Origin of the sequence: Salimicrobium album (assembly GCF_900107115.1) — a bacterium.
Classification (GTDB): domain Bacteria; phylum Bacillota; class Bacilli; order Bacillales; family Halobacillaceae; genus Salimicrobium; species Salimicrobium album.
The window spans coordinates 1-57,671 of the sequence record NZ_FNOS01000004.1 but is presented as its reverse complement, the minus strand read 5'-3'; the positions used below and the strand labels follow the sequence as shown (position 1 = coordinate 57,671).

Genomic DNA, 57,671 nt, shown 5'->3' with positions numbered 1-57,671 from the left:
GATAGGCGAATTCTGTAACTTTATTTACCGTATCTTCCGAAATGACTCCGACTGTCTTCTCATCTTTTATTGATTCATAGACGTCCCTCGAACCTACTTCATTTTTAATCTTCTTATGCTCGGCAACCCCCATCCCTGTTTCCTGTACAGCCATCTGAGCCAGTCGTCCCGACTCTTCGAAGGCGGCATCAGCCACACTTTTTACAATGTGGTCGACCTCGGCCTGGCTGAAGGATTCGAACTCTTTCTGTGCTTTATTTGCCAGTTTGACTGCCGTTCTCATTTCCTGCACTGATTGCAGGTCTTTATCAAGTTCCACGGCTGTTTCACTCCTTTCCTGTCACTTACTTAATGGTGAGTCCGCAATACTCCGGACCGCATCCCTGAATGCATCTGCCGCAGCCTGACAGGCAGACTGCGAACCTGTCAGAAGCGCTCCTCCAAAATTCGTCTCTGTCGGCGGACCGTAATGAACGGCCATGCTGACTTCTGCGGCTTTTAGAGCTGCATCGACGCCATACATTGATTCCAGCGGCGGGGCTATCAGGTAGGCGATTGCTTCGCCTTCTTTCACTCCGGCTTCTTTCGAAAGAAAAGTACCACTCCTTGAGACGACGTGAGCGTAGAGAAGATGGGCTTCTGATTCGTCCAGCGCTTCAAAGTGCGCTCCGCTCTCCACCATCTGTTTTACAGCATCCATGCCGCTTCTTACTTCCTCGGGATCCGGGCCGGCAAGAACTCCGAGGAACTCCCCCGACAGCGGACCCGAAGGATAATCCGAACCCCCGTAAAAGGAAGCGGCATACACCCCGTCTACATCTGCACGTTTGGTAGCCTCATCCAGCGCGGTGATCCCCACATCATCCAGCGTGACGGTGAACATTCCGAGACTCCGGTGACTCGGCCCGAGCCCGAATTGCCGGGCCAGCTGCTTATCTACATTCGGAATAATGCGCGTCGCGAGCATCTCTGCATATACCGGTCGTATCATCTTTCACCCTTCCTTCTTCACGAGCTCGACACCGCTCGCTCCGTAGTCAAGAATCTTTTCGATTACGCTTCCGAGATACGCTCCTGCTTCGACAGGGGGTGTACCTCCGCGATGAATATTGGAGACCACCTGACGTTCGGATTCAATCGTCCCTATTCTTGGCCTGTAGCAAAGATAGGCACTCATCGATTCGGCACTTACAAGTCCGGGTCTTTCCCCGACAAGCAGGCAGACGACGTCAGGCTCAAGTATTTCTCCCACGTGATCCATGACGGCGACTCTTCCTTTATCGATGTAGAACGGGGTTCCGGTTTCAATGCCCAGTGCTTCAAGCGACTGATTCAGGGAAAGGTAGACGTCTTCGAGATTTTCGTCCACCGCTTTCGAACTCAGACCGTCCGACACAATAATCTGCACCGAGGGACGTTTCCGGCATGCGTCCCGAACCTTTTCCTCCCCCTCTTCCGATAAGCGCCGCCCATAGTCCGGTCGCCGTATATAGGTGTCCTGATCCGTCACTTTCGTACGGACCGTAAACAGATCCAGGGTTTCCAGCAGACTGCCGTCCACCTGTCCGAAAACAGCGTCGACAGCTGCAGCATGATCGTAACGGAACTTCAACCACGTCTTCGTTTTAGGTCTTACTCCTGCTCTGCCCACCCCTATGCGGGCAGATGTTTTCTTTATAAGCTCCTTAAGATCACCGGAGTCCTCCTCTGTCTCTTCCGTACGGGAAGAAGGAGACTTTTCTGTCTTTGGAAATGGAGAAAGTTTTGCTTTTCCACCGACTTCCTCTTCTTCTCTTTCCTGGCCTACCGCTTTATAAGAAGGGGCTTTGTCATTGTGAATCCATAACCTGGCCCGGGCTTCTGGCTTCTTCTCGCCCATCCGCTCCACGACCATCCGCGTCACTTCTTCCACCAGTTGTCTGTCCATCATACTCACCTCCTACTTCAGGAATATAGTCGGGTCTCCCGCCGCTGCTGTAAGCCTGCCATTTTCCATGATCCCCATCTTTTCAAGCCAGGTTTCATATTCCGGCGAAGGGCGGTGACCGAACGTTTCTCTCAGTGTAGCTATGTCGTGGAAACTCATCGACTGATAGTTAAGCATACAGTCATCCCCCATAGGGGTAGCAATGACGAAGTTCACGCCGGCCGTACTCAGAAGCACACCGAGGTCTTCCATATCGTTCTGATCGGCTTTCATGTGGTTCGTATAGCAGATATCCACTCCCATAGGGAGAAGATGCATTTTACCCATGAAATGATCTTCGAGACCTGCACGTATCACCTGTTTCGTATTGTACAAATATTCCGGGCCGATGAATCCGACCACTGTGTTAACGATGAATGGGTCATAGTGTCTTGCGAACCCGTAATTCCGGGACTCCAGAGTCAGCTGATCTATACCTTCATGTGCCTCGGCAGATAATTCCGACCCCTGACCGGTTTCGAAATAGAGTCTTTGCGGACCGGTTCCCGTCCCCATTGTTTTCGCCAGATTGTTCGCTTCGCGCAAAAGTTCCGCGTTAATACCGAAAGATTTATTGGCGCGTTCCGTGCCGGCGATACTCTGGAAAATCATATCTGCCGGCGCTCCCTGCTCCATAGCTTTCATCTGGGCATTGACGTGGGCGAGGACGCAATTTTGCGAAGGTATCTCCCACTCATTCATAAAATCCTTCGTTGCATGAAGCATCCTTTTCACACTCTCGACCGACTCCTCAACCGGATTGATTCCGATCACCGCATCTCCACTTCCGTAGGAGAGACCTTCCCTCAATGAAGCGAGCATCCCCTCGACACTGTCAGTCGGATGATTCGGCTGCAGTCGGGAAGCGAGGGTACCTTTCTGACCGATAGTGATATTACATTTCGTCAAAATCTCCAGTTTATTCGCTGCGTGTACAAGATCAAGGTTGGACATCAGCTTTGCGACAGCTGCGATCATTTCACTGTTAAGCCCGCGGGAGATTCTTTTAATATCCTCTCCGCTCGTATCGGTGGAAAGTATGTGTTCTCTCAGTTCCGCTACGCTCCACTGTTTAACAGCCTCATATACAGTTTCGTTCATCTCTCCTTCAATGACGCGGGATACTTCGTCTTCTTCCGGAGAAAGAAGCGGGTTTTCCCTTATATCCTGCAACAGAATATCGCTGAGCACCGTTTTGGCAGCAATTCTTTCCTGGACCGATTCAGCGGCTACCCCTGCCAGCCGGTCCCCGGATTTTTCTTCATTGGCTTTGGCAAACAGTTCTTTTAAAGAATCGAACTGATACGTTTCGTTCAAATGTGTCGTCTTCAGATTCAAAACCTATTCCTCCTCTCCTCCGTGAAACGTGAGTGTCTTTATGACCACCGGCACAACTTCGGAATTGAGCGGTGTGCTGACATCTATATAATCTCCGTTTTCCACCCTGATCTGATCGATACAAACGATTTCCATCTCTTTGTGCCTTATATGCAGGGATTGCCCCAGTGACTTGGCTAAATCCCTCTCCATCACGATAATGAGCGGCGTATTTATATGATATTTACTGTATAATTCCGCCAGCCGGTCTCCCAGCTCCTGGATCGTTTTGAATCCGAGGAGAGGGATATCGTCGAAATAGACGGCGAATGCATTCCCTTCTCTCTCCGGATCATATAAAGTCAGAGCCTGCTCCAGGAAATTATCCAGCCGATCCATGTCTTCCTTCCATTCTCCACTGAATCGGAATTCGGCTACCGGTATGTTTCTGAGCGGAAGCGTCCCCTCATCCACCTGGATTGTCGAACCGCTTATTTCCGTCGTCTGAGTGCCGGCCCCGAGGACCGTCGCCCGGACGGTCTCATCAGGGACCCGCCACTCGAAGCCACCAAGTTCAGAGCTGTTTCTCAGGACTTCGGCAAGCGTCGTGCCTATGTCGTCATACATACCTTTCTCTTTGCAGTTCTCCTCGTTATAAATACATTCCGCTACTCCTCCGGAGAACATGATGATATCGATATCTTCCTTCCATTCCGGGGGCTGACCTATCAGAAGCGGGCTCTCTTTCATTGTTCCTTTCAGCATTCCGGTTACGGCTTTTTCCATGCAACCGGCAAGTTCTTTCAATATTTCCCGGGAAATACTTTCTCCCTTTTCCAAGTTCCAGTTATGTTCTTCTGCCAGCTGGTCCACTGCAGGAGCCGTATAAGAAACGGTTCCATTCTCGAACTCCACCAGCTTCCCCCCGACGTGCAGAGTACAGGTACCGAGAAGATTGCCGTGTTTATATACGGCTGTATTTGCGGTACCTCCGCCGATATCAATATTAGCGACAGTTTTATTCGTTTTTCTCGATAAAGCGTAAGCCCCGGATCCTTTCGCGGCTATAATACCTTCAAGGTCCGGTCCGGCAGTCGCTACAAGAAATTCTCCGGCGTGCGCGGAAAGACGGTCTATCATTTCCCTCGCGTTGGACTTCGTCGCAGTCTCACCGGTTATTATGACGGCTCCTGTCTGAATGTCTCCCGGTTCCACACCGGCGTTTTTGTATTCACGGGAAATGAGGTCCTCCACCTGTGCCATATCTATGGAAGTATCCCCTTTAAGAGGAGTACGGAAGATCGGACTTTCGTAAATGACTTCTGTATCGGTTATTTCAATTCGGGGCATATGAGTCTGCCCCGCAGTGTTTCGGAGGGAAAGACGGCTGATCACTATCTTCGTCGTACTCGTGCCGATGTCGATCCCTGCGCTTAAAATCACCTCTGTACCGCCCAAACCCGCACCCCCTCTTTCCGGAAAGACAAAAAAAGACGCCTTACACACCTGCCGCACTTCCGACAGGTATATAAGGCGCCTTCGCCTCCGATAGATTCACTTATTAAGGTTATAATAATAGAAATCTGTTTATTTGTAAAGGCTTTCATGAAAAAGAACGTTCTTCTTTTCAGACTTTTCAGTGTACTCTCTCATCTCCTGGATAGTCGAACAGGAAACAAGTGCTTTAATCTCTTCCAGACCTTCTTTATTATAGGCAGAGGCCAGCACGACCGGGCCTTTCGGTATGACTTTCCGCAACAGTTTCACCGCTCTCTCCACATCGGCTTCTTCAGCGTCCGTTTTTGTAACTATCCCTATCGGCAGTTTCCCTGTTCCGGTACTGAATCCTGGTGGAAAAATCATTTTCCGATTCGTAGCATCCTGCACGTAGAGGACGTGCGTCACTTCCATGGCTGTCGCCATAATGCTCTTATAGTGCATCGGGTTCTCCGTATATTCTCCCGGTGTATCCACCAGCCAGTCCTCGTAAGTGAGGCTCTGTGTTTTCATAGCTTTCGCTTCGTAGCCAAGCAGGGCTTTCGAAAGCGTTGATTTTCCCGCTCCGATAGCTCCTACCAGCATCCCTCGGTTCCTCATTCATAAGCCTCCCGGGTTACGATTTCGTCAGCCTGGACGGAGTGTATCCAAGGTTCTCCTCCAGAAAACGATTCACTTCTTTCATCGATGTCTCCACTTCCGAAACACTTCCTGTCAAAACGAGACTGCCTGTGAAACGGTCGAGAAAACCTATACTTACGTGAGCCGCTTTTGTTGCGTAGTCTCCGGCAATAATCACTGTTTCACTTGGCGTAAGGGTAAGAATACCAAGCGCTCCCGACTCTTCGATACCAAGTTTTTCAAACATATCAACATCCGGATTTGCTATCAGGTGACTCAGTGTTACCTGCTTTCCGGGCACAAATTCCTGAATAAATCTCTTTTTTTCTTCATCCATTCCGTTCACCTCCCGCTTATTTAGCTTCCGTCTTTGGGTCCTCTCCGGAAGCTGCCACTTCCCCTTCTGCAGCTTCTTCTTTCAGGTATTCGTTTTTGCCTATAACCCCCGTCTCACGATCAAGCCGCTCCAGTTCCCGGGCTTTCGGTACGGATAAATAGTAAGCGACTCCGATTGCAAGGACACCTGCTGTGAATTTACCGACGATGACCGGAAAAATCATAGTCGGCTGGAAGTTGGCCGTAAATGATAAATGGTCCCCGAGAAGAAACGCAGCACAGACACCGAAAGCGATATTCAGCACTTTATCTTTTGGAGGCATCTCTTTCACCAGCTTGAACATCGCCAGTATATTGGCGATTGTAGCGATAATACCGGCACTTCCAATTTTACTGAGTCCGATACTCCGTCCCATTGCTTCGAGAGGACGGGAAGCATACTTTTGTAACAGATATACCATCGGAAAAGCACCGGCCAGCATGATTCCAATATATCCGGCTGTCTCAAGCGCCCGGAATTGATCTTCCGTATCAGCCATTATCGGATCGAATCCCCATCCACCGAGTACCGTCGAGAAAAAACCGGTGAAGATTTCCACGATGGAAAATACGAGTACCAGTTTAATACCGGCATCCATAATTCTTCCGAACCACATAAAGCCTACAATCATCCGGTCTGCGAAGAAATAAAGACCGGCGGCCAGTACGGCAACGAAAATCAAGAGCGGTGTCAGGTTAAGAAAAATCTTTCCGTAACTGAGAGCGAATTCATAAGCTGACTCGGTATTCGTCGAAAGCTCAGTCCGGATTTTAGTATTCGTCATAGTCATGATGACACTCGAAATAAAAACGCCTACCGGTATCGTAAGGAGCCCCGACATCACGCCGAGGGCCATGTATTTATGATCCCGCTTATCCAGCATCGCAAGACCCATAGGTATGGAGAAAACTATTGTCGCACCGGCAGTAAAACCTACCACAAGTGCCATGGCCCAAGCTTCGTATGATTCCTGCAGCGCTCCCGCTAGAGGATATCCTCCCATGTCGGACGCGATAATCGCCGTAGCGGCAATACCGGGATCCGCTCCTATCCTCTCAAATAAAGGGCCTACTACAGTATCGATAAACCAGGATAAATAGGGGATGGAGGCCATAATACCGGCGGCCGGAACGAATATGTGACCTATGGTATGCAACCCCTCCATGAACTGTCCTCCGACTCCTGTCTCACTGTTTTTAATAGCGGCCACGGCCCCTATGACTGCGCAAATCATAATAATGTAAATGACAATGTCCCCGACTAGAACCATCAAACCATCTCCCTCATTCTAATATTGGTGAGCCGCATCACGGAAAAACGGCTATAAAAAAAGGTGCTGAAAGAACAAGGTTCCCTACCCTGTTTTTTCAGCACCTTTGCTGTAAGCTATTCACTTTTATGGATTTCTCAGGCCGATACAGAATTCTTTTTGTACTTTTTAATCACTGTTCTCGCTACTTTTTCCATAGGTACCTGCTTGTTCATGCTGATCTCCTGCATTTTCCTGAATGACTTTTCTTCCGTGTAGTGCAGATGCTCCATTAGGAGTCCTTTGGCCTTTTCCACCAGTTTGCGTGTTTCCATCCGGTTCTCGACTTCCTCTATCTCCGCTTTGTACCTCTTCGATACTTCGCCCTGATGAAGAGCGATCTCCACCGCAGGAAGAAGCCTGTCCTCGGATATCGGTTTTACAAGATACCCTACAATGTTGGCTTCTTTCGCTCTTTGGATATATTCAGGCTGGCTGTATGCGGTAAGCAGGAGAATGGGAATGTTGAACTGTTTCGATATGATGGCACTGGCTTTCAAACCGTCCATCTTCGGCATTTTTATGTCCATTATTATCAGATCCGGCTGCTGTTCGTGGGCCAGTTCTACCGCTTTTTCCCCGTCACCGGCTTCTCCGACAATGTCGAAACCGGCATCCTGCAGTATGAACGAAATATCCATGCGCACAATCGATTCATCTTCCACCAGTAGTATTCTTTTGCTCATGTTTCTCCCCTCTCTCCGGGAAAAGAAAGCCTCGCTCGCGTGCCTTCCTGATCCCCTTTGATAGTGAACGAACCTGATAAGTCGTGTTCAGCCATACGTCTCACAATCTCAAGTCCAAGGGACGGTTTATCTGTCTCTTTATAACCGATCCCATTGTCCTGAACGACTACTTCTCTTTCATGCCCATTCTGCTCAAAAGAAATCGATATTTTTCCATGATTCCTCCCTTCGAAGGCGTAATTTAAACAGTTCTGGACCAGTTCATTTATAATCAGTGCCACAGACACGGCCTGCCCTGACTCTACAGTCATACTATCCCCTTCATAACTGATGTTCACTTTGTGACCGGATGTATATACAAGCATCTCCCCAATACGCTTACTTAAATCATAGATGTCCACTTCATCTATACTGCTATTTGAAAGTATTACTTCATAGACGGAGGCTATACTGAGAATCCGGTTGAGACTTTCCACGAAATGAACCTTACTCTCTTCGGGAATCCCCCGTCTCATCTGCAGTCTGAGGAGACTTGCGACTGTCTGCAAATTGTTTTTCACACGGTGATGGATCTCCTGGATTGCTACAGATTGTATGACCAGTTCTTTCTCCTTCTCCCGTAAATCAGTGAGGTCCCTCAAAATAAGAAACATACCGTTGTACTTCTGCTGATGAGGGAGTCGGATTTTCTTCGCTTTGAATATTTTCCCCTTCGTCTCCAGCTCCTTCACGAGCAGTTCTTCATCGGCATTCACGATGGACTCGATTTCCGGAAGATAACCGACCAACCTGGCCCCGTATTCGCAATGTTCCCCCGTCAGCTCGTGGACAAGATTTACAGCAGCGGGGTTCGAATACGTGATCTCCCCTTCCTTGCCGAGGAAAAACAAAGCTTCTTCCATGAGATCAGGAACGAGCGGGTAATTCTCTTCATCCCCAAGAAGCAGACCGCTCAATTTCTCGGTAGTCCTTGATAACGCTTCCAATTCCTGCTGCACGTTCTCCCGGTCACTGATGTCCTTTTCCATAATCAAAACCCCGATGACGGTTTCCTTCTCATTCCGGATAGGTACGACACTCTGCTCCACTTTCTTCTGTTCCTGCGTTATAGCCCGGTTGGAAGTCATAGTGTTCCCCGTCTTCAGACAGTAGATGACCGCCGGTTCGAAGGTCTGATAGGCCATATTACCGACAACTCGTTTTTCGTAAATGGAGGGGGCTGTACGCGGTGATGCTTCTGCTACTACTACAGCGTGGTTTTCTTTCGCATGAGCACAGTCTATAAATACGTTTGCTTTTGATAAGTCGGCATGAAGCTGCATCGTTCTGCTGACTTCTATAATTTTCTCTATATCCTGATCGGACAGCAGGGTATGTTCCCTGCACAACGTTTTGATTTCTTCATCTTCAATCATGACCAGTATGTCCCTCACCTCTGAAATTCTCCCCTCCGGGTGATGTAAATTATATAAATCAATTCAATATTTGTCAATATTCCGAAAATTTTATTTCAGCCGGGCAAATGCAACACCGCTTGCTTTATTTTCAAGCATCCGCTCTATGACATCGGCGAGGTAAGCCCCTGCTTCGACAGGCGGAACCCCACCTTCGTGGATGTTCGAAAATACGGTTCTATCCGCTTCCACGCTCTCTTCTCCCGGTTTGTAAATGATATAAGCACTGATGCTTTTGGAAGTAGCGAGACCTGGACGCTCCCCAATCAGGGAAATAACGAGTTCACAATCCGTCAGAGCCGCCACCTCGTCCTGTATCCAGACCCTGCTTTTTCTGATGAACACCGGCGTTCCGACAGTAATATTTTTTGATTCGAGCCCCTGGGTCAAAGAAAGATAAAGATCCGGCACCGTCTCTTCCACTCCGGTTGAACTAAGGCCGTCAGAAACAATGATCTGCACCTGTTTCCCTTTTTCTGCGTGATTTTTAAGCCAGTCTGCGGAAGCATCATCCAGTTTTCTGCCCGCGTCCAGGTTCATAAGATATTCCTGCATGGAAACGGCTCTGGATTTTAATAAGGATAGACCCATTTGTTCGATGACTTCATCTTCCACATCCTTGAAAACTGCGTCCTGGGCAGCAGCATGGTCCACCCGGAAATCAAGGTAGTTTTTCGTTCTCATACGGGTTCCGGCTCTTCCGATACCGATCCGCGCAGGTGTCAATCGCTGAACATACTCAATATTCTCTTTGCTTACGGGATCGGCTACCGTCACTTCTTTCTTCTGTTCATATTGAAGATGTTTTTCCTCCGCTTTTTCTGACCGTCCCATTTCGGAAAGCACTTCCTCAACGATTTGCTCAATATTCATTTTTCATCCTTCCTCCCCGTGTGCTCAGTCGAAAATAGATAAATCCCCGGCCCGGTTCGTCAGTCGACCTTTTTCCATAATACCCATTTTTTGTAACCATTTCTCGAATTCCTTCAACGGCCGGAGTCCAAGCATTTCACGTAAGCTTGCATCATCGTGATAACTCGTATCCTGATAACTGAGCATTACGTCATCCCCTCCCGGTACTCCCATATAGAAATTAGCCCCTCCGACTGCTGTCAGCATGCCCGCAATTTCCTGGTCATTCTGGTCGGCCTGCATGTGGTTCGTGTAGGTGGGAGCAATGCCCATCGGCAGGTTGTGAAGTTTCCCCATGAACAGGTCTTCAAGATCTGCACGGATCATCTGTTTCCCGTCGAAAAGAGTTTCGGGTCCTATAAATCCGGAGACGTTATTTACCATGAAAGGTTTCCAGCGCCTTGCATACCCGTACGTTCTCGCTTCCAGTGTCTGCATATCCACACCTTCGTGACCGTCGAGGGAAACCTCCGAGCCCTGCCCTGTTTCAAAATAGAAGAAGTTCGGCCCGGCGGATGTACCCTTTGATTTCATAAGTTCGTACCCTTCGTCAAGTATTCCGGCGTTCACCCCGAACTCGTCATTGGCAGCGTTCGTCCCTGCAAGGCTCTGAAACATCAGCGCCACCGGGGCCCCCTGTCTCAGTGCTTCCATCTGAGTAGTAATATGGGCGAGGACGCAGTTCTGGGTCGGAATCTTCCATTTCTGTATAAAATCATGACTCATATGCAGAATTTTCGCTACCGATTCCACTGCTTCATTATTAGGATTGATACCGATGACCGCATCTCCCGAACCGTAAGATAAACCTTCTTTTATAGAAGCGAGAATACCTTCCGGATTATCGACAGGGTGATTGGGCTGACAGCGGAAAGCAAGCCGTCCCGGTTCGCCGATTGTCGTATTACAGTGCGCTTCGTGACGCATTTTCTGCGCTCCGAGGACGAGATCGATACTCGACATGAGCTTAGCCACTCCTGAAATCATTTCGCTCGTCAGTCCGCGGCTTATTCTTTTCAAATCCTCCGCACCGGTATCGTGGCTCAATACATACTCACGCAGTTCTCCCACCGTCCAGCCGCTGATTTCTTCATAAATCGTCCGGCTCATATCTTCATAGATGATTCTCGTCACTTCATCTTCCGCAGAAATCACCGGATTTTCATAAATGTCTTTCAGCGTAAGTTCGCTGAGTGTATACTTGGCTGCCATCCTCTCGAGGGATGAACCGGCCCCGATGCCGGCCATTACATCCCCGGATTTCTCTTCCCCTGCTTTGGCCAGCACCTCTTTTACAGAATGAAACCGATAAACTTCTCCTCGTAATGTACAGGATAATTTCACTGTTTTTTTCCCCTCTCCATGTAAGAAAGACTGATCTGTCCAACGGAGTAAAAATAAAAAGGCCGCCACAGGTACAGAATTCTGCACCCGTCGCGGCCTCTTCACCGTTTTATAAACTTTTTACCATTGTACCAAACGAACGGGCTAAATGAAAAGGCTTTCACAAAATATATTTTAATTCCCCGTTCCTGTTTCTTTCAAACTCGAGAACTTTAACCGCTAGATCATAAAAAGACTGCCGGTTTGAGAAAACCGGCAGCCTTTCGTCTTTTGCCTTAAGGAAGATCATTCGGGCCCGGACCAGGTTCACCAGGGTCCTCAGGCTTCGAATCTTTTTCTACACTTACTTTTTCCATCTTGCGGTCAGCTTTCTCAAGGTACTCGGCCGCTTTGTCACGTCCGCCAAGTCCAAAGGCAAGACCGAACGCAAGGGCAAGTGCTCCAAGTATAAGCATGAACGCAGTGTTGATGATCGAATCAGCTACACCGAGCTGGTCGAGTGCCATGAACAATGCGAAAGCCAGAATAGCATACTTGGCAACAGAGGCAAGAATGTTGGATTCGCCTCCAGGAGTGCGGACGGCACTCTTCACGAAGCGGGAAGCCGCATCCGCAAGCCACATACCTATACCGAGAATGACGATTGCAGCGAATACAGATGGCAGATAGCTGACGACTCCTGTCGCAAGATCGACGAGGAACTCAAGCTGTATTACCTGAAGAGCTTCTACAGCAAACAGGAAAATAACGAAAATCTGTACAATGTATCCACCGATTTCAGACAGTTTAGGGATGCTTCTGTTCTCTTCTGCGCCCCCAAGTCCCATCTTGCTCATAAGGGAATTGAAACCTACGCGTTCAAGAAGGTTGGCTACAACGTCCTTCAGCCAGCCACCGATTACTACACCTACCATAATCAGCAGAGCGGCTACGATGATTTGCGGGATCATTTCCAGTACGGTGTTCAGCATAGCGATAGCCGGTGCCGAAATACCTTCAAGATCCAGTGTTTCCAGTGCGGAAATAACGACCGGAATCAGAATGAGTACGAATACTACCGTACCGATGATCTGGGAAAGACTGGTTCCTTTCATGGAAGAAGAAAGGTTCATCTTCTCGGAAACGCGGTCCGTTCCGATACTCTGAAGGAATTTCGTAACGATATCCCGTACGATTTTAGCTACAAACCAGCCGATCAGCAGCGTAATCGCAGCTGCTACCAGTTTAGGAATAAAGGTAAGGATGCTCTCTATCATAGAAGAGATGGATCCGCTCAGAGAGTCGATGTTCAGGGCTCCGAGCACAGCCGGAAGCGCCAGTAAAAGGATAAGATAGAATACGATCTGAGCAAGTGTATTCACACCTTTTTGAGCAGATTCTTCATCATCTGCTACCTTGGACTTCACCATCATTCCGGACATTTTTCCTCCAGCGCCTTCGATCAGCTTCTTAAGTACTGTCGCTATAACGTAGGCGACGAGCAGAATGATACCTGCTTTTACGATTGCAGGGATTGCTGAAGTGATGCTTGATAGCATATTGGACAGCGGCTCTGCCAGCATGTCGATATTCAGCATATTAAGGAACCATACAAAGGCTATAATGACGATCAGCCAGTAAATGATTTTCCCTACGACTCTTTCAACGCTGAACGACGGGGGCGTGTCCGAGTCTTTCCTTCCGAACAACCTCCTGCTTAATTCCATTTTTTCCAGAGCTTTTTTGACTCCTCTGGAAACGATCGCAGCTACTATAAACCCTATAATTAGTACGAGAAGCGCGAGAAGAAGCTGCGGTATTTGCGCTATAAAATCTTCGAATGTCTTCATGAGACCATCCACATGATCATCCTCCTTTACTATATTTAAAAAAATGAATCACTTCCTCCTTCATCGGAGCAAAGTTCCTTCCGGGAAACATTTCCCGGAGCATAACGGCCTCAGACAGAGACCATCATGCGCCGGAAAACGGCCGGAATGCTTATACGTCTGCGGTAATTCCCGTGACGATCCGTTTCCGGTATTCACTGGGAGAACAGGAATACTTCTCCTGAAAGATACGGATGAAGTGTCCGTTACTGATGCCGATTCTATCGGCAATGTCCCGTATGGGCAGGGTCATATCCTGAAGAAGAAGCACACTTTCCTCAAGCTTCTTTCTTTTTATATATTCATTGCAGGTGGTATCGAGATGAGTACGGACCAGCCGGGCCAGATGACCGGGCGACATTCCGAGCCCGTCTGCTATCAAAGTGACGGAAAGCTGATCATACAAATGTTCATCCACATATTGAATGAACTTCATCACTTGCGGGTGGGAAGGAGACTCCAGGAAATATGTATTGACTGTGTGCATAAATGTATCGGTCATGAAATACATTCCCTCCCGGAAATCTTCCTCCGTTTCCCATGATTCGACCAGTTTCATTAAAGAAACGGCTGTAGCCAAAAATTCCCACGCAAACACAAAACGCTTCGAAAAACGTTCCGCTGAAGCTCCGGCCAGATAAACGAAAAATCTCCGGTAATCCTTCACACGTTCCTGCGGGTCTTTCTCTCCTGCCAGAATATCAGCAATGTTTTCTATCCGTCTGTAAGCTTCGGACTGTTTGCTGTTACATACGGCTGCGAAATAATACTCTTCTTCCTTGATAATAGTGGCAAAAATCTTTTCTTCCGTGTTCTGCAGGTTGAAAAGTTCCTGATCATACAGCTGTTTGAACTTTTTCTCGTTTGTACTATTCACCCAGGATCACCTTCCTCCCGTCCTTTTACCTGATACTTACCGGCTGCTGTTACCGGCAGATTCTTCTACTCTGCAGTAGGGACACTGGAGGTGGATGATTTTTCTGTCTATAACTGTTTCCTCGAAATCAGTCTGGCATTGAATACACGTCATCGCTCGTACCTTGTAACTCAAAATGAACAATCCTCCTGAATTCGTAACAGGTATTACGCTGTTAATGTAACCATACCCTAAATAACAGATAATACATTCATAATTACGAACATTTATTATTAAAATTCAACATTGTAACAAATCATGACTTTAGACCTAATTCGTGCATATTAATTGAATTTTCTAATAACATCATAACATTAACTCTTACTCCCGAAAACCTTACCTCCTCTTCCGCCTTCACGGTTACACAAAACAAAAAAACACCTGTTCCTACAGGTGTTTCTTCCCGGTTATTTTTCTTCCTCTATAGGAAGAAATTCGAAAATCTCCCCGGATTCTATGGAATCTGCAAGACGTTCCAGCCACTTACAATACTTACGGTATTCTTCGAGCTGATTGTAGTCTTTGCGCGCCCTCTCCTTCAGTTCTTCTTCCGTACCTTCGTCATCGATGACTTCCTGAAGCTTCTCTTCTGCATATTCGATTGCGGATAAATTCAATTTCGCTTCCCTTTCCCACTTGTTGCCAAAAAAATGAGAAAAGTATTTAAAAAAGTTCTTCTCAGCCGTAAAAGCGTCCTTACGGGAGCCTTTCTGCCAGACTTTCTTTACGATGCTCACTTCCTGAAGATTACGGACGGCTATGCTCATACTCGGCTTACTCATTCCGAGATCATCCTTCATATCGTCCAAAGTCATAGGCTGATGTTTAAAATACATCCGTGCAAACAGCCGGCCCGTTGACGGGGTGATACCGTACAGGTCCATCGTTTCGGCAATGGAATCGACGACGGCCCCTTCCGCTTCCTCAATCAGTGCTTCCGAATCCTTTTCCACCGGGAACCACTCCTTTTATTTCATTTAAAGTATTTAATATTAACTAAAATATAACACAAATTAAAATCAGGGACCTGTAAAGTAGCCCCTGATTTTAGTAATTTCCTTATTTCTTTTCCGGTTAAACTTTAACTGTTCCTGCATCTGCCGGATGTACGCCGTGCTTATAATAGTCTACATACTCGGGCTCAAGCGGTTTTTTGCCGCGGATGATGTCTGCAGCCTTCTCGGCGAGCATCAGTACCGGAGCATGAATATTTCCATTCGTTACGTACGGCATAGCGGAAGCATCGACCACCCGGAGGTTGTCGAGTCCGTGAACCTTCATCGTTTCCGGATCGACGACGGCCATAGGGTCGGACTCCGGCCCCATTTTCGCTGTGCAGCTCGGATGCAGAGCCGTTTCTGCGTCTTCCGCCACCCAGTTCAGAATTTCTTCTTCCGTCTGCACCGACGGTCCCGGCGAAATCTCTCCGCTGTTGTAAGGTTTCATGGCAGGCTGGTTCATAATTTCACGCGTGACGCGCACTGCTTCCACCCATTCACGTCTGTCCTGTTCAGTGGAAAGGTAGTTATAAATCATGCTTGGATGCGCTTTTGGATCGTTGGACTGTATTTTCAGGGAACCGCGGGCATCCGAATACATCGGTCCGATGTGTACCTGAAAACCATGTTCCACCGGTGCTTTTTCACCGTCGTACCGGACGGCGACCGGAAGGAAGTGATACATAAGGTTCGGATACTCCACGTCTTCGTTCGACCGTACGAACCCTCCGCCTTCGAAATGGTTCGTCGCAGCAGGTCCTTGACGTTTCAGCAGCCACTGCAGACCGATCCACGGCATGTTTTTCAGTTTGAGACTCGGCTGCTCGGAAACCGGCAGCGGGCAGCCGTGCTGAATATAGACTTCCAGGTGATCCTGCAGGTTCTCACCCACTCCCGGAAGATTCACTTTCGGCTGAACGCCGACGGAACGGAGATGTTCAGGATCGCCGACTCCGGAAAGCTGAAGCAACTGAGGAGTGTTGATCGCCCCGCCTGAAAGTATGACTTCTCCAGCGGATACGTAGTGTTCTTTCCCGTTCCGCTTATAAGTAAGTCCCCGTGCTTTTCCATTTTCAATATCGATGTGCTGAACGAAAGAAAGGGTCCGGACCGTGAGATTCTTCCTGCGCATTGCAGGACGAAGGTAAGCGCGGGAGGTGGACATCCGCCGCCCGTTATAGACGTGCTTATCAAACGGACCGAAACCTTCCTGACGGAATCCGTTCACATCCGGAGTTCTCGCATGCCCCGCCTCTGAAGCAGCTTCGAAAAAAGCCTGGAATAACGGACTCGTCGCAGGTCCGCGTGTCAGTTTAACCGGGCCGTCATGACCACGGTATTCATCACTCTTATCGGAATCGATTGTATTCTCCAGCCGTTTGAAATAAGGGAGGCAATGGGCGAAGTCCCACGTATCCATCCCTTCGTCCGCTCCCCAGCGCTCATAGTCTTTAGGGTTACCGCGCTGGTAAATCATTCCGTTTATGGAACTGGAACCGCCTAACACTTTACCACGGGCATGCTTGATTCTGCGTCCATTCATGTATGGTTCCGGATCCGATTCATATTTCCAGTCATAGAGGGATTTCCCTGCCGGAAACGGTAAAGCCGCCGGCATCTGGATCAGCAGATCCCACGGATAGTCACTGCGCCCGGCTTCCAGTACAAGTACGCTTTTCGTTCCATCTTCACTCAGCCGGTTCCCAAGAATCGAACCGGCACTTCCTGCTCCGATTATTACAATATCGTATGCTTCACTCATTTTGATAACCTCCCTGTTATTTGAACCAGTGAATCGGTTCAGGTTTCAAGTTTCTGTATATATGTTTCGTTTCTGTATATTCTTCAAGTCCCGGTTTTCCGAGTTCACGGCCGATACCGGACTGTTTGTAGCCGCCCCATGGCGCCTGAGCAAAGTACGGATGGAAATCATTGATCCATACTGTTCCCATGCGCATTTTGGCAGCTGCACGTTCCGCCTTATCGATGTCTGTAGTGAAAACGGCTCCTGCCAGTCCGTAAATGGAGTCATTCGCAAGAGTCACCGCTTCTTCCTCAGAACGGAAACGCTCCACCGTAAGTACCGGTCCGAAGATTTCTTCCTGCACGATTCTCATATCAGATGTACATTCCGTAAAAATCGTCGGAAGATAGAAGAAGCCGTTCTGAAGCTCATCCTCTTCCGGCCGTGCTCCGCCGGTAACTATCTTCGCACCTTCCTGTTTACCGATTTCCACGTAGCTTTCCACTTTCCCGCGATGTTCTGCGGAAATAAGGGGTCCTGACTGTGTATCGTCTTCGAAACCGTCACCGAGCCTGATACGCCCTGCTCTGTCCGCCAGTTCCTTAACGAACTCATCATGGATCGAATCTTCCACAATAAGACGAGCTCCTGCTGAACAGACCTGACCGGCGTGGAAAAACGCGGCGTTCAGAGCCTGGTCGACAGCTGTCTCAAAATCAGCGTCGGCGAACACGACGTTCGGGTTTTTACCACCGAGTTCAAGAGCGATTTTCTTCATGTTACCGCTCGCCTTCTGCATCACTTTCTTCCCGGTTTCGATACCGCCGGTAAAGGAAATCAGATCGACACTATCGCTTTCTGCCAGCTCATTGCCGACCGTAGCCCCGTCGCCGAGCACCAGGTTGACGACACCAGCCGGGAACCCGGCTTCTTCCATCAGCTCCGTCACTTTGACAGTGGTGAGTGGCGTTATTTCACTTGGCTTGATTACGATTGTGTTTCCGGCTGCAAGAGCGGGAGCGATTTTCCACGAAGCCTGAAGGAGCGGATAGTTCCACGGGGTAATCTGCCCGCACACTCCGACCGGTTCCCGGACGATTCTGCTCTGACTGTCCGGAATCGGGGACTCGATCATCTCTCCGCCGTCCTTGTCGGCGAGACCGGCGAAATACCTGAAGACTCCGGCTATATCGTCCATGTCCTCCCGGCTTTCTTCTGCTGTCTTGCCGGTATCAAGAGTTTCCATCCTGGCAAGTTCTTCTCTGTCCCGTTCAATCAGTTCCGCTATCCGCAGCACTTTTTCTCCTCTGGTTGCTGCAGGAGTCGATGCCCACTCCCCATTATCAAAAGCCTCTCGTGCTGCAGCGATCGCTATTTTGGCATCTTCTTCGCTTCCGTCTGCCGCTTCGGCGATCACTTCCTGATTGTAAGGATTGATGATTTCTCTCGTTTTTCCGGAACGGGCGTCCACCCAGTTTCCGTTAATATACATTTGTTTCATTTTCGGTCCTCCTTTTTAACGTTTATTTTATTTAATTATTTTTAAACGTTTTTAACAATTTTCATGCTAGCACATGATTTTTTAGTTGTAAACCGGAGCCCGCTAAACTTTTCTTATTGGAGAAAGGAAATTTAGAGTCTTTTCAGAGCCTTTAATGAAAGGAACGATTTCCGGGAGCCTGAACTTTTCCCATTTCCTATGTAAAGCCTTCCATGTCCTATACATGGAGAAGGATTTTTCTGAAATTCTCTCTATCCCTTGTCTTTGTAGCTAGGAGGCCGGTTTTGTCCCGGGAGCGGAGTTGACATTATTTTATTGTACGTTACAGTAATACATGTTGATTGTTTAATAATTATTAAACGTTTTAAATTAATTAAGCGACACGGTACCGTCGTAAGCTTTACATCCGGAAACATACACACTACACATAACAAATACTTGCAAAGGAGTGGTTTCGTGCAACCGCAACCATCTGAAACACCAGAAGGGAAGCAGGATAAGAAAAATAAAAATTATGAAAAAGCAGGAACGTTCGGATTTCTGGGGTTACTTCTCGGAGTAGCCGTCTATGTAGGTTTTACGGGGAACAACGTCAACTGGGGCGCCCTCATTTTCATGTTCATCGCCTACGCTATCATCTTCTACATAGGCTCCATTACAGCCGGGAAAAAATCAGACAGTGCCAAAGATATGATGGTCGCCGGTCGGGCGATGCCGTTATGGATCGCCATGTTCACGATGACGGCCACCTGGGTCGGCGGCGGTTACATCGCCGGTACGGCTGAGTCGACATTCGCCTCCGGTATCGTCTGGGTCCAGGCTCCGTGGGGTTTCGGCCTGAGTCTGATTATAGGCGGGGTTTTTTACGCCCGAAAAATGAGAAGATATGAATTCACGACAATGCTCGATCCGCTCGAAGTCCGTTTCGGTAAAAAAGTGACCGGTGTCCTTTACCTGCCTGCACTGCTTGGAGAACTTTTCTGGAGTGCTGCGATTCTGGTAGCGTTAGGATCCACGTTCGGACTGATTCTTGGTATAGACTTCACGACTTCCATTATCGTTTCGGCTCTCATTGCAGTAGCCTACACGTTCGTCGGCGGTATGTGGTCGGTCGCGCTCACCGACGTAGCGCAAATCATCATGATTATCGTCGGTATGTTCCTCGTCGTGCCTTTCGCTCTTGCAGAAGTAGGCGGACTCGGTCAGGCATGGGGAGCTTATAAAGAAGGTATGGCCGGATTTACGAACCTGATTCCACCTCTCGACGGCTGGAATCATCCGGACTGGGGAAACCAGTACTTCTACTGGTGGGACTCTGCCCTTCTTCTCATTTTTGGAGGTATTCCGTGGCAGGTCTATTTCCAGAGAGTACTTTCATCGAAAAATGAAAACACCGCTATGTGGTTATCCATTGCGGCAGGTGTATTCTGTATTATCCTTGCAGTACCGGCCGTTATGCTCGGTGTAGCAGGATTCTCGGCCGACTGGGCAAGCTACGGTATTGAAGGACCGGCTGCTTCTTCCGATATTCTCGCCTACGTCATCAACTATATGGCTCCTTATCTCGTAGCTATTGTGGCTCTCGGTGCCGTGGCGGCTGCAGTTATGTCCTCCATGGACTCATCTATTCTATCTGCTTCTTCCATGGCAGCGTGGAATATTTACCGTCCACTGATTAAACCGAAGGCCGAAGGAAAAGACATTAAGCGCGCTATCCGTATCTCTATCATATTGATCGGACTGGCAGCGACAATGGTCGCCCTCAACATCGACAGCGTGTACACGCTCTGGTATCTGTGTGCCGATCTCGTTTACTGCGTACTTTTCCCGCAGCTCACGACAGCACTTTTTGATAAAAAAGCGAACACGTACGGTGCGCTCGCCGGACTCGGTGTATCGTTCTTCCTCCGTATCGGAGGCGGGGAACCGGCGCTCGGACTCCCGGCTTTCCTTCCTTATCCGATGATGGAAGACGGGGTCGTCCTCTTCCCGTTCCGGACGCTCGCTATGGTCGCCGGGTTACTGACGATCATCATCGTCTCCCGTCTTACTCAGAAATCATGCCCGCCTCAGCCGCTTCGCAAGCTGAAAACGGAAATGGCGGAAGAATAATGAAAACAGGCAGTTCCTTTGAGGGAGCTGCCTGTTTTCGTTAATTATGGATGATTTTTGTAACCATCACCGGGAAAATAATTTTTAAAGTAATAAAAAAAGATTATGGAAGGTGGAGAACAACCTTAACCAAAATCTTTTCTGAAATCCACATCGATGAATTCAACCTATAGCTTCTTTAAATCTACGAGCTGCATTCTTCGGATTTGAGGCTTTTGTTATACCACTTCCAACAATAACTATATCAGGAGCTTCGGCAGCTACTACATCAATCGTTTCCAGATTCACCCCCCCGGCTACTGCTATTTTCACATCCATATCTGATAAAAAAGAGAAAGTTTCACTTGAAATACCCCCACCGTGTTGCTGGTCTTTCCCAATATGCAGACTAACAAAATCAGTTCCAAGCTTACGAAGACCATGTACTTTCTCACGATCTGTTACACCTAACAGATCAATCATCACCTTCCCTTTTCCTTTAGCTGTCTCAAGACATGTTTTAATCGTCGCTTCTGAGGAAAAAGCCATCACCGTTGTGACATCAGCTCCTGCATCTAGCGCCTGCATAGTCTCCGCTTTCCCGGCATCACAAGTTTTCATATCAGCGAGAATTTCGTGATCCGGATAACTACGACGTAAATCACGCACTATATCCATTCCATATTCCTTGATAACACCGGTACCGACTTCAATAATGTCGACGTAGGCATCGGTTTCTTCAAGTACTCTGTGACACTCCTCCCGTGTGAGACGGTCTAAAGCTAATTGTAATTTCATTATCTCACCTCTCAATCATTTCTTTTTCCCCAAGTACTTCCTGAACCTCTGACAAATAAGGGAGTCCTTCATTATCTCCGATTACGCTAACTACCATTGATCCTATTGTGTTAGAAAATTGGAGGCATTTTTTTAAACTCCATCCTTGCAGATAACCATAAAGGTATCCAGCGTCGAAACCGTCTCCGGCCCCTACGGTATCCACTACCTTCGCAGGATTCCTCGCTTTCTCATGAAGGCTAATACCATTTCTCATTCCGGAAGCCCCGTTCTTCCCATCTTTAATAACGATATCCTGAATTTTATAGGACTGAGCCCGGGCATACATCTCATCTTCATCATCTGTTTCAAAAATAATTTCCATCTCTTCTTTTCCTGCCAGAAGGATGTCAACGTCCGGTAAGAAAGTCTTCAATGTTTCGCGCGCTTCTTCCTTACTCCATAATTTCAAACGAATATTCGGGTCGAGAGCTATCGTCACATTATATCGCTTAGCTATCGCAATCGCTTCTTTCATATACAACCGTGCCCCTTCATGTAAAGCAGGAAAAATCCCCGTTACATGAAGAATACGTGAATTTTTAATATAGTTTTCGTTCAAATCTTCTGCGTATAAATCCCTGGTAGGCGTCTGGTCCCGATAATAAAATGTTTTCCCACTACCATCTTCACGGATCTCTTTAAAATTGAGAGAAGTTGGATAATTTCTTGTCCTCTTCACTTCGCTCACATCAATCCCTTCTCCCCGAGCAAAGTTATTGATGAACGTACCGAACTCATCTTCCCCAAGACTGCTCAGCCAACCGGTAGTAAGGCCAAGTCTTGCACAGCCGACCAGGACATTCAGTTCCGCTCCCCCGATGTTTCTATCAAAAGAAGGAACAAATCTCAATGGTCCAGTTTTACTGGGGTTGAAGACGACCATCGCTTCACCTATTGTAATAACATCTTTCATGCCTTATGTCTCCTTTCCGTTCTCACTCCCGTATCTTCCCCAATCAGTACAATATCTGCAAGGTTTAAAAATACACCTGTATTTACAACCCCAGGAAGACGAACGACTTTTTCATGAAAATCAATTACTTCTCCTATGTCCGTACAATCATATATAAAGTTCCCATTGTCGCTAACAAAAGGATTCTTTTTCGTATCCAGTCTCAGGGTGCAGTGGCCTCCTGCCGATAATAGTAACTCTTCAGTTCCCTCATGAAGAAAAGGGAGAACTTCGACCGGCACAGTTTCATCATGCAGTGTCTTTTTCCATTTCTCTTTCGTTCCGATGACGATATAAACATCTGCGTGATATGCCACTAATTTTTCACGTACAAGTGAACCTCCTCCCCCCTTTATCAAGGTTAAAGAATCATCCACGGCATCTGTGCCGTCAACCGCTACATCAATATCGTTTGTCTCCACAAGTGGAATTCCAAGGGAGCGAGCCAGCACCTCTGTTTTTTTTGAACTTGCTACTCCCTGGATGTTTTTATGTCTTAACCCGTGAAGGAAGATTTCCGCAGTCGATCCTGAACCTAGTCCAACAGTCATTCCATCTTCAATCCAGTTAAGTGCTTCCAGAGCTGCTCTTCGCTTTAGCGAGTTCATTTACATTACTCCAAATAACTCGGGACTCAATTGTTTCGGAATATACATTGCTACTTCAGGGAAAAAGGTCACAAAACCGAGTACTAGCAATACGATTGTAATATATGGTATTACTGCTACAAAAGAACGTTCAATTGGTAAGTTACCAATCTTCGCTGCAAGTAATAGGCACAAACCATAAGGCGGCGTAACGAGTCCGACTGCGAGCGTCATAACTACTATCAGTCCAAGGTGCACATCCCCCACCCCGAACTGCATTGCTGCAGGCATAATAACTGGGACAAACAAAATCATTGCAGGAATTGCATCCATAAAAGTTCCGACGATTAGGAAGAAGCCTATCGTAATCAAAAGAAATACCCACTTCGCGTCAATGAAATTATCGAAAAAGGATTGTGCATGCATACCAAGTTGATAGTAACTCATCAATTCACCCAAAGCACTTGCAGCCGCAAGAGCAAATAATGATAACGAACTTAACGCCAAAGTATCAAAAAAGATTCTCGGCAAATGTTTCACTTTCAATGTACGGTAGTAGAACATACTGACCAGTAGCGTATAAACAGAAGCTACCGCAGCTGCTTCTGTAGCTGTGAAAAATCCGGTAACTATGCCTCCTACAATAATTATCGGAGTAATCAGCGCCGGTAAAGCGTCTCCGAAAAGTTTCAGTACTTTTTTAAAACTGGCACGTTCCTGACGTTCAAAATTATTTTTTTTAGCCAAGAAATATACGAAGATCATCATAGTGAGTGCAATCAAGATACCTGGAACGATTCCGGCTAGAAACAGAGCCCCTACCGAAACATTAGTAATGCCAGCGAAAATGATCATCGGAATGCTAGGAGGAATGATAACGCCGATTGTGGAAGAAGCTGCCGTTACACCTACAGCTGTTTCATTGTCATAACCGTTTTTCTTCATATTCGGGATAAGAATTTTCCCAACACCTGCTGTGTCTGCCTGAGAAGCACCAGATACCCCTGCAAATAACATAGAAACAAGAATATTCGATTGAGCCAGTCCTCCGCGGATGTGACCGACAATCCCCAGAGAAAAATCGATTAACTTCTGAGAAATCTTTCCGGAGTTCATTAAGTTAGCAGCCAAAATGAAAAGAGGCACTGCCAAAAGAACAAATGAATCCAAACCGTTAACCATTTTCATTGGTACAGTCATCTCTGGAATATATTCAATGTTTACAATGCCAAGCAAAGCAACAATGCCTATAACGAAGGCGATCGGTATGCCGATGACCATCAAAAGAACAAACGCAGCTACTAGGAAGATGCCCATGTTTCTACCCCCTCTTTCGACACACTTTGAAATCTGATAACAACATGATGCAGGGTATAAATAATCATCGTCCCAGCCATGATCGGAACAGCAATCCAAACGTAGCCCATTTTCATAAATGGTAAAGCTACCCACTGATTCCCCCAGAACTCCGTAACAACTTTAATTCCATACACGAACAGAGCACTGTTAAAAATAAGCAGAATGAAGTCATTCACCATTAAAAGTACAAGTAATGATTTTCCCTTCAACTTTTTAACGAGCATATCGAAACTAAAATGTTCTTTCCGATTAACCATCACTGCAGCCCCCATAAACACCGACCATACAAAAGAATAACTCGCCAGTTCCTCTGTCCATATGACAGAGATGCCCAGATGTCTCGTTATAATTTGATATAGAAGAACCCCGAAGAACAAACTGAGAAACAATAGTCCAACTGCCGTCTGAATTCTTTCAATAATATGAACAGCTTTAGCCATCTCTCTTCCCTCCTGAACAAAACAGGGGCACGCGGATTGCCCCCACTGTTATTATTCTTCGACTGAGTCTCCTATTTCCCTGATTTTCTTAAGCAAGTCTGTTACGCCAATTTTCTCTGCTACTTTGTCCTGAATAGGTTTAGCAAGATCAATGAATGGCTGACGATCGATCTGATTAACTTCGGCTCCATCGTCAATCGCCTGTTGTTTATATTCTTCTTCCTGGGCGTGCAGTTCTTCCCACTCAGCTTCTACGGAAGCTTCAGAAGCCTTATCGATTATTTCTTTCTGCTCATCAGTGAGATTGTCATACGTGTCCCCACTTATCATAAGGAAACGGGTAGTATAATCGTGACCAGTTTCTGTAATATATTTCCCGTTCGGTGTTTGATGATGGTCTTGTTGTACAAAGTAAGGGTAAGCGTTTTCAGCAGCATCTACGACATCCTGCTGCAGCGCTTGATACAATTCCCCCCACGCAACAGATGAAGGTACTGCGCCCGTTTCTTCCCAGAAATTCGCAACTACTCCAGAAGTTTGTGTGCGGATTTTTTTACCTTCAAGGTCCGACATTTTCTGAAGTGGTTCGTCTCCGTAATAGTGACGGACTCCTGCTGTCCAGTAACCAAGCATCCGGAAATCATTGTTTGATTCTTCATTAATGATTTGTGCCATTTCGTCTCCTACTTCCCCCTGTACAGTTTTCTCCCAATGTTCATAGCTTTCAAAAAGGTAAGGGAAGGCAAACAGATCCACCTGATCTATACCACTGGAAGTCATAAAACCCGGAGAAACCAACACTACATCTGCAGCCCCAGTTTGAAGTTTCTCTACAAGTTCAGTTTCACTGGTACCGATTGTACCTGCGTGTACTTCCACTTCTATATTTCCATCAGATTTTTCTTCCACTGAATCTTTAAAAGCTAACAAACCTTTCTGGTAAGGGTTTTCCGGATCTGTCTGGTTATGAGCAGCAACTATCTTCAGAGGGTCTTCACTACCTTCCCCACCGCTTCCTTCTTCTGAAGAATTGCCACAAGCACTCAAAACAAAAACAACAACAAGTAAAATAATTCCGAATAATTTTTTCATATTTAGAATCCTCCTGATCATTTAATTGTTTTCATTACTTTTTCAGCTTTTTCCTTTATTTCCTGTAGTGTTTTTTCAGTTATATTTTTTGCATCTACCAGTTCACTGCCTAACCCTACTACATCTGCTCCGGCTTCAAAAAAATCTTTCATATTTTTTTCATTTATACCACCGGTGACCATGATTGGCATCTCTGGCAAGGGAACCTGTATACTTTTGATGTAAGATGCCCCCATCACACCGGCCGGGAATATTTTCACCATATCAGCACCCAAGTGATAAGCATTCATAATTTCTGTAGGCGTCATTACTCCTGGAACCATCACTCCATTTTTTCCTTTAACGAACTTCACTACTTCTTCGTTCAAGGCTGGAGAAACTATAAAATCCGCTCCGGCTTCCAATGCTTCTTTAGCTGCTCGTACTGTATTTACAGTTCCAGCTCCAATCATTGTTTTTGTACCTTCAAAATGATTCACTGCTTTTTCAAGTATGCTCCTGAAGTCTTTTGTTTCTGCCGTAACCTCGATTGTATGAATACCTCCTTCAGATAATTTTTCGATAATCGATATGATGTTGTCTACTTTAGAATGGCGGATAACCGCCACAATCCTGCCATCCATCACTTGTTTTACAGACATTCAATCCCTCCTCACTCCAAATTAGCGTGTTTTCCTTTCCATGAGTTCTCATCATCTTCAGCAAAATATTTCGTCATATAAACGATTAAACTGTCCAGTAAAAGGTGCGCACTTTGATCAAACTGACTTCCTAAAGGCTGAATAGTGGTTTTTTTTGAACCATCATTTTTTGTAACTGCAGGAATTACTAAAGTATCCAAGGCAATTGCTCCTAATTTTGATTCTTCATCTGTAGTCACAGCTAACACATGTGCCCCTGCCCCGCCTGCTTTTTCAGCAAGATCCACAAGGGACTTTGTATTACCGGACCCCGATATAACCAAAAATATATCTCCCCCTGTAATGCTGGGAGTGATAGTTTCACCGACCACGTATACTTCATAACCAACATGCATTAGTCTCATGGCAAACATTTTTCCTGCAAGACCCGACCTTCCATTTCCTGCTATAAATATACGATCAGCTTCATGAAGATGAGAAGCTATTTTTTTCGCTTCCTCTTCAGAAACCTCTTCAAGCACTTCCATGACTTCTTCACTTACTGTTCGCATTATGTCTTGCATTAATATCACTCCTAACATGAACTTCGCTTAACCAAAGCTGCTGGAAAGCGTATAATATCTTTTTCTATATTTTTATTACCGAGGATCTTTTCAATAAGTATTTCAGATGCTTTTTCTCCCATTTTTTCTATTGGTTGAGCAATAGTCGTAATTGCAGGGTTATATATAGAAGAAAAGGAAACGTCATCCACAGCTATAATTGCTAAGTCGTCAGGAATACGAAGGTGATGATCTCTCGCATACTTTAATATATCCATAAGAACCAGATCGTTCCCGGCAACCAGAGCCTCCGGAGGTTCATGACTTTGAAAAATACCTCTAAGTTCTTCAGTCATTTTCCCCGTTTCCACTCCTCTAATGAAGGTTTCATCAACTGGCAGGCCGTACTTCCGACAGGCTTGTTTAAATCCTTCAATCCTTTCGACTCTAGGAGCCACGTTAAAGATGGTGGAATTAGTAAGAATGCCTACCCTTTCATATCCAGCACGGTCCAGTTCCTTCACTGCTAAACATAAAGCTTGCTTATTATCGAGCATAATCGTAGGCACCTCGACTTCCGGTACGAACCGATCAATAAAAACAAGCGGAAAATCCTGGACATTCAACTCGTTATATACATTCACATTTGTACTTGTAGGAAAAATTATTAAACCATCCACCTGCTTAGCTAATAGCATATCAATGTATTTCTTTTCCTTTTCAGGATTATCTTCAGCGTTACATACAATGACATGATAATTTAACTGGTGCAGACTATGCTCAATCACTTGAATAATTCGGGTCGAAAATTCGTGTGAGATATTTGCTACTATCACCCCTACTGTCGTAGACGATTTTTGCTTTAGAGAACGTGCAATCATATTAGGCTGGTAACCTAATTCTTCTATCGCTTTCTCGATACGCTGCTTTGTTTTAACACCCATGAATTCGTATCTCTGATTTAAAAATTGAGAAACGGTGCTTTTGGATACATTCGCTTTCTGTGCTACGTCAGCCATAGTTACTCGCTTCATTTTCATTCCTCTTCCTGTCATTCAAAGTAGTTTACCAATCGACTAAACCGATTTAGTAAATCGATTTAGTTCATACTAATATATTTGAAAGCGTTTTACAATACTTAAATTCAAATTTTCTGAAAATAACGGTTGTGTCTTTTGAAATCTGATATTGGTTTTATATGTCACCTAAACTGGGGACAATACCCGGTGAATTTTTTCTGTGGAAACGGACGAATCAGTCTTTTTCGTGGCGTTCACGAGTGACAAGGGAGCATTCAGCAAATACAAACAAAAAAACTGCAAATTAACGAATCACTCCAGGCTTTCGTTACACTGGGCCACTTCCGAGGGTTGCGAAGGGCAGGATTAGCCTTGAATCCTTACTTCCGGGCAGTCGATTGTCTCCTGAAGGGAACGATTCGGTCATTTGCGTGCCGTTCACCGGCACAAAAAGGCCCCGAACGTCACGAAAATAAAAAAATCAAAAAAATTGCAACGGAAACCGGTCATGACGGCTCCATTGCAATCGTTAAGAATCACGCAGTTCCGTGGTTAATCTTCGTAAGTGTTTCGTTCATCCGGAACAGTTTCGAACGGATACCGGTGATGCCGAACTCTTCAAGCCTTGCGGAATGCTTTTCCAGATAGGCTTCCGCCGCTTCTTTCGTCTCAAAAGCATAAATTCCACCGGCTTCCTGCGTGTCCGGATTCTCGGTCCATACCTTCCATAGAAATCCTTTTTCTTCATTAATACTCTCGGCCATCCCGGCAAAACCTTCGGCCATCTCCTCGCCGAACGGACCGTCTATGTCAAAATCCATCTGAAGAATATAAGTCATACGTACGCACTCCTCTTTTATAAAATAGTTTCTGTTCCATTGTCTCTTCCTTCTCTAAAAATTTCGATTTATTTATTTTCAAATTAACAGCACCCCTGAGGCAGAGGTGCTGTTAACTAAGCTCTTTACTCTTTCAGCAGATTGAGAAACCGTTTCGTCCGCTCCTCTTTCGGCTGTTCGAACACTTCAAGGGGTGTCCCTCTCTCCACGACCGCCCCTTCATCCATAAAAATAACTTCATCCGCCACTTCTTTCGCAAAATTCATTTCGTGGGTGACGACGACCATAGTACGTCCTTCTTCTGCCAGCTGCTTCATGACTTGCAGCACTTCTCCTATGAGCTCGGGGTCAAGAGCGGAGGTAGGCTCATCGAAAAGCATCACTTTCGGATCGATGGCCATTGCCCTTGCAATCCCGACACGCTGCTGCTGACCACCGGATAACTGGTACGGGTACGTATCTGCTTTCTCTTTCAGCCCAACCTTAGCCAAAATCCCTTCCGCTTTCTGTCTCGCTTCCGTTTTTTTCACTTTCTGGACAATTACGGGCCCTTCCATCACATTTTCGATGGCAGTGAAATGAGGGAAAAGATTATACGTCTGAAAAACCATCCCCGACAGTCTGCGGAAGTTCCGGACTTTGTGCTTGGAAATTTTATCACGGAATTCTATCGTCTGCGTATCTATGGTAAGACTTCCGTACTCCGGCTGTTCCAGCAGGTTCAGGCACCGCAGGAGGGTCGTTTTTCCGGAACCGGACGGCCCGATGATGACGACGACTTTCCCTGTGCCCACTTCCATATTTATTTGTTTCAGTACTTCTAAGTCTCCGAAACGTTTTGATATATCTGTTGCTGTAATCATAAAAATCTCCTCACGTATTCACATAACGGTTCATTTTATTTTCGATTCCACCCTGAATAAGGGACAGGACGAAACAGATCGCCCAGTAAATAGCTGCCGCTTCGATATACAGCAGAAGCGGTGTGTAAGTGGTCGCGACGATTTCCTGAGCTTTCCGGAACATTTCGCTCACAAGAATCGTCGAAGCGAGTGACGTCTCTTTCACGAGGCCGATGAACGAATTGGAAAGCGGCGGTATCGAAACGCGGGCCGCCTGTGGCAGAATCACCCGCCTAAGCGACTGCATGTAGGACATTCCGATGGACGAGGCCGCCTCCCACTGACCTTTGTTCACGGAAAGAATCGATGCCCGGATCGTTTCGGAAGCGTAAGCACCCGTGTTCAGGGAAAAAGCGATCAGTGCGCCGGTGAACGGTTCGAATTTCAAGAATTCCACCCCGAGATTACCGAGACCGAAATAGACGATGAATAACTGAACGAGAAGCGGCGTTCCGCGGATGATGGATACATACACCCGCGCCGTTCCCGACAGTAAAGCTATACCTGACAGACGGCTCAGTGCCGTAACAATCGCAAGAACCAGCCCTATAAAAAATGACAGCAGGGACAGAGGAATCGTATAAGTAAGCACTCCCCGCATCAGTGGCAGGAACGACTCCTTCAGTATTTCTATATTATCCGAACTCAGCCAGAGAAAACTATTGAACAGAAACATCTTCATCGAACCATTCGTTGGAGATATCTTTCAGCGTGCCGTCTTCTTTCATTTCTTCAAGAGCTCCGTTCACCGCTTCCACCAGTTCTTCATTCCCCTGGCGGAACATCATCGCTGTTTCGGAAGCATCATCTTTGCGATCCGCAATTTTCACTCCGGCCTTATCTCCTCTCGTATTCAGGAAATCCAGTACGGATAAACGATCGTTCACGGTCGCGTCTGCCCGGCCGTTTGCCAGAAGTTCCATCGCAGGATTAAATCCTTCGACACTTTCGATTTCCGCACCGTGCTTCTCGGCAATGGACGCGTAGTTACTGGTCAGCGACTGAGCGGAAGTCACGCCTTCCAGATCCTCAAAGCTTTGAATATCCTCATTGTCCTCCTGAGTTACGAGGACAGCAGAGGTATACGTGTAGGGTTCGGAAAATGCATACTTCTCCTCCCTGTCCGGTTTGATGCCGACCTGGTTGGCAATCATATCAAAACGCTCATTGTTCAGTCCTGCAAACATGGAGTCCCATTTCGTTTCCTCGAAATTCACTTCGACCCCGAGTCTGTTCCCTATTTCTTTCGCAACTTCCACATCATACCCGGTAAGTTTATCTTCCTCGTTGTGGAAAGTATATGGAGCATACGTCCCTTCCGTACCAACCGTAAGTACCCCTTCTTCCTGAATGCTTTCCCACACGCTTCCGCTCTGTTCATCGGAAGAGGACTCACTTTCTCCATTTGATCCGCATGCGCTGAGGATCACCATGAAAATAATAATAAATATAAAACCGAAAACTTTCTTCATATAGTCCAGCCCCTTCTAATCCTTAGTAAAATGGTATGTTTAATAAGGATACAAAAGGAGATGCTTTTCGTCAACAACTAAACGTTCTTCAAGTAAGTATTGGAATATATTCGAATATTAAAATTATTTTAACAATTGATCTAAATCCATTATTTTAATTTTCTTTTTCGGTAACTGTTTAATCAATCCAAGTTCTTCTAGAGTAGTAAATTTACGGCTGATTGTTTCTGGTGTGGTACCAAGATACGAGGCTAAATCCTTTTTGGACATTGGTAAGATAATCGTTGGACTATTGCCACTTCCCTTTTCAACATTCTCAGCTAAAAAGGATATAATGCGGGTTTCTACATTTTCAATCGCTACTTGTGTGGTTTGTTTTTCAGAATCCTTCAAACGCATCGTTACTTCTGACAGTATTTTTAATGAGATCTGCGGATATTCCACCAAATACTCTTGTAAATCCTCTCGTTTAATTAAACAAATGGATGTATTTTGTAGTGCTTCCGCATAGTTCTCATGAATACTTCCAGATTGGAAAATGGCGACTTCACCTGTAAAATCACCGGGATTTAAAATGCGAACAAGTTGTTCTTTTCCAGAATCCGATAAGCGGTAAATCCGAGCCTTACCTGAATTGATAATATATAAGGTATCATCTTTCTCACCTGCACGGAATAACATTTCCCCTTTTTGTAGATGAAGTGTCTTGGCAGATTCGGCAATCAAATCCATTTGTGAGTCTTCCAGATGGTTGAAAATGGGAACAATACGAATACATTCTGCATGTCCATGTTGGTGATGACAACATTGGTTTTGTTCCAAAATAACCTCTCCTTTTTATAAAAAGCCTAAGAGGGCATCTTAGGCTTCCTTTCTATTCACTCGATTAAGCAGGTTTTACCTTTGATTTGACAACAGGATATCCTAAGTCTTCAATTGCCTCTTCGATATCGTTAATAACGACTGCTTCTGAATCAAAATCTACTTTTACTTTACTAGCATTGAACATTACCTTCAAGCTATCTTGATTCACACCTTTTATTCCTTTCACCGCATTTTCAATCTTTTGGAGACAAGATGGGCAAGATAAGGTTTCTAATTGAATCGTTGCTTTTTGCATAAATCATTTCTCCCTTCATTTTTTAACGACCGTAAACCAATTTATTCTTTTGTTTTTGGGTTACTTTTAAGCCTGATATGCTTTGTCTACTTCTGATAACATTTCGTAGGTGCCTGCATATGTTTCACATACATCTCCAGGAATGGCGTAGTTGTTTGTGATTTTTCGTAACTGAGCAAATTCAACATCCAAGTCTGGTTTGTTTGCACCAGCATCTTTTACCTTTTTACTGAGTTTTTCAAATAGTTCACGTACTTCAAAGGCTTCTGGATGGTTCTTACCATAGGCCCGTGTAATCGCAGTAGTGTATAAATCCAGTTTTTCAAAATGGTTTGTTATTACTTCGTTAAATGTTTGCTCAGACATTATTATTTCCCTCTTTCTATATATAATTTTTGTTATGTGTGTTTGTCTTAGGCAGATTTTACTTTTGATTTAACAACGGGATATCCTAAGTCTTCAATTGCCTTTTTGATATCGTTAACGGTGATCGTTTCTGAATCAAAATCTACTTTTACTTTACTGGCATTGAATAATACTTTTAAGCTATCTTGATTAACCCCATTTAATCCTTTCACCGCATTTTCAATCTTTTGCATACAAGATGGACAAGATAATGTTTCTAATTGAATAACTGCTTTTTGCATGAATTATTTCTCCTTTCATCTTATCTTTGACTTTTTTGTTTTCCCTCTTCTTCTTTACAATTTAAGTATAGCTGAGGTTCTACGAAATGAAATTGACGCAAATCAAGTTTTAAGAAAAAAGTAGGGGAGTATTTTGTTCTTCCTACCTGAATACTTCCCCTTTATCATTCGTCAAGACCGCTTTCTATTAAATTTATCCTCTCAAACGGTATCGAAGCAATCTCATACCATTCAAGATGACTACTAAGATACTTGCTTCGTGAACCAACATCCCGATTGACATATTCATCCATTCACTAAATAGTAGGCTAGCAAGTAAGACTAATACCACACCAACTGCTATGGTGATGTTCTGTTTCATGTTTCTTGAAGTTAATTTTGTTAAGCCTAATGCGTGTGGTAAACGACTAAAGTCAGAATTCATTAAAACGACATCCGATGTTTCAATTGCAACATCTGTTCCACTTCCCATTGCGATTCCGATATCTGCTAAGGCTAATGAAGGACTATCATTCACTCCGTCACCGACAAAGGCAATGAGTTGGCCTTTTGCTTGCATTTTTTCAATATATGCGGATTTTCCTTCTGGAAGCATATGACCGTGTGCTTCTGTTAATCCAAGTTCTCGAGCAACTAAATCTACGGTTCCTTGGTTGTCCCCTGAAAGAACGACTAGGTTTTTGACTCCAAGTTTTTTTAGGTTTTGAAGATCTTTTTTAACACCTGGACGGATTTGATCCCGAATACCCATCAGAACTTTTAATTCTCCGTCAACCGCAGTTAACACAAGAGAATTCCCATTTTTCTCAAAGCGTTCGACGTCTTTTTTAGCTTTTTCGCTTAATTTCACATTTTCTTTTTCCATTAAAGCTACGTTACCAACGGCTATACGATGAACACCTATTTTTGCTACAATTCCGCCACCTTTAACGACTTCGGTTTCTTCAACAGTATAGAAAGTTGTCTCGCCAATATCCTGTAAGACAGCTTTTGCTAGTGGGTGGTCCGATTCGCGCTCCACACTTGCTAAGTATCCTAGAATTTCTTCAGTGTTGTTGCCGTAAAATTCTTTTTCGGCAACTTCAGGGTTTCCTACTGTCAATGTTCCCGTTTTATCAAAAACGATAGTATCTACTCTGCTAAAGTCATTGATAACTTCACTACCTTTTAGGAGGACACCATTACGTGCACCGTTTCCGATACCGGCAACGTTGGATACAGGAACCCCGATAACTAATGCACCTGGACATCCTAAAACAAGAATCGTGATAGCTAGTTCAATATCTTTTGAGAATAGCCAAACAATAAAACCAAGGACTAAAACAGCTGGTGTATAATATTTAGAGAATCGATCAATAAACCGCTCTGCTTCTGATTTGGAATCCTGTGCTTCTTCCACTAATTCGATAATTCTACCAAATGTTGTATCTTCCCCTACACGGTCAGATCGAATTTGAATCGTTCCATTTTCTAAGATTGTTCCCGCAAATACTTCAGAATCGACCCTTTTGCTTACTGGAACAGACTCTCCGGTAATACTTGCTTCATTGATGTGACCTTCACCTGTTAACACGGTTCCATCTACGGGGACTTTTGCACCCGTTTTGACTAATAAAATGTCACCTTCATCTACATCATCGACATCAACTTCTTCAAATTCTCCATTTTCCATTTGCTTTAAAGCACTTTCTGGTGCCAGCTCTGTTAATTCTTTAATGGCAGAACGTGTTTTGTTCAAGGTACGTTGCTCCAAGTAAGAACCAAATAAGAATAAGAAAGTAACGATGGCTGATTCCTCATAATTTTGAATCAATACTGCCCCAATTACTGCAATGGTAACTAAAACATCAATACTGACAACTTTTACTTTTAATGCCTGAAAGGCTTGAATCGCAATTGGTGCTACACCAAGAATAGATGCAATGATGAGCGACCAATTGAAAATGGCCATGTTGTCTAAGGAAAATCGTCCGAAGAATGCAAGTGCAATCAAAATTGCACTGATCAGTGTAATGGAATTCTTTTTACTTAATATATATCTTTGCATGTTGATTCCCTCCAATTTCATTTTCATTTGTATTCCTTGTTGATGACTCTAGTATAGGATGTTTCTATGAAATAAAAATTGATTAGGATCAAGTTCTATTGTAAAAGTGAAAAATTAATCGAGTAGGAGGGGGCGACTAACCCCCGACCTCTCACACCACTTATTCCGACTTTCAGATTATCCCGACTTCTTAGTTAAAAACAAATAAGACATGTGAAAACAACCTTTTGTTTGATAAAACGATAAAAAAGTCGGAATAATAAATGCTTCTATTGTATCTTACATAGAGACCGTATAATAATAGATTTGGCTATTTTAAGTGAATCGCTCATTTTTTCAGGGCTTTTTGTTGTTCACTGCTAATTGAATGAAAAAAAACACTGAAACACGTGTTCACTTTCTCAATCAAGTCTCTTTCGTGACCTTCACCGTTCTCAAAAAGATCTGAAGGTAACGATTAACTCCGAATCATTACCTTCAACAGACGATTTTTCCTCCGAAGGGAAGGATTTCAGCCTTTTCGTGACCTTCACACTGAATTTCCTCCCCCAAACGTCAGGATTCGGGGGACGACCACATAAAAAAACTGCCGTCCACTCAAGGACCGCAGCTTTCAAGCTCTATTCTCCGGCAGCCTGAGGCACAACCGGCTTTTTCCTCAGCATCCGGGTATATATCAGAGAACGTACGTCGTTCGGAAGCACTCTTACAAATGTGCGGCTCGATACGTTGAACACAAATTCCGAACGAGAGATGAATCCCGATTCCAGTATCATTCTTTGAAATTTCACTTCATTCATTATATAGTTTCTTCCGCCCCTGCGCTGGTACATCCCTTTCCCGGTCCTTACATCCAGGAGGACTTCCGGAATATTCTCTATTCTGCACCCTCTGCTCAGCATCCGGATCCATAGGTAGTAATCTTCATTCCACAGGCACGTCTGGTAATTTCCGCTCTTCAGCACTGCCTGCTTTCGGAACATGACGGATACGTGATTCAGCGGGTTCCGGTATCTGGCCCGTCTCTTAATCGTTTCATACCCCGTGGGTACGGTTCTCGTATGCCTCCTGGAGTCGTTTTCATCAAACTCGGAAATCCATCCTCCTACAAGGTCTACATCCTCATGTGTTTTTAAATAATCGATTTGCGTTTCAAACCGGTGAGGAAGACTTATATCATCACTGTCCATACGGGCGATGACAGGATGGGAGCAGTGCCATACCCCTGTCCGGAGAGCCTCCCCGAGTCCCACGTTCTCCTCGAGTGGTACGATTTTCACTAACGGCTCATTCTCCCGCTCGAATGTCTGAAGCACTTCCTCCAGTCCATCAGTAAGTCTCCCGTCTTTTACTACAACGATTTCGTCCGGCTTTCGGGTCTGTTCCACTACACTCTCCAACGCTTCTTTGAAAAATCGGGGAGTTTCCTTATCGTATACGGAAATCAATACAGAGAATTTCATTGTCCCACCGCCCCTTTTCAGTAATCGATCCGATGTTCGAGATGTTCCGAAGACTGTCGATCATGACCGCAGATCAGACTTTCTTTTCCATATCGATAAAAGTCCCTCCCCCTCTCGAGGCTTCAAGCAGCGTCGCCTTTTCTTTCATGAGAGCGAGTTCGTATTGCCATGCGTCCCTGCACATGTCCGCTACCGTGCGTGCCGCCCGCCAGCCGATTTCCCTGTTGACTTTTCCGGTGTCTGCATAACAGATTTCTATGTCTCCTTCTCTTCGTGCTGCAAATTCATGCGGCACACGGACGTTGTTCACCTGCTGGAATGTATAAATCAGTTCCTTCACACTCGTCCCTTTTCCGGTTCCGAGGTTGTAAACGACTGCCCCGCCGTCCAGATGTTCCATCGTCTTCACGTGTCCTTCGGCAATATCCATGACGTGGACGAAATCTCTTATACACGTTCCGTCCGGTGTCTCGTAATCGTTCCCGAATATATGGAGCCTCTCAAGTTTCCCGGTCGCAACCTGGGTAATGTAGGGCATGATATTATCAGGGATACCACGCGGGTTTTCACCTATCTTCCCGCTTGCATGAGCACCGACAGGGTTGAAATAGCGAAGAATGGCTATGGAAAACTCAGGATTCATCAATGAAAAATCCTGCAGTACGCGTTCGCACATACTTTTCGTTTCTCCGTACGGGTTGATGGTCGGCTTCAGCGGCATGTGCTCCGTAAACGGAACCTGGTTCTCTCCATAAACTGTAGCGGATGAGCTGAAGATGAATTTTTGTACTCCGAAAGCGTTACAGACTTTCGCCAGCGTTACAGTTCCGCTGACGTTCGTGTGGTAATAGTCCAGCGCTCTCGCGAAGGATTCTTTAACAGATTTCAGTCCGGCGAAGTGCATGACCGCATCGAACGAATGTTCCGCAAATATCTTTTGTAATGCCTGTTCATCTGTTACGTCCGCCCGATAGAAGGTGACGGACGCTCCGGTAATTTCCTCCACTTTTTTTACATTCTCCTCGTATCCGTTAATGAGGTTGTCAGCGACGACGACGTTATAACCGGCTTCAAGCAGGGCGACACTGGTATGGGAGCCGAGATACCCCGCTCCTCCCGTGACCAGAACCGTGCCTTTTGAGTTACGGGCATTCTTTTTCATTTTCAATGTCCTCCTTTATTTAAATCCGCGATACCTCCAGGCGCCGAAGAAAATCAATTCTATATAACGAACGAAAGTGTATAATTCTTCCTTTTACATCAAACTACTTCGCTCCGTATCAAATCTGCGAGTTCGTTTCCACGTAATGAGCACAAGAAGTACGTTCATTACCGCACCTCCAAGACAAAAACACGCCACGGCTATAAGGTCATCACCGAAAATCCAGTATCCGGCAAACATCGCTGATACCCGGACACTTAAGGAACAGATCGTGAAGACGAGATGGAACCCCTGCGCCGACAAAACCGGCAGAGTACTGGTACTTGGTCCCTGCAGGAATCTTGTCCATCCCCACACTGCAATCCACACGGCGTATTCCCCCGCCATCGCCCATCCTTCTCCGAAGACCAGTTCGAATAACCACGGGCCAATCAGAATGACGAGGCCAAACGGGAGGAGACCTATGACAGCCATCACCCCCGTCGCTTTCATCAGTATGGGAGTGATCTTTTCAAAGTTATTCGCCCCCTTCGTAACACGGGGATAAAAAACATCTGAGACGGATTTCCCGATTAAATGAGCCGGCATATCGAGAGCGATTCTGCCTATGGCGTAAAACCCTGCGGCTGCAGGAGAGAAGAAACTGCTCAGCATCAGAACAGGGAACCCTTGAGAGAATCCATTCAGTAAAAGTTCCGGGGTTCGATAAGCCGGAAAGTCATAATATTTTTTCGCTGACCTCCTCATCTCCCGCATGTTCGTCTGTTTCAAAAAAGCCGTGAGTTTTCCGAGTCGAAAGTACCCGGCACCGGCCACCATAAGAAGGGAGCGCAACACCTGGTTCATCGAAGTGAACAGAATCAGTACAGCTGCCATTGGGTTGAAAAACCCGATTCCGACCATGCCTGCCTGGACTATGGTCGTCTGCCCCATGACGGAACGGGCCGTAACTTTATACTGATTGTTACGAATGAGCCAGTTCTCTATGATTTGCAGACACCCTGAAAAGAAAATGACGAATGGCAGAAAATAGAGAAAAGCGGCGACCTCCTGTAAATGGAACACTGATGCGATGATGTCATTGAACAAGAACAGCACCACCGTCGTCAGCAACGCTACCAGGAGCGTAATGTAAAAGGAGAGCCGCATCACGTTCATCGCTGTCTCTTTCGATTTCGGTAAGACGATGGCAATAGGGTAAGTCAGGGCGGCTGCGGGAGCCAGGATGGCGATGATCGAAGAGTAGACTCCAAACATGCCGAACGCCTCAGGTCCATATATTCTCGTTAAAAACTGAGAGCTCACTACCATAATCACCTGCGCAGAGGCGGTACCGGAAGCTACAATCACTACGTTTCTGACAAATGTTTTCTGTGAAATTTTCACTAATATATTTTCCATAGGCATCCCTTCCAGAAGCTCTGCTCTCTTTTTTGAATCTCCCATTGCTAAGCGTAGTAATAATAGTTTTTCTTCCTTTTTTCCATTTCATTACCGTTCAGTACCGCACCGAGGATCCTGGCCCGTGAGTGCAGGAGTACTTCTTTGGCTTTATTCGCTTCTTCTCTTCGCGTCTTCCTGCTCCGTACTACGAGAACCACCCCTTCGGTATACGGGGCCAGTAACTGTGAATCAGTCACAGAAAGTACGGGTGGCGTGTCGAAAATGATCAGGTCGTAAGTACTCTTCAATTCGTTCATAAGAGTCTTCATGGAATTTCCGCCCAGCAACTCAGCCGGATTCGGCGGAACCGGCCCGCTCGTTATTATATCCAGATTCTTCACTGCTGTTTCCTGAATTACATTGGTGACGGAAGGTTTCTGGCCGGCAAGATAATTGCTGAGACCAACTACGTTTTCGGAGGAAAACGTGTAATGAAGGGTCGGTTTACGCATATCGGCATCAATAAGAATCACTCTTTTTCCCTGTTCCGAAAAAACGACAGCCAGATTGGCGGCAGTTGTAGATTTACCTTCTCCCGGGCCCGGGGATGTGACGAAAAATGATCGGAGTTTACGATCTACAGACGCAAATTCCAGATTCGTTCTGATGGTTTTGTACTGCTCTGCCGCTAAAGAATGTCTACCGTTAACAAGGTAACTGCCTTTTTTATTTACTGTCTGTTTACGAACCAATGGACTCACCTCTCATTTCCACAGTGTTAGAAGCAGGGATGGAATCTTCTCCTTCTTCTACAATTACTTCGACACTACCCATAAACGGTACACCGAGGTTTTCGATTACGTCACTTTCTTTTCGAAGTGTCGTATCCGACGTCTCGAGGATAAAAGCGACTCCGCTTCCGACAGCCACACTCCCCGCCAGGGCTATGAGCAGGTTCAGCATTATATTAGGGCTGAACGGAACAGCCTCCCCGGCCGGGGCAGCTTCCGAAAGAATCTGCACGTTATCTACATTCATTAGTTCAGGAATACTATCTTTAAAAGTAAGGACCGTAGTATCAGCGATTTCGGCTGCTTTCTCCGGGCTTGTATCGACTACCGTGACTTCGACTACCTGTGATTCTTCGGCACTTGATACCGATATTTTGTCTTTGAGTTCTTCTGCGCTCATTTCAAGACCCAGCCACGAAGTCACTTCGTCGAGCACGGCAGGACTTTTAATGATGACGTTATACGTGTTGATCAGTTCGATATTCGATCTTATACTCTCCGATGTCACTGAATTACTTTCTGTAGAAACCGGCTGAGCCTGGTTAACGATGAACTCCGAGGACATCTTGTATTGAGGAGTGATTACGTAAAACGTAACGAAAGCACCCGCTCCGAGCCCCAGAATTACTATGAGAGTGATAACCAGCCAGCGTCGTTTCAATATAAGCAGAAGTTCCATGGTCGAATAACCATTTTCCACTAGTAACAGCCCCTTTTGTTTTGTGAATAGTCGTAACGTGCTTTTTAAAGAACAAAGGGACAGTATAATCCCCCAGCTCTATCTGATACCGAAAATGTGGGAAGTGTTGGTCAACAGGTACGTACAGAACAGGATAAGAGAGAACGCCAGCACTACAGTTCTGATACTCCTGTTTACATTAGCACCGGTCAAGCTGAGCAGATAAGGGAAAAGCAGCATCTGTACCATCAGGAAGTCCAGGGCTATTCTCGATAAGGAAAGCGGCAGGACCAGTCGCAGGATGATTCCGAACAGCACCAGGTAGTAAAAATTATTTTTGACATTTTTTCCGGTGCCGAGTATCAGAAACATTGCCAGCACCACCCACGCCAGCCGTTCCATAAAGTGTTTGGCGCTTACCTCCACAAAATCTTCGCGAACGTAGAAGGAATAAGTCTCCAGGACAGGAACACTTTCGACGATGAACTCTATCGCTATGTTAATTACTGGTGAGAACGCTATGGAGAAAAGAATAATGAAAATAAACAGTTTATCAGGTACCTTTTTCAGGCCTTTCAGTACGAACGGTACGATAAGCAGAATCATAGCGCTGTAGTGTACGGTGATCGCAAGGCCGATGTACAGGAAGTACTTCAGTAAGTTCCTCTCCAGATACTTCACGGCGTACAGAAAGACGATGATACTCATAAACTGTCTGATACCGTTGAACGAATAGAAGAAAAATCCGGAAGTGAGAAAAATCAGGGTAAGTTCCGGCGCCACTTTCGCATGATCTTTAAGGATTTTGACGAGAAAGAAGAAGATGAACAGGGTAGTAAGCACGAAATAAGCGTATTCATAACCTGTGACCGTACCGAGGAAAAACAACAGTTTGTGGAACGGTTCAAAATATACATAGTCCAGATTTACATCTGCTGCCTTTTGAAGAAGAAAGTAAGACTCGAAATCCGTACCGATATTTTTCCGGAAAGCAGAAAAGATTAAAAGGGATGCTATCAGTAAAAAACCGAGTGTTCTGTTGCGCAATTTCAGATTGACGATTGCGAGCAGGAACGTATTTACATAGAAAGCCATCAATGCTCCCATCAGCTTTTCCTCCCGAACCCGGTAACCCTTTTCTTCCATTTGCCATTCATTACACAGCACCTTTTCCTTTCAGTACTTGCAATATGGTAAGAAAAAAGATTTTTACATCCATTTTCAATGACAGATGATCGACGTAATGGTTATCGAAATGTACTTTCTGACCGTGGTTTATTTCACTTCTTCCATTTACCTGAGCCCATCCGGTGATGCCGGGTTTCACTTCCAGCCTTCTTTTCTGAGCGGCACTGTAGCAGTCTGTGATTTCCGGAACTTCCGGTCTTGGTCCTACCACACTCATCTCGCCTTTTAAGACGTTCACCAGCTGAGGCAGTTCGTCCAGACTGAACTTCCGAATGAACCTTCCCACTCTGGTGACATCCGGATGCCATTCGGAGCAGCTTTTGAATACGAAATCATCCGGTACGCCGTTCGTCCAGCTGTACGTCTTTCCGTCCGACCTTTCCTCTTTCATCACTACTCGCATAGATCGGAATTTATACATACGGAAAAGTTTTTCATCCTTACCGGTGCGTGTCTGTCTGAACAGAACCGGACCGCCGTCCTCTATATAGATGGCAACAGCAATGAGCACATACACAGGTGTCAAAACCATGAGGAGGATCAGGCTTAAAATAATATCGAGACTTCTCTTAACGACTCCCTGAAATGATCTTCCGGAGGGACGTGGGACAGGTTTTTTCTGAACAACAGAGTTTTCCATATTAAAGTCACTCCTTTTCCTGTTAAAAGATCGCCCATTTCTTCCCTGCAATTGCTGAAGGTTCATTTCCATTAAAGTTATTTTATTCTTTATAAAGAACAAACCGGCAAAAAATAAAAGACTCACGCTGAAGCTCACTTTTTTCGGAAAACACAGCCTTTGTTCTTAATAAGGAACGATAAACTGAATCCACTCCTTTCACTCTTTATTTACAATCCGGAAATTCGCTATTTTTTCTTCTGGTCTTGTTTAGTATTATACTACATCGTTTACAAAAAGCCTAGCCTTTGTTTAAAATAATGAAAATATATATTTTATAAAGAACAAAACCTTTTTGTACTTCCCTGTTTTAAATTCTTTATAAAGAATGATGTTGATTACAGTCCCGAAACCTTCTATATAAAAGAGCCTCTCCCAGCGGAGGAGGCTCTGCTTCTGTAAAGATGCTACGTTTATACTACCTACCCCGGGCGATACCTGAAGTGAGCAATCATACCTCTTAAAATTGCAATACTGAGACCTGCTTTATACCGGTTTCGCTTCAACATATAGTACAAACTCACCATTATTCTCCTGAATATCCGTTTCAGTCGATAGAAAAGAGAATAGTTATGCTTATTCAAAAGAAACATTTCGGCCGCTCCCCCGTTATAAGATCGACCTTTCAAATCTTTGTTTTTATCAACCATTTCATAATCCCAGGGGTGCAGTACTTCTATCGTATTCGTGTAATAAATGATAAACCCCTCTTTAAGAGCCCGGATCGGATAATCGTAATCCTCACAGCCCTGGAATATCGTATTCGCTCCGAGGCCAAGCCTTTCATCGAACGCGCCGACTTGATCGATAACTTCTTTTTTATAAAAAGAGGAGATAGAAGCCATCAGACCGATAACATTGTATTTATGAACGAACTGGGACTTCGTATTTTCCTGTACTTTTCTTCCTGTCGGGACGCTGTTCTTCATTTTAATCGCCAGCACATCTAAATTATTCTCGTCGAAAAAATCGTTGATTCTCCGCAGTAAATTCTCCGGGTACAAACAGTCATCGTCCGGAAAGGCTACAATCTCCCCGGATACATATTTCAAACCTTCATTGCGGGATTTGGACAGGCCTTTTTCACAACTCAAGTGAAGAACGGGAAAATCCGGCTCCATTCTCTTCAACAGCTCGTGGATTCTCTCGTCTTCATTCTGATCGACAATGATAAGTTCCAAATTTTGATACGTCTGTGAAGATATTGACGTTATAAAGTTCCCTACCAAATCCGTTCTTCCGAGCGTACATAAGATTAAGGAGAACTTATGATTTTTCATTCCGCTGCCCCTCCCGGTCCTGACATTCCATTCATCATTACGTTCAGTATACACGTAGGTATCTAAAAAGAAAACAAATTTATTTTATAAAGAACAAAAGATGCTTTTCATCTTCATAGCTATTCAAAAAAATGCGCTTGTATGATTATAAAGAACCTTTTTTTTCACTTTTACCTAGGACTAGTGTATTATAAATTTAAATAATGACGGAATTTCAGAAAGGAGGTTATTCCCTTTGGAGTCAGCTGAACATATTTATTTGAAACGTCTGGATGAGACTATGCGGGCTGTGGATCATCTTAACTCGCATTCCACAACCTCGAGAGACGTTCATAACATCACTCGTTCTCTCGCCGACAACGACCGGGAGAGTCTCTATAACATTTTCCACTCCACCGGTTTCTGTTATGAGGAATACCCGGACCCGGAACAGTGGAAAAGCATCCAGTTTTTCTGGAAGAGCATTCTCGCTTCAGCAAGTCTTCAGTCCGAGGCCAGGCATCTCACCCTGATGTCTATGGCTCAGGTCTTCTCCCTGTTCCACACGATTGACGAGATGAAGGCGGAGCAGGCGGAGTCGGGGGCACGTTTTCTGACGGACAAGATCATTGATCTGTACGCCTCGAGCGTTAAGGAATTCGATACGATAACGAACCCGCATGTCGCCAAGGCTATCCAGTTCATCAATACAAAAGTGAAGTCGCGGGATTTGCAGCTGAGTACTGTAGCAGAAGAACTCGATATCTCCTCTCCTTATCTGTCTTCCATTTTCCAAAAAGAAATGCAGGAAACGATCACTTCCTATATCCACCGCAAGAAGATAAAAGCTTCCACGGAACATCTTATCTTCACCGACTATTCGATCAAGGACGTGGCATCGGAATACGGATACTCCTCTGTCACCACTTACGGAAGGAAATTCAGGGAAGTCATGGGGACGACTCCTCTCAAGTACCGGAAAGCACATTCGTTCTGAAATATCTTTCCTGAATTACACCGCCCTTCGACTTTTGTGGTAAAATAAAGAATAATGGTTTCGCATCGCGAACCGGTACTACCACTACACTTGGAAAGTAGGGTTTCATTTGAAGAAACTTGGGAAAATCACTGTAATCATCGTCATTTTATTGTTTTTCGGAGCCGGGACGTACGCCGGATATGTATACAGCCAGGCAGAAACGACGGTGAACAGCAATATGCATTCGCCGGTCACCTCTATCGATCATGAAGAAACGAAGAAAAAAGTCGAAGATAAAGAAACGATCAACATACTGCTGATGGGCGTCGATGAGCGGGAAGGCGACCGCGGAAGATCGGATACCCTCCTCGTCGCTTCCGTCCAGCCGTCCAAGGAGAAGACCAATATGATCAGCATACCGCGAGACACCAGAACGGTGCTCGGCGGGAATGAACCGGAGAGCGGGAGGATGGATAAAATCAACCACGCCTATGCTTTCGGGGGAGTCGATATGGCTGTGGATACGGTAGAGACGTTCATGGATATGGAGCTTGACTACTACGTAAGAATCAACATGGAAGGTCTCGTCGAACTGGTGGATGCCGTGAACGGAGTGACTGTCACTAACGACAGAGCTTTCACTCAGGGAGGGATCGAATTTCCCGAAGGGGAGATTGATCTAAGCGGAAACGAAGCGCTTGAATATGCACGAATGAGAAAGAACGATCCTAACGGCGACCTCGGCCGTAACGAAAGACAGCGTGAAGTGATCAAAGGGGTGGTCGACAAAGCCGCTTCCTTCTCCTCGGTCAGCAAAATCCAGGGGATTCTGGACGTCCTCGGCGGCAACGTCACGACGAACGCCGACTTCGATACGATGAAGATGCTGTTCCAGGATTACCGGAAGTCCGGTCAGAATATCGACACGTACCAGATGAAAGGCAGCGGTGTGACCATCGACGGTATCTACTACATGCAGATGCCCGACGAGGAAATCGCTAAAGCGAAATCGCTCATCACCCCCGGTTCGTAACCGGCCCTTACAAAACAGAAGCCTGACGGATACTCATCCGTCAGGCTTCTTTGTCGTTACACGAGAGTCAGTTTGCTTTCTGTTTTGTCTTCGGAAATGAGTTCTTCGAGCGGATAGCGTTTCTCTATGAAAATTTGGTGCCACAGCATAAACATGAGCACCGTCCATATCTTCCGGCTGTAATCATGCTTGCCGCTCCGGTGCGTTTCTAAAAGCCCAAGGACGTACTCCTTGTGGAAGTATCGCCCGGTTTCACTTTCGGAAATAAGCGTCCGTGCCCAGTCGTACATTTCATTCTTCAGCCACTCACGGATCGGCACGGGGAACCCGAGCTTCTTCCTGTCCAGTACGTGATCCGGCACAATACCTTCCGCTGCTTCCCGTAAAATGTGCTTCGTGGTTCCGTTCGCTATCTTCAGATCCGCCGGAATGTGTTTCGCTACATCATATACTTCCTTATCAAGAAACGGGACCCGCAGCTCAAGCGAGTGAGCCATCGTCATCCGGTCCGCTTTCAACAGAATGTCCCCGCGCAGCCAGGTGTGGATATCCACATGCTGCATCTGATGGACGTAATCATAATCTTTCGCTGTATCAAAAAGGGTTTCCGTCACTTTCTGATACGGAGGTTCGGTGTGGTTTCGAAGCAGCTCCTGTTTTTCTTTCTCCTCGAACATTTTCGCATTCCCTATATAGCGGTCGCGGAGCGGGGTCGTACCGCGTTCAAGGAAGCTTTTCCCTTTCACCCCTTCAGGCATGATCGACGCGACGCGGTTCAGCCAGTAGTTCACCGGCCGGGGAATTTTTGTGAAGGCCTTCAACGACTGAGGTTCCCGGTAAATGTTGTAGCCGCCGAACAGCTCGTCCGCCCCTTCGCCGGAGAGAACGACGGTGGAGTGTCTGCGAGCTTCTCTTGCGACGAAATATAGAGGAACGCAGGCAGGATCCGCAAGAGGATCATCCATGTGGTACATGATTTTCGGAAGTTTCTGTACGTACTCTTCCGGCGAAATCATATAGGAGTGATTCTCCACCCCGAGTTTTTCCGCTGTATCCGCCGCTACATCCACTTCGGAATATCCTTCTCTTTCAAATCCGACCGAAAACGTGCGGAGGCCGGGATGGAGCTCTTTGGCCATGGCCACAATCAGACTGGAGTCGATTCCGCCGGAGAGGAAAGAACCGACTTCAACGTCACTCCGCATGTGTTTCTCCACCGAATCATACATGACGTCGCGGACACGATGGACCCACTTCCCCTTCTCCATGATTACAGGAGTAAATTCAGATTTCCAGTACTGCGTGAACGTTACGGCCCCACCCGGCTTCTGAGTGAAATAGTGACCGGCCGGTACTTTCCGGATGCTGGCCGTCATCGTCCATGGTTCGGGAACGTACTGGAAACTTAAATAATGGCTCAGGGCTTCTTCGTCCACGTCGACCGGATCATCATCAAACGTAAGGCACTTCTTCTCCGAAGCGAAATACGTCCCATCTTCCTCCACCGAGTAATACATAGGTTTGATTCCGAAAGGATCTCTGGCTCCGTACATCATCTCTTCCTGCTTGTCCCAGAGAAGGATGGCGAACATGCCGCGCAGACGGCGGAATGCGTCTTCACGCTTCGCCTCGAACAGAGCGGCGATGACTTCCGTGTCGGACTCGGTCGCAAACGTATAGCCTTCTTTCTGTAACTCTTCCCGTAATTCGATATAGTTGTAGATTTCTCCGTTGAATACGAGAGAATATCTTTCATTTTCGTAGCTCAGCGGCTGCTGACCGTTTTCAATATCTATAATGCTCAACCGCCGGAACCCGAAAGATATATATTCGTCGTGATATATTCCTTCCTCATCAGGACCACGATGCGTGAGAAGATTGTTTTTCTTCCGGAAGAGCAGTTTGTCTTCTTCTGTCATAGGACCGGGAACGTTTCTGAGGACACCGATAAAACCGCACATAGTTAACCTCCTTCAATTAACACAGGACTATTATACCACCATTCGAATGATATCATCACCTTTTTATTTCCATTCATTCAAATAAAAGTCTGATCCGGTAGAACATCAGTTTCACGTACTCCCGGAAAGCAGTCAGATGCTGTTCTTCCGTCAACTTGCTTTCGGGATCGAACGGGGTATCTGCCGTCGCATAGCTTACGTCTGTATTTTCATTTCCGATCACTTTATCAAAAACAATTTTCGTTCTTCTGGAGTGGTAGTCGTCCGTAACGACCAGCAGCGTCCGTATCCCTTCTTCTTTCACTATCTTTTCCATATTCCTCGCTTCCTCCCACGTGCTTTCCGCTTCCGGAGTACCGGTGACGGCAGCCGTCTTCAGTCCTGGGAACGCTTCTGCATCCTCCGGCTGAACGCCTCCGGAGAGGATGAGGCGTCCCGCGTATCTTTCCTTATAAAGTGCGAGACCACGCTCCACCCGTCCGGGGCTTCCGTCCAGCACGTATATCACTTCGGAAGGCTTCGGTTTTTCTTTGATAACGAGAAAGTCACGCCCGAGCACAGTGAATGTGATAACGACAGCCAGAAAAATCAGAAAAAATAACAGAAGAACACCGGCGATCACTTTTTTCTTCGTTTGCATAACAGACCTCCCCTTATCGTAAAAAAAGGCACCCCGTAAAGGAGTGCCGGATCTTATCCTCGTGTGGCGAGGAACCACGGGTTATGCAGATCCTCTTTGTTGTATGTGAGCGAATGAATCGAATTGGCGACACCGACGGAACCGCCGGCAAGCTCGACGATTGCCTGACCGGCTGCCGTATCCCACTCCATTGTAGGAGCGTAGCGCGGATAATAATCGGCCACTCCTTCGGCAACGAGGCAGAACTTAAGTGAACTTCCCGCAGAAACGGTTTCCACAGAGTCATACGTCATTTCGAGGTCTCCGATGAACTCCTTCGTATCTTCGGACATGTGCGAACGGCTTGCGACGATGCGTGCCGTATCTCCTGCTGCAGGGAGAGCCGGCAGTACCGTCGCTTTTTTCCCCCACTCCGGACGCAGGACGGAAGTGAGTTTAAAGGATCCTTTCCCTTCGACCGCTACGTAAAGGTCCTCAAGGGCCGGAGCATACACGACGCCGAATACCGGTTTTCCGTCTTTGATCCGCGCGATGTTCACGGTGAATTCCCCGTTCTTCTTCAGAAATTCTTTCGTGCCGTCCAGCGGATCGACGAGCCAGAATTCTCCCCACTCTTTACGCTCCTCGTAGGAAATGGAACTTCCTTCTTCGCTTAAAATCGGAAGGGAGTCCTTTCCCTCCTCCAGTTTCTTCACGATAATATCATGAGCGGCACGGTCCGCCCGGGTGAGCGGTGAATCGTCCTCTTTCGTTTCGACATCGAAGTCTTCGCTTTCATAAATCTTCATAATTTCCTGACCTGCCTTAAGAGCAGCTGCAATCGCTTGTTCCATATGTTTCTCCCCCTAGTTCACTATAATTTATTGTTTATTATACATGATTCCCCGCCGGTGGGCCTCTACTTCCCTACTCTCCGGGGATCTTTCCTGACTGTCCTTTTCCTTAATATGAACAGAAGCACCACGGCGAGCAGTGCCGTCGCGGCGAACAGAGTTATTCCTAGCGGACTCGTCCAAAAAAAGGAAGCGTCCGAGGAACCTCTGACGTCACTGGTGGGAAGGGCGTACACGTTCGAGTCCTGACTCCCGACAATCAGGGTTCCGTTCATCAGTACCGGGCCGGAGGGGGCCAGGACTCCTCCGAGTTCCTTACTCCCGAGCAGCTCATACGTTTCGGTATCGAAAGCGTACACGAACCCTTCTTTATCTGTGAAGTACACGGTCCCGTTTTCCGCAACCGGAGGCGCCTTACTAACGTTCGCCTCGTATTTCCAATTCTGTTCCCCGTCCGCCGCGTTGTAAGCGTAATAGGATTTGGTAATCGGACTCGCGACGAATACCTGGTCTTCATAAATCATCGGGGCTCCCGACTTATTATTTTTCACCATTTCCCCCTGGCCAAGGCTGTCTTTCCATTTCATCTCTCCGTTATCCGTATTCATGGCGTAGATCATGTGGGTGGGATTGTCGTCCTCTTCCCCCTCAAGGGCTGTTGTAATGACGGAATCTTCATAGATGACCGGCGGTACGTCATCAAGACCCGCATAAGCTTCCGGGAATTCCGTCTGCCAGCTGATTTCTTCCTTTTCAAGATCGACGGCTGTGAATGTGTAAGGCGTAGGCGCCCCTCCCCCTACGTACAGCATCCCGTCTTCAATCGTCGGAGAGGACATACTCATCACGTGGCCGAGTTCTAAGTTCCACTCTTCTTCCCCGCTCTCTGCATCCACGGCATACAGGTGTCGATCTCCGGCTACAATGTATACCGTCCCGTCATGAAAAGCCGGTGTCGGCATCACCTCGCCGTCGGTTTCAAACTTCCAGCGGGTCTCCCCCGTTTCGGGATTCAGACTGAGAACCCCACTGTCTTCTGTTCCTCTCGTTCCATTTTCTTTGAAATAGCGGTTTCCGAAACCTACGAACAGATTATCTTCGGCATAAATCATTTCCGAGTGTACCCAGTTCGGAGCTTTTGCTTCCCAGTTCATCGTACCCTCGACCAGATTATAAGAGTAAAGATCGCCGGACTCGTGATTTCCTATGTAGGCATTGTTACCGACAATCACGGGAGTCGACCGTATCTGGTTGTTCGTTTCGATGACATCCTGTATCTCTTCGTCGAAACTGCTGTTGTACACGGGATTGTTTTCGGAATTCATCCGGTACTCCGTCCATTCCTCCGGACCGACTTTCGCAGCCGATGCCTGTTCGGTCATTACCAGACTCCCTGCCAAAAATAAAGCGGATAACATTACATTACGGACTCGTTTCTTCATCAGTGACCTCCTCCATTAGGATAGACGTTCTTTTATTATACTTACCACACTCACCCTTCTCCCCGTAGCGAAAACGTATACAAATAATTGGCCTGCCTATTTTTTCTCTCTTGAACTCCAAGTATATCATCGATAGCATGTAGATGGAATGCAAGGAGAGGAGAGGTTTTATTATGGTCAGGAAAACGATTCTGTGGACGCTTGGTATTCTGCTTCTTGCCGGAGCGGGGACCGGGGGTTACTTTTACATAACAGGTACGGAAAACACCGAAACGAAAGAAGAGGAGCCGTCCGATTCCAAAGACGGGAAACCGGGGAAAAAGGAAGAGGAGAAAGAAGTCGAAGAGCTGTCTAAGGAGAAGTTCGAGGAATCCTCGGACGAGGAGGAACTGAATCCGTTCGGGGATGAGAAGAAAGCTGACACTGTCCCTGAATCGACCATCCGGGATTACATCCACCAGATGAGCCACCAGAAAGTGCAGGCCGAACAGAAGTGGGGTTTTTACCGTATAACCGAGGAGCGAATCAATTGGCTCTCCGATAAAGTGAAGAGGAATGAATACAGTGAAGGGGCTCAGTATGAAAATATACTGAATGCCTGGAGTAACGGGAATTTCAGCAACGTCGATGAACACCACAATATTATATGGAGGATGCAGGGCGGAAACGTCGGCAAAGCGACCGGCGTCCTGAGCGAAGAGGAAGAACAGGCGTATATCGAATCCGCCCAGTAACAGAGAAGCCATAGCCGCATCGCCGGCTATGGCTTCTTTTACTATTCATCCAGATTTTCCAGAGCTTCTCTCAGCGGTTTCTTCAACGGTTCGGCCAGCGTGTAGGAATAAAGGTTCGAGATATGGTGCACGTCCCGATAAACGATGACGTTACCTACTACGGAGTGGCAGGTATCCTCGTCACAGAAGTACTCCGACAGATCGGCAAACGTTACGTTATCCGGAATACCTTCTGTTATTTCCCACGGCGGAGTCTTCGGCAAGGAGCCTTCCCGTTCAATCGAACACTCCTCTTCGGATTTCGTCTCCAGACATTCCGGGATTCTCTCCCCCATTCGCGGGTTATCCCGAATGGCGAACACTTCGGTAACGCCGTCCAGCTTCTCCCACTGCTCGATATACCCTTCCGGCACCTTCGGCATATTATTCACGGTAGCCGTACCGAACACCATATCCGGCGGGTCCTCGAGGAGGGGTTCTATCACTTTTTCGTTCCATTCCATGCATGATTCATTCATGGCACCTCCGAAATCGTCGGTGGTGAATCTGCAGCCGTCCTTGTTGTACACATCAATCTGCATATTCAATTCGTCCGAGAGACGATTCAGCGCCGGGAACCAGTGGCCTGTGTGGGAGCCTCCCACCAGAGCTACCGTATAGTCCGGGTTTTCGGTCTGACCGTAGGAGCAGTGGCTCACGCCTTCCTCCTCGAGATCGGTGTAACAGTCTTTGTCACTGTAGAATTCAGGCAGGTTGCTTTCCGAACCGGGAGGATTGAGGATAGGCTCCACCCCCTCAGGCGCTTCCACCCCTTCTTCCATCGCCAAAGCCCCCGGGTAATCCTGCTGATTATAATCGTCGTTCAGATTATCTTTCGCCTGCGAGGCATAGATGTCCCAGGAAAAGTATACGGCCAGCACCGGGACGACCAGCGCCACGAGAACGGCAGCGACTTTCCCTTTCGCTTCTCTCAGATTAATCGTACGGATAGGGGACTCCACCAGTCTCACTGAAGCTACCGATAACACGAAAGTGATGACGAGAATGAGCAACCCCCACTGTATTGGAATCGTGTCCGTACCGAAATAATTGTAGTAGAAAATCAGAAGCGGATAGTGCCACAGGTAAAACCCGTAGGAAATCCCTCCGAAATACATGAAAGGCTTGGAGCCGAGGAGTTTTTCCACCCCGAATCCGTGCCCGGTTTCTGCCGCCAGAATGACCATGATGACTCCGGAAATAGGTAAAAGTGCAGCGTAACCCGGGAACACGCTCGATACAGGTACGACAATACCTGTCAGGCAGATGACCGCAAGTCCTGCCCAGCCTAAACCGAAACTGACGTTCTTCGGTAACCGCAGATATGGAAGCAGGAGTGCCAGCATTCCGCCGAGACTGAATTCCCAGGCCCGGGCGAAAGTATCGAAATAAGCCCACGGCTGGTTCACTTCCGTAATATAGATGGAGTAGGACATAGAAGCTATAAATATAAAGGCGAGCACTCCAAGAAGCGTCTTTCTGACAGGCGTCTTCAGCAATTTCTTAGCCAGCATTACACTTAGAAAAATGACTAAAGGCCAGGTTACGTAAAACTGCCCCTGCAGAGACAGCGCCCAAAAGTGCTGGAAAGGGCTGGAGTTATTGTTCTGAGCCAGATAATCGACCGCATTAAATGCCAGCTGCCAGTTCTGGAAATAAAAAGCGGAAGAAAACATGTGCGAAATGAGCTGAGGCCACTGGGAGAGCGGCATAATGACGATGGACAACAGGGCGACCGTTATAATGACTACGTATGCGACCGGGAAGAGACGCTTGCCAAGGCCCAATAAATATTCCGCCAAATTAATGCGCCCGTATTTCACCATCCGGGATAGAAGCGAAGTAGTAATCAAATAGCCGGATACGATAAAGAATACATCTACGCCCCCCGACACGGAGCCTAACCAGATATGATAAATAGCCACCAGAAGGGCGGCCACTGCACGCACTCCTTCGAGTTCAGGACGGAAGCGCTTCTCCGGCGCTCTCAAGTCTCTGGTTTTTTCTCTGTTGTCCATGATTACCCTCTCCATTATCTTTAATATATTCCGATCACTGCAAACGGTTATTATGCAACGTAATAATACATCAACTGGTATAATTTTTCAATGAATCATAAAAAGAGAGGCAGTGCCCACGGCACCACCTCTCCATTCGGCTGTAACAGCCTATTGTTTCTGACTTACGTTAACGTCCATCTGAGGGTACGGAATAGACAGTTCATCATTTTCAAACCATTTCTTCACGTCTTCCATTACGTCGAAGTGCACGGTCCAGTAGTCCTCCGACTTCGACCAGACGCGTACGGTATAAACGACAGCACTCTCTCCGTGTTCGGAAATTTTAACGAACGGAGCCGGATCCTGAAACACGAGAGGATGCTTACTGACGATTTCCGTAAGAGACTGGATCACGTAGTCTGCATTCGTTTCATATCCTGCTCCGAACGCAAAGTCCACACGTCTCGTTTCCTTGACGTTGTAGTTCGTCAGTCCGGTGTTGGACAACGAAGCGTTCGGCACGAAGATGACTTTGTTGTCGGGAGTGACGAGCTCTGTATAAAGAATCTTGATCCCCTGTACGGTACCGCTGTAGCCGCCACCTTCCACGTAGTCTCCGACCCGGATCGGGCGAAGGGTAAGCAGCAGCACACCGCCGGCGAAGTTAGCCAGCGCCCCCTGGAAGGCAAGACCAATAGCGAACCCGGCAGCTGCAATAATAGCGACGAAAGATGTGATATCCACGCCTAGAATCTGAACGACTGTCAATACCAGCAAGATTTTCAGAATCGTCCCGGCCATGGAAGTCAGGAACGGCTTCAGCGTATCGTCCATTTTCGAACGATCTATTCCTTTAGCTACGAATTTCGTTATGACTCTGATGACTGCAAGTCCCACAAGCAGTACAATAAGTGCAAGAGCTATGCTCTTGGCGATAGGTACAATGATTTCCAACCAATCCACGAAAAATTCCTCCTCTTAACGCAATGAATATTTTATAAATGCCTATCCTATCTTACATTCTTTTCATTCAGCGAACAACGTAAAAAATGGAAATCGACAATTAGCAGCAGTTACAATCCCGAACATAAAAAAGAGCAGAAGAATCCTCTGCCCCGCTCTCGTTATTTATTCATAAACCTTTCTAACTCCGCTTCTTCCTTTTTCACCTTTCTATACCTGGCTTTGAACCACCACGGGTTAAGCATACGTCGCGTAAGGATTTTCACTTTCTGTTTCCGTAACGCTCGATACACTTTCCACACTTTTCGTATGCCAAACTGCCGTGCCCCCAGCAGGTAGTAACGTCCGTTCGGTTCGATGATTTCAAACTCCGCTTTTGATACGTGGTCTTTTAGAAAATAATGTTCCCTAAGGAAAACGTGGCACCTGGTATCAAACGATTTCTCCGTTACGACAGTGGTCAAACTGCCGCTGTCTTTCGTCGCACAGTAGATCCGTTCGTCAGAAGCATAAATCTTCCGCGCGTAATAACCGCTCTTTACGGAAAAAAGGACGTCGTTGGCGTGCATGACTTCGTCGAACTTAATGTAATTCTTCATGATTAACGAACGACGGAACAGCTTCGACCACGGAACCTCGAACTGATACCTCAATTTCAGTTCAGCTGTACGGTTCTTTTCCTTCAGGTAATTCTTTACAAGAACCTCATACTTCGCATGTCTGTCCGCCTCGTCGTCAGTATTGTTATACACACTTACCGGAGTGAAATATACGATATCGTACTCACTTTCAAAAAACGCACTCACCTTTTCATAAAAACCGTCCAGAAAGTAATCGTCTGCATCAGCGAACAGAATCCACTGACCTGATGCGTGATAAAGACCTTCGTTTCTCGCAGCACCGGCACTTTTCTTCCCAGCTCCGTTCGACAGAAACAGAAGCCGGTGTTTATAAAACTTATCACGCAGCACTTCCAGCTTCGCTTTTTCGGCAGGGTCACTATGATCATCCACGATAATAATCTCAATTGAATGACGGGCAGGGATAGAGGCAACAAGTCGCTCCAAAGATCCGGAGGAATTGAAGTGGGGGACGATGATCGATAATTTCACCAACATATACCCTCTCCTTTAAGCGAATTTTTCTCAGCAACCCTCATGAAATTTCCATTCTCTATAATCTATTCTAATTCATTATAAAAAACAAAACAACAAAATAAAAAACAATTCCTGTCGGGAACTGTCTGTTCAATGAAAAATAAAAAGAGGGAGCAAGGCAAAGGTAACGCCTCTGCCTTACTCCTGATGCTCTCCATTTCCTCTATACTTACTTTCGCCTTCGCCGCGCAAGTAGTTCCTGAAGTAATCGTCCGTAATCGACTTCACCTGCTTACTTAAAAATACGACAGCAATCATATTAGGGATAACAATCATCGCCAGCAGCAGATCGAGGAACTGCCAGATGAATTTCAGCCCGCCTATGGCACCGAGAACGATAGCCACGAGGTAGACGTAGCGCATGAAGAGCGAGAACTTACGACCGAATAGAAACTCCGCCTGCTTCTCCCCGTAGTAGACGATAATCAGCACAGTAGTAATAACGAAGAAAAACAGAATAAGAGAGATGATGCTTCCTGCGAGGGAAGAGCCGAATATCGTCGCGAAAGCCGTCGGTACCATGTCGGCGGCGCTGTCCGGCCCAACTTCCTTCCAGGCCCCCGTCGTAAGAACAGCCATGGCGGTCATCGTACAGACGACGAGCGTATCCATAATGACTTCGAACACACCCCAGAACCCCTGTCTGGCCGGGTGATCGTTTCTCGCAGCCGAGTGGGCGATCGGCGCGGTGCCCATCCCTGCTTCGTTGGAGTACAGACCGCGTGCCAGCCCCCAGCGTATAGCTGCAGCTACCCCGGCCCCAAGGAAACCTCCCGCAGCAGAGATCGGCTGGAAAGCGTATTCAAAAATCAGTAGAAAAGCCTGCGGTACTTCACTGATGTTGATGATAAGAATTGTAAGTACACCTGCTATGTAAGCGAGAATCATAACCGGAATCAGCTTTTCCGTCACTTTTCCGATAAGCTTAATGCCGCCGATAATTACCATGCCGACGAGAAGCATAACGACGAGCCCGGTCCATAGCGAGGAGATGCCGAATGATCCATTAATCGTCTCCGCCACAGAGTTCGCCTGGACCATCGTACTTGCGATGATTTCGAGCATAAGGGCGAACGCAAAAAAATACGCGACCTTCTTCCAGCCAAGTCCTTTCCGTATGTAGTACATCGGGCCGCCGACGTACTCATTCTTCTCGTTCGTCTCCCGGTACCGGATACCGAGGACGACTTCCGAATATTTCGTAGCCATACCGATCAGAGCGACAATCCACATCCAAAAAATCGATCCCGGCCCCCCGAGAGCAATCGCCACCGGTACCCCGACGATATTCGCCGCCCCCATCGTCGCCGCAAGAGCACTCGTCGTCGCCTGGAAAGGAGACACCGAGCCTGGATGATCGCTTTTTTTGAACATCTTTCCAAGTGTTTCACCGAGAATATGCGGCAAATGCCTGAACTGAAAGAAACCGAGCTTTAATGTCAAAAAGACCCCGCCGCCCAGCAGTAGAATGATCATAGGTAAGCCCCATACGATTTCGGTAATTTTTGCGATGATTTCCGTGAATTGTTCCATGCTGGCCCTCCCCAGTCAGTTTTCTTAATTAATTAATCGCTTACAATTCGTATGTAAAAATTACACTGGAAATCACTAATCCGTCCAATGAAATTTATTCAATCTTATGTTAAATTCCATTGTCTGTCAATTCTAATAACAAATTAGATCTAACCGTTACTCATATTTATGGCAGTATGAAAATGTAAGGTTCGGCAGCCCTTCTATGTAAGTTGCCAAACAAGGCAAAAAGCGTAAAAAAAAGCCACTTGCTAACGATCCCTTAAATCCATAGACTTCCTGTTGTGCAACCATTTAAGGACAGGAGGTCATTAAGGAGATGTTAGAAGTGACTGACATTAAGTATATCAGGAAAGAAGTTAACGAAAAAGGGTGCAGCTACTCGGATGTGGCCAGAAGGACGAATACGGACGTCCGCACGGTAAAGAAATACGCAGACCAGGAAACATTTCGTCCTTCGGACAAAACAGAAAAGAATCAACCAGCCCCCGTCATGGATCCCGTAAAGCCGACGATTGATGAATGGCTGAAGGATGACTTGAAGAAAAAGAAAAAATACAGAAGGACTGCCAAACGTATATGGCAGTTGTTGAAAGATGATGGTTTCGCAGGATCAGAGAGAAGCGTACGTACCTACGTGTCGCGGAGGAAGAA

Annotated in this window: 56 protein-coding genes and 1 pseudogene (1 of these 57 running past the window's edge); 5 read left to right on the top strand and 52 right to left on the bottom strand. The window is 46.3% G+C overall.

What is annotated here, in order from left to right; genetic code table 11:
- The 18 genes from BLU03_RS08245 to betB all read right to left on the bottom strand — a co-directional run.
- A protein-coding gene (locus BLU03_RS08245; protein ID WP_245698781.1) for an aldehyde dehydrogenase family protein crosses the window boundary here: on the bottom strand, positions 1–319 show its beginning. 1,193 nt of this gene lie to the left of the window's left edge; only the first 319 of its 1,512 coding nucleotides appear in the window; the start codon lies at positions 317–319; its stop codon lies off the left edge, out of view.
- Positions 320–340: 21 nt separating this feature from the next.
- Positions 341–991 carry an ethanolamine utilization microcompartment protein EutL gene (gene eutL, locus BLU03_RS08240; protein WP_093107107.1) on the bottom strand — a complete coding sequence of 217 codons (651 nt, stop codon included), beginning with the start codon at positions 989–991 and terminating at the stop codon, positions 341–343.
- Positions 992–994: 3 nt separating this feature from the next.
- Entirely contained in the window at positions 995–1,927 is a 933-nt protein-coding gene (gene eutC / locus BLU03_RS08235) for an ethanolamine ammonia-lyase subunit EutC (RefSeq protein ID WP_093107104.1), read from the bottom strand.
- 12 nt (positions 1,928–1,939) lie between these two features.
- Positions 1,940–3,304: an ethanolamine ammonia-lyase subunit EutB gene (locus tag BLU03_RS08230; RefSeq protein ID WP_093107102.1), complete on the bottom strand. Its 1,365-nt coding sequence runs from the start codon at positions 3,302–3,304 to the stop codon at positions 1,940–1,942.
- Positions 3,305–3,307: 3 nt separating this feature from the next.
- Positions 3,308–4,741 (bottom strand): ethanolamine ammonia-lyase reactivating factor EutA, encoded by a 1,434-nt coding sequence (locus tag BLU03_RS08225; protein WP_093107099.1) that lies wholly within the window; start codon positions 4,739–4,741, stop codon positions 3,308–3,310.
- A 129-nt stretch (positions 4,742–4,870) separates the two neighbouring features.
- Positions 4,871–5,380, bottom strand: a complete 510-nt coding sequence (locus tag BLU03_RS08220; RefSeq protein WP_093107097.1) for a EutP/PduV family microcompartment system protein — start codon at positions 5,378–5,380, stop codon at positions 4,871–4,873.
- Between the two features lie 16 nt (positions 5,381–5,396).
- Positions 5,397–5,738, bottom strand: coding sequence for an ethanolamine utilization microcompartment protein EutS (gene eutS / locus BLU03_RS08215; protein WP_093107095.1), 342 nt, complete (start codon positions 5,736–5,738; stop codon positions 5,397–5,399).
- Positions 5,739–5,754: 16 nt separating this feature from the next.
- Entirely contained in the window at positions 5,755–7,047 is a 1,293-nt protein-coding gene (gene eutH, locus BLU03_RS08210) for an ethanolamine utilization protein EutH (RefSeq protein ID WP_093107093.1), read from the bottom strand.
- A 137-nt stretch (positions 7,048–7,184) separates the two neighbouring features.
- Positions 7,185–7,772, bottom strand: coding sequence for an ANTAR domain-containing response regulator (locus BLU03_RS08205; RefSeq protein ID WP_093107091.1), 588 nt, complete (start codon positions 7,770–7,772; stop codon positions 7,185–7,187).
- A complete protein-coding gene (locus tag BLU03_RS08200) occupies positions 7,769–9,205 on the bottom strand; it encodes a sensor histidine kinase (protein WP_245698778.1) in 1,437 nt (478 codons plus the stop codon). Before BLU03_RS08200 ends, BLU03_RS08205 begins: the two co-directional genes overlap by 4 nt.
- Before the next feature lie 72 nt (positions 9,206–9,277).
- Entirely contained in the window at positions 9,278–10,099 is an 822-nt protein-coding gene (gene eutC / locus BLU03_RS08195; RefSeq protein ID WP_093107089.1) for an ethanolamine ammonia-lyase subunit EutC, read from the bottom strand.
- Positions 10,100–10,123: 24 nt separating this feature from the next.
- A complete protein-coding gene (locus tag BLU03_RS08190; protein ID WP_093107430.1) occupies positions 10,124–11,482 on the bottom strand; it encodes an ethanolamine ammonia-lyase subunit EutB in 1,359 nt (452 codons plus the stop codon).
- Positions 11,483–11,757: 275 nt separating this feature from the next.
- A complete protein-coding gene (locus BLU03_RS08185; RefSeq protein WP_093107087.1) occupies positions 11,758–13,323 on the bottom strand; it encodes a mechanosensitive ion channel in 1,566 nt (521 codons plus the stop codon).
- A gap of 139 nt (positions 13,324–13,462) precedes the next feature.
- Positions 13,463–14,227: a helix-turn-helix transcriptional regulator gene (locus tag BLU03_RS08180; RefSeq protein WP_093107085.1), complete on the bottom strand. Its 765-nt coding sequence runs from the start codon at positions 14,225–14,227 to the stop codon at positions 13,463–13,465.
- A gap of 36 nt (positions 14,228–14,263) precedes the next feature.
- Entirely contained in the window at positions 14,264–14,401 is a 138-nt protein-coding gene (locus tag BLU03_RS13675; RefSeq protein WP_159435713.1) for a hypothetical protein, read from the bottom strand.
- A 272-nt stretch (positions 14,402–14,673) separates the two neighbouring features.
- Positions 14,674–15,219 carry a choline uptake/conversion transcriptional regulator CudC gene (cudC, locus tag BLU03_RS08175; RefSeq protein ID WP_093107083.1) on the bottom strand — a complete coding sequence of 182 codons (546 nt, stop codon included), beginning with the start codon at positions 15,217–15,219 and terminating at the stop codon, positions 14,674–14,676.
- Between the two features lie 121 nt (positions 15,220–15,340).
- Positions 15,341–17,026: a choline dehydrogenase gene (gene betA, locus BLU03_RS08170; protein WP_093107079.1), complete on the bottom strand. Its 1,686-nt coding sequence runs from the start codon at positions 17,024–17,026 to the stop codon at positions 15,341–15,343.
- Positions 17,027–17,042: 16 nt separating this feature from the next.
- Positions 17,043–18,509 (bottom strand): betaine-aldehyde dehydrogenase, encoded by a 1,467-nt coding sequence (gene betB / locus BLU03_RS08165; RefSeq protein ID WP_093107077.1) that lies wholly within the window; start codon positions 18,507–18,509, stop codon positions 17,043–17,045.
- 456 nt (positions 18,510–18,965) lie between these two features.
- Here betB and BLU03_RS08160 point away from each other — a divergent pair, with 456 nt between their 5' ends.
- Complete coding sequence (locus tag BLU03_RS08160) at positions 18,966–20,621, top strand: sodium:solute symporter family protein (RefSeq protein ID WP_093107075.1); 1,656 nt, start codon at positions 18,966–18,968, stop codon at positions 20,619–20,621.
- Between the two features lie 162 nt (positions 20,622–20,783).
- Here the strand turns inward: BLU03_RS08160 and hxlA are convergent, their stop codons facing one another.
- From hxlA to BLU03_RS08030, 26 genes are all read right to left on the bottom strand, one after another.
- Positions 20,784–21,398, bottom strand: a complete 615-nt coding sequence (hxlA, locus tag BLU03_RS08155; RefSeq protein WP_093107073.1) for a 3-hexulose-6-phosphate synthase — start codon at positions 21,396–21,398, stop codon at positions 20,784–20,786.
- 4 nt (positions 21,399–21,402) lie between these two features.
- The gene (locus BLU03_RS08150; protein ID WP_093107071.1) at positions 21,403–22,353 is read right to left on the bottom strand and encodes a sugar kinase; all 951 of its coding nucleotides are present in this window, start codon (positions 22,351–22,353) and stop codon (positions 21,403–21,405) included.
- Positions 22,350–23,000, bottom strand: coding sequence for a ribose-5-phosphate isomerase RpiA (gene rpiA / locus BLU03_RS08145; protein ID WP_093107069.1), 651 nt, complete (start codon positions 22,998–23,000; stop codon positions 22,350–22,352). Before rpiA ends, BLU03_RS08150 begins: the two co-directional genes overlap by 4 nt.
- Positions 23,001–24,296: a TRAP transporter large permease gene (locus BLU03_RS08140; RefSeq protein ID WP_093107067.1), complete on the bottom strand. Its 1,296-nt coding sequence runs from the start codon at positions 24,294–24,296 to the stop codon at positions 23,001–23,003.
- On the bottom strand, positions 24,281–24,778 hold the full coding sequence (locus BLU03_RS08135) for a TRAP transporter small permease (protein WP_093107066.1): 498 nt from the start codon (positions 24,776–24,778) through the stop codon (positions 24,281–24,283). The genes BLU03_RS08140 and BLU03_RS08135 overlap by 16 nt, the downstream gene beginning before the upstream one ends.
- Positions 24,779–24,829: 51 nt before the next feature.
- Positions 24,830–25,870 carry a TRAP transporter substrate-binding protein gene (locus BLU03_RS08130; protein WP_093107064.1) on the bottom strand — a complete coding sequence of 347 codons (1,041 nt, stop codon included), beginning with the start codon at positions 25,868–25,870 and terminating at the stop codon, positions 24,830–24,832.
- 17 nt (positions 25,871–25,887) lie between these two features.
- The gene (locus tag BLU03_RS08125) at positions 25,888–26,511 is read right to left on the bottom strand and encodes a bifunctional 4-hydroxy-2-oxoglutarate aldolase/2-dehydro-3-deoxy-phosphogluconate aldolase (protein ID WP_093107062.1); all 624 of its coding nucleotides are present in this window, start codon (positions 26,509–26,511) and stop codon (positions 25,888–25,890) included.
- 11 nt (positions 26,512–26,522) lie between these two features.
- The gene (gene hxlB / locus BLU03_RS08120; RefSeq protein WP_176765445.1) at positions 26,523–27,074 is read right to left on the bottom strand and encodes a 6-phospho-3-hexuloisomerase; all 552 of its coding nucleotides are present in this window, start codon (positions 27,072–27,074) and stop codon (positions 26,523–26,525) included.
- Positions 27,075–27,085: 11 nt separating this feature from the next.
- On the bottom strand, positions 27,086–28,087 hold the full coding sequence (locus tag BLU03_RS08115) for a LacI family DNA-binding transcriptional regulator (protein WP_093107058.1): 1,002 nt from the start codon (positions 28,085–28,087) through the stop codon (positions 27,086–27,088).
- Positions 28,088–28,608: 521 nt separating this feature from the next.
- On the bottom strand, positions 28,609–28,911 hold the full coding sequence (locus tag BLU03_RS08110) for a monooxygenase (RefSeq protein WP_093107056.1): 303 nt from the start codon (positions 28,909–28,911) through the stop codon (positions 28,609–28,611).
- Between the two features lie 125 nt (positions 28,912–29,036).
- Positions 29,037–29,774, bottom strand: a complete 738-nt coding sequence (locus BLU03_RS08105; protein ID WP_093107054.1) for an amino acid ABC transporter ATP-binding protein — start codon at positions 29,772–29,774, stop codon at positions 29,037–29,039.
- A gap of 10 nt (positions 29,775–29,784) precedes the next feature.
- Entirely contained in the window at positions 29,785–30,495 is a 711-nt protein-coding gene (locus BLU03_RS08100) for an amino acid ABC transporter permease (protein ID WP_176765444.1), read from the bottom strand.
- Positions 30,473–31,285: an amino acid ABC transporter substrate-binding protein gene (locus tag BLU03_RS08095; protein WP_093107050.1), complete on the bottom strand. Its 813-nt coding sequence runs from the start codon at positions 31,283–31,285 to the stop codon at positions 30,473–30,475. Before BLU03_RS08095 ends, BLU03_RS08100 begins: the two co-directional genes overlap by 23 nt.
- Positions 31,286–31,408: 123 nt before the next feature.
- Positions 31,409–32,107, bottom strand: a complete 699-nt coding sequence (locus BLU03_RS08090; RefSeq protein WP_076572643.1) for a Crp/Fnr family transcriptional regulator — start codon at positions 32,105–32,107, stop codon at positions 31,409–31,411.
- A gap of 64 nt (positions 32,108–32,171) precedes the next feature.
- Positions 32,172–32,405, bottom strand: a complete 234-nt coding sequence (locus tag BLU03_RS08085; RefSeq protein WP_093107048.1) for a heavy-metal-associated domain-containing protein — start codon at positions 32,403–32,405, stop codon at positions 32,172–32,174.
- 66 nt (positions 32,406–32,471) lie between these two features.
- Positions 32,472–32,771, bottom strand: a complete 300-nt coding sequence (locus BLU03_RS08080; protein WP_093107046.1) for an iron-sulfur cluster repair di-iron protein, ric — start codon at positions 32,769–32,771, stop codon at positions 32,472–32,474.
- Positions 32,772–32,818: 47 nt separating this feature from the next.
- On the bottom strand, positions 32,819–33,052 hold the full coding sequence (locus tag BLU03_RS08075; protein WP_066189340.1) for a heavy-metal-associated domain-containing protein: 234 nt from the start codon (positions 33,050–33,052) through the stop codon (positions 32,819–32,821).
- 193 nt (positions 33,053–33,245) lie between these two features.
- The gene (locus BLU03_RS08070; protein ID WP_066189335.1) at positions 33,246–35,099 is read right to left on the bottom strand and encodes a heavy metal translocating P-type ATPase; all 1,854 of its coding nucleotides are present in this window, start codon (positions 35,097–35,099) and stop codon (positions 33,246–33,248) included.
- 620 nt (positions 35,100–35,719) lie between these two features.
- Positions 35,720–36,562 carry a glycosyltransferase gene (locus BLU03_RS08065; RefSeq protein WP_093107044.1) on the bottom strand — a complete coding sequence of 281 codons (843 nt, stop codon included), beginning with the start codon at positions 36,560–36,562 and terminating at the stop codon, positions 35,720–35,722.
- A gap of 73 nt (positions 36,563–36,635) precedes the next feature.
- Entirely contained in the window at positions 36,636–37,724 is a 1,089-nt protein-coding gene (gene galE / locus BLU03_RS08060; protein WP_093107042.1) for a UDP-glucose 4-epimerase GalE, read from the bottom strand.
- Between the two features lie 93 nt (positions 37,725–37,817).
- Positions 37,818–39,125 (bottom strand): lipopolysaccharide biosynthesis protein, encoded by a 1,308-nt coding sequence (locus BLU03_RS08055; RefSeq protein WP_093107428.1) that lies wholly within the window; start codon positions 39,123–39,125, stop codon positions 37,818–37,820.
- A 47-nt stretch (positions 39,126–39,172) separates the two neighbouring features.
- Entirely contained in the window at positions 39,173–39,859 is a 687-nt protein-coding gene (locus tag BLU03_RS08050) for a CpsD/CapB family tyrosine-protein kinase (protein ID WP_093107040.1), read from the bottom strand.
- Positions 39,849–40,598 carry a YveK family protein gene (locus BLU03_RS08045; protein WP_245698773.1) on the bottom strand — a complete coding sequence of 250 codons (750 nt, stop codon included), beginning with the start codon at positions 40,596–40,598 and terminating at the stop codon, positions 39,849–39,851. Before BLU03_RS08045 ends, BLU03_RS08050 begins: the two co-directional genes overlap by 11 nt.
- Before the next feature lie 78 nt (positions 40,599–40,676).
- Entirely contained in the window at positions 40,677–41,684 is a 1,008-nt protein-coding gene (locus BLU03_RS08040) for an EpsG family protein (RefSeq protein ID WP_176765443.1), read from the bottom strand.
- 49 nt (positions 41,685–41,733) lie between these two features.
- Complete coding sequence (locus BLU03_RS08035; RefSeq protein WP_093107036.1) at positions 41,734–42,405, bottom strand: sugar transferase; 672 nt, start codon at positions 42,403–42,405, stop codon at positions 41,734–41,736.
- A gap of 461 nt (positions 42,406–42,866) precedes the next feature.
- Complete coding sequence (locus BLU03_RS08030) at positions 42,867–43,724, bottom strand: glycosyltransferase family 2 protein (protein ID WP_093107033.1); 858 nt, start codon at positions 43,722–43,724, stop codon at positions 42,867–42,869.
- A 235-nt stretch (positions 43,725–43,959) separates the two neighbouring features.
- Here BLU03_RS08030 and BLU03_RS08025 point away from each other — a divergent pair, with 235 nt between their 5' ends.
- Together BLU03_RS08025 and BLU03_RS08020 are read left to right on the top strand one after the other, a co-directional pair.
- Positions 43,960–44,700: a helix-turn-helix domain-containing protein gene (locus tag BLU03_RS08025; RefSeq protein ID WP_093107031.1), complete on the top strand. Its 741-nt coding sequence runs from the start codon at positions 43,960–43,962 to the stop codon at positions 44,698–44,700.
- Positions 44,701–44,809: 109 nt separating this feature from the next.
- Positions 44,810–45,715, top strand: a complete 906-nt coding sequence (locus tag BLU03_RS08020; protein ID WP_093107028.1) for an LCP family glycopolymer transferase — start codon at positions 44,810–44,812, stop codon at positions 45,713–45,715.
- Positions 45,716–45,771: 56 nt separating this feature from the next.
- Here BLU03_RS08020 and asnB read toward each other — a convergent pair whose 3' ends face one another.
- The 4 genes from asnB to BLU03_RS08000 form a co-directional block, all read right to left on the bottom strand.
- On the bottom strand, positions 45,772–47,676 hold the full coding sequence (asnB, locus tag BLU03_RS08015) for an asparagine synthase (glutamine-hydrolyzing) (RefSeq protein WP_093107026.1): 1,905 nt from the start codon (positions 47,674–47,676) through the stop codon (positions 45,772–45,774).
- A gap of 73 nt (positions 47,677–47,749) precedes the next feature.
- The gene (locus BLU03_RS08010; protein ID WP_093107023.1) at positions 47,750–48,316 is read right to left on the bottom strand and encodes a YdcF family protein; all 567 of its coding nucleotides are present in this window, start codon (positions 48,314–48,316) and stop codon (positions 47,750–47,752) included.
- Positions 48,317–48,369: 53 nt separating this feature from the next.
- Positions 48,370–49,149: a 3'(2'),5'-bisphosphate nucleotidase CysQ gene (gene cysQ, locus BLU03_RS08005; RefSeq protein WP_093107021.1), complete on the bottom strand. Its 780-nt coding sequence runs from the start codon at positions 49,147–49,149 to the stop codon at positions 48,370–48,372.
- 65 nt (positions 49,150–49,214) lie between these two features.
- Positions 49,215–50,591, bottom strand: a complete 1,377-nt coding sequence (locus tag BLU03_RS08000; protein ID WP_093107018.1) for an outer membrane protein assembly factor BamB family protein — start codon at positions 50,589–50,591, stop codon at positions 49,215–49,217.
- 173 nt (positions 50,592–50,764) lie between these two features.
- On the opposite strand from BLU03_RS08000, the gene BLU03_RS07995 reads away from it, so the two are divergent.
- Complete coding sequence (locus tag BLU03_RS07995; protein WP_093107016.1) at positions 50,765–51,325, top strand: DUF6241 domain-containing protein; 561 nt, start codon at positions 50,765–50,767, stop codon at positions 51,323–51,325.
- Positions 51,326–51,366: 41 nt separating this feature from the next.
- Here BLU03_RS07995 and BLU03_RS07990 read toward each other — a convergent pair whose 3' ends face one another.
- The 4 genes from BLU03_RS07990 to BLU03_RS07975 all read right to left on the bottom strand — a co-directional run bounded on the left by BLU03_RS07990 (position 51,367) and on the right by BLU03_RS07975 (position 57,017).
- Positions 51,367–53,382 (bottom strand): acyltransferase family protein, encoded by a 2,016-nt coding sequence (locus tag BLU03_RS07990; protein ID WP_093107013.1) that lies wholly within the window; start codon positions 53,380–53,382, stop codon positions 51,367–51,369.
- 150 nt (positions 53,383–53,532) lie between these two features.
- Positions 53,533–54,327 carry a mechanosensitive ion channel family protein gene (locus BLU03_RS07985; RefSeq protein ID WP_093107011.1) on the bottom strand — a complete coding sequence of 265 codons (795 nt, stop codon included), beginning with the start codon at positions 54,325–54,327 and terminating at the stop codon, positions 53,533–53,535.
- Positions 54,328–54,488: 161 nt separating this feature from the next.
- Entirely contained in the window at positions 54,489–55,445 is a 957-nt protein-coding gene (locus BLU03_RS07980; protein WP_093107008.1) for a glycosyltransferase family 2 protein, read from the bottom strand.
- 177 nt (positions 55,446–55,622) lie between these two features.
- Positions 55,623–57,017: an alanine/glycine:cation symporter family protein gene (locus BLU03_RS07975; protein WP_093107006.1), complete on the bottom strand. Its 1,395-nt coding sequence runs from the start codon at positions 57,015–57,017 to the stop codon at positions 55,623–55,625.
- Positions 57,018–57,336: 319 nt separating this feature from the next.
- On the opposite strand from BLU03_RS07975, the pseudogene BLU03_RS07970 reads away from it, so the two are divergent.
- Positions 57,337–57,671 (top strand): annotated as a pseudogene (locus BLU03_RS07970) (IS21 family transposase); the annotation flags it as partial.

Bases quoted from the DNA above. Each gene is read 5' to 3' on its own strand.
- eutL (WP_093107107.1), bottom strand. From the start codon at position 991: ATGATACGACCGGTATATGCAGAGATGCTCGCGACGCGCATTATTCCG.
- eutC (WP_093107104.1), bottom strand. From the start codon at position 1,927: ATGGACAGACAACTGGTGGAAGAAGTGACGCGGATGGTCGTGGAGCGG.
- BLU03_RS08220 (WP_093107097.1), bottom strand. From the start codon at position 5,380: ATGAGGAACCGAGGGATGCTGGTAGGAGCTATCGGAGCGGGAAAATCA.
- eutS (WP_093107095.1), bottom strand. From the start codon at position 5,738: ATGGATGAAGAAAAAAAGAGATTTATTCAGGAATTTGTGCCCGGAAAG.
- eutH (WP_093107093.1), bottom strand. From the start codon at position 7,047: ATGGTTCTAGTCGGGGACATTGTCATTTACATTATTATGATTTGCGCA.
- BLU03_RS08205 (WP_093107091.1), bottom strand. From the start codon at position 7,772: ATGAGCAAAAGAATACTACTGGTGGAAGATGAATCGATTGTGCGCATG.
- eutC (WP_093107089.1), bottom strand. From the start codon at position 10,099: ATGAATATTGAGCAAATCGTTGAGGAAGTGCTTTCCGAAATGGGACGG.
- betA (WP_093107079.1), bottom strand. From the start codon at position 17,026: ATGAGTGAAGCATACGATATTGTAATAATCGGAGCAGGAAGTGCCGGT.
- betB (WP_093107077.1), bottom strand. From the start codon at position 18,509: ATGAAACAAATGTATATTAACGGAAACTGGGTGGACGCCCGTTCCGGA.
- hxlA (WP_093107073.1), bottom strand. From the start codon at position 21,398: ATGAAATTACAATTAGCTTTAGACCGTCTCACACGGGAGGAGTGTCAC.
- BLU03_RS08150 (WP_093107071.1), bottom strand. From the start codon at position 22,353: ATGAAAGATGTTATTACAATAGGTGAAGCGATGGTCGTCTTCAACCCC.
- rpiA (WP_093107069.1), bottom strand. From the start codon at position 23,000: ATGAACTCGCTAAAGCGAAGAGCAGCTCTGGAAGCACTTAACTGGATT.
- BLU03_RS08140 (WP_093107067.1), bottom strand. From the start codon at position 24,296: ATGGGCATCTTCCTAGTAGCTGCGTTTGTTCTTTTGATGGTCATCGGC.
- BLU03_RS08135 (WP_093107066.1), bottom strand. From the start codon at position 24,778: ATGGCTAAAGCTGTTCATATTATTGAAAGAATTCAGACGGCAGTTGGA.
- BLU03_RS08130 (WP_093107064.1), bottom strand. From the start codon at position 25,870: ATGAAAAAATTATTCGGAATTATTTTACTTGTTGTTGTTTTTGTTTTG.
- BLU03_RS08125 (WP_093107062.1), bottom strand. From the start codon at position 26,511: ATGTCTGTAAAACAAGTGATGGATGGCAGGATTGTGGCGGTTATCCGC.
- hxlB (WP_176765445.1), bottom strand. From the start codon at position 27,074: ATGCAAGACATAATGCGAACAGTAAGTGAAGAAGTCATGGAAGTGCTT.
- BLU03_RS08115 (WP_093107058.1), bottom strand. From the start codon at position 28,087: ATGAAGCGAGTAACTATGGCTGACGTAGCACAGAAAGCGAATGTATCC.
- BLU03_RS08110 (WP_093107056.1), bottom strand. From the start codon at position 28,911: ATGACTTATATTCTTCAGATGGATTTTGACATAGACGGTCCGTTCGGC.
- BLU03_RS08105 (WP_093107054.1), bottom strand. From the start codon at position 29,774: ATGATTACAGCAACAGATATATCAAAACGTTTCGGAGACTTAGAAGTA.
- BLU03_RS08100 (WP_176765444.1), bottom strand. From the start codon at position 30,495: ATGAAGATGTTTCTGTTCAATAGTTTTCTCTGGCTGAGTTCGGATAAT.
- BLU03_RS08095 (WP_093107050.1), bottom strand. From the start codon at position 31,285: ATGAAGAAAGTTTTCGGTTTTATATTTATTATTATTTTCATGGTGATC.
- BLU03_RS08085 (WP_093107048.1), bottom strand. From the start codon at position 32,405: ATGCAAAAAGCAACGATTCAATTAGAAACCTTATCTTGCCCATCTTGT.
- BLU03_RS08080 (WP_093107046.1), bottom strand. From the start codon at position 32,771: ATGTCTGAGCAAACATTTAACGAAGTAATAACAAACCATTTTGAAAAA.
- BLU03_RS08075 (WP_066189340.1), bottom strand. From the start codon at position 33,052: ATGCAAAAAGCAGTTATTCAATTAGAAACATTATCTTGTCCATCTTGT.
- BLU03_RS08070 (WP_066189335.1), bottom strand. From the start codon at position 35,099: ATGCAAAGATATATATTAAGTAAAAAGAATTCCATTACACTGATCAGT.
- BLU03_RS08065 (WP_093107044.1), bottom strand. From the start codon at position 36,562: ATGAAATTCTCTGTATTGATTTCCGTATACGATAAGGAAACTCCCCGA.
- galE (WP_093107042.1), bottom strand. From the start codon at position 37,724: ATGAAAAAGAATGCCCGTAACTCAAAAGGCACGGTTCTGGTCACGGGA.
- BLU03_RS08055 (WP_093107428.1), bottom strand. From the start codon at position 39,125: ATGGAAAATATATTAGTGAAAATTTCACAGAAAACATTTGTCAGAAAC.
- BLU03_RS08040 (WP_176765443.1), bottom strand. From the start codon at position 41,684: ATGGGAGCATTGATGGCTTTCTATGTAAATACGTTCCTGCTCGCAATC.
- BLU03_RS08035 (WP_093107036.1), bottom strand. From the start codon at position 42,405: ATGGAAAACTCTGTTGTTCAGAAAAAACCTGTCCCACGTCCCTCCGGA.
- BLU03_RS08030 (WP_093107033.1), bottom strand. From the start codon at position 43,724: ATGAAAAATCATAAGTTCTCCTTAATCTTATGTACGCTCGGAAGAACG.
- asnB (WP_093107026.1), bottom strand. From the start codon at position 47,676: ATGTGCGGTTTTATCGGTGTCCTCAGAAACGTTCCCGGTCCTATGACA.
- BLU03_RS08010 (WP_093107023.1), bottom strand. From the start codon at position 48,316: ATGCAAACGAAGAAAAAAGTGATCGCCGGTGTTCTTCTGTTATTTTTT.
- cysQ (WP_093107021.1), bottom strand. From the start codon at position 49,149: ATGGAACAAGCGATTGCAGCTGCTCTTAAGGCAGGTCAGGAAATTATG.
- BLU03_RS08000 (WP_093107018.1), bottom strand. From the start codon at position 50,591: ATGAAGAAACGAGTCCGTAATGTAATGTTATCCGCTTTATTTTTGGCA.
- BLU03_RS07995 (WP_093107016.1), top strand. From the start codon at position 50,765: ATGGTCAGGAAAACGATTCTGTGGACGCTTGGTATTCTGCTTCTTGCC.
- BLU03_RS07990 (WP_093107013.1), bottom strand. From the start codon at position 53,382: ATGGACAACAGAGAAAAAACCAGAGACTTGAGAGCGCCGGAGAAGCGC.
- BLU03_RS07980 (WP_093107008.1), bottom strand. From the start codon at position 55,445: ATGTTGGTGAAATTATCGATCATCGTCCCCCACTTCAATTCCTCCGGA.
- BLU03_RS07975 (WP_093107006.1), bottom strand. From the start codon at position 57,017: ATGGAACAATTCACGGAAATCATCGCAAAAATTACCGAAATCGTATGG.